Origin of the sequence: Rothia sp. HMSC067H10, from assembly GCF_001810635.1 — a bacterium.
In the GTDB taxonomy this organism is placed as follows: Bacteria; Actinomycetota; Actinomycetes; order Actinomycetales; family Micrococcaceae; genus Rothia; species Rothia dentocariosa.
This window is the reverse complement of the sequence record NZ_KV802313.1, coordinates 78,639-136,309: the sequence shown is the minus strand read 5'-3', so window position 1 is coordinate 136,309 and position 57,671 is coordinate 78,639. Positions and strand designations below refer to the sequence as shown.

Annotated in this window: 47 protein-coding genes and 2 riboswitches; of the genes, 30 read left to right on the top strand and 17 right to left on the bottom strand. The window is 54.9% G+C overall.

Features of this window, described 5'->3' with window-relative positions; translation table 11 throughout:
* Positions 1 to 101 precede the first annotated feature (101 nt).
* On the bottom strand, positions 102 to 983 hold the full coding sequence (locus tag HMPREF2756_RS06405) for an EamA family transporter (protein WP_070619449.1): 882 nt from the start codon (positions 981 to 983) through the stop codon (positions 102 to 104).
* A gap of 103 nt (positions 984 to 1,086) precedes the next feature.
* Between HMPREF2756_RS06405 and HMPREF2756_RS06400 the strand changes: the two genes are divergently transcribed.
* Positions 1,087 to 1,614 (top strand): MarR family winged helix-turn-helix transcriptional regulator, encoded by a 528-nt coding sequence (locus HMPREF2756_RS06400; protein ID WP_070619446.1) that lies wholly within the window; start codon positions 1,087 to 1,089, stop codon positions 1,612 to 1,614.
* A gap of 28 nt (positions 1,615 to 1,642) precedes the next feature.
* On the opposite strand, the gene HMPREF2756_RS06395 is transcribed toward HMPREF2756_RS06400, so the two are convergent.
* Positions 1,643 to 2,080 carry a nuclear transport factor 2 family protein gene (locus tag HMPREF2756_RS06395; protein WP_246825593.1) on the bottom strand — a complete coding sequence of 146 codons (438 nt, stop codon included), beginning with the start codon at positions 2,078 to 2,080 and terminating at the stop codon, positions 1,643 to 1,645.
* Between the two features lie 743 nt (positions 2,081 to 2,823).
* Between HMPREF2756_RS06395 and HMPREF2756_RS06385 the strand changes: the two genes are divergently transcribed.
* The 3 genes from HMPREF2756_RS06385 to HMPREF2756_RS06375 all read left to right on the top strand — a co-directional run bounded on the left by HMPREF2756_RS06385 (position 2,824) and on the right by HMPREF2756_RS06375 (position 7,742).
* Entirely contained in the window at positions 2,824 to 3,456 is a 633-nt protein-coding gene (locus HMPREF2756_RS06385) for an FMN-dependent NADH-azoreductase (RefSeq protein ID WP_070619440.1), read from the top strand.
* Between the two features lie 739 nt (positions 3,457 to 4,195).
* Positions 4,196 to 5,797 carry an MATE family efflux transporter gene (locus HMPREF2756_RS06380; RefSeq protein WP_141747837.1) on the top strand — a complete coding sequence of 534 codons (1,602 nt, stop codon included), beginning with the start codon at positions 4,196 to 4,198 and terminating at the stop codon, positions 5,795 to 5,797.
* A gap of 484 nt (positions 5,798 to 6,281) precedes the next feature.
* Positions 6,282 to 7,742: an MATE family efflux transporter gene (locus HMPREF2756_RS06375; RefSeq protein WP_246825865.1), complete on the top strand. Its 1,461-nt coding sequence runs from the start codon at positions 6,282 to 6,284 to the stop codon at positions 7,740 to 7,742.
* A gap of 40 nt (positions 7,743 to 7,782) precedes the next feature.
* Here the strand turns inward: HMPREF2756_RS06375 and nadE are convergent, their stop codons facing one another.
* The 3 genes from nadE to HMPREF2756_RS06360 form a co-directional block, all read right to left on the bottom strand.
* On the bottom strand, positions 7,783 to 8,613 hold the full coding sequence (nadE, locus tag HMPREF2756_RS06370; RefSeq protein WP_070619437.1) for an ammonia-dependent NAD(+) synthetase: 831 nt from the start codon (positions 8,611 to 8,613) through the stop codon (positions 7,783 to 7,785).
* Between the two features lie 528 nt (positions 8,614 to 9,141).
* Positions 9,142 to 12,708, bottom strand: a complete 3,567-nt coding sequence (locus tag HMPREF2756_RS06365) for a S8 family peptidase (RefSeq protein ID WP_070619434.1) — start codon at positions 12,706 to 12,708, stop codon at positions 9,142 to 9,144.
* A gap of 157 nt (positions 12,709 to 12,865) precedes the next feature.
* Positions 12,866 to 16,807 (bottom strand): S8 family serine peptidase, encoded by a 3,942-nt coding sequence (locus tag HMPREF2756_RS06360; RefSeq protein WP_070619432.1) that lies wholly within the window; start codon positions 16,805 to 16,807, stop codon positions 12,866 to 12,868.
* 431 nt (positions 16,808 to 17,238) lie between these two features.
* Between HMPREF2756_RS06360 and HMPREF2756_RS06355 the strand changes: the two genes are divergently transcribed.
* The 8 genes from HMPREF2756_RS06355 (at position 17,239) to HMPREF2756_RS06320 (ending at position 26,238) form a co-directional block, all read left to right on the top strand.
* Positions 17,239 to 17,772 carry a DUF4870 domain-containing protein gene (locus HMPREF2756_RS06355; RefSeq protein WP_246825864.1) on the top strand — a complete coding sequence of 178 codons (534 nt, stop codon included), beginning with the start codon at positions 17,239 to 17,241 and terminating at the stop codon, positions 17,770 to 17,772.
* A 114-nt stretch (positions 17,773 to 17,886) separates the two neighbouring features.
* On the top strand, positions 17,887 to 18,444 hold the full coding sequence (locus HMPREF2756_RS06350) for a DUF4870 domain-containing protein (RefSeq protein WP_070619430.1): 558 nt from the start codon (positions 17,887 to 17,889) through the stop codon (positions 18,442 to 18,444).
* A gap of 56 nt (positions 18,445 to 18,500) precedes the next feature.
* Positions 18,501 to 18,989, top strand: coding sequence for a DUF4870 domain-containing protein (locus HMPREF2756_RS06345; RefSeq protein ID WP_004006466.1), 489 nt, complete (start codon positions 18,501 to 18,503; stop codon positions 18,987 to 18,989).
* Positions 18,990 to 19,280: 291 nt separating this feature from the next.
* Complete coding sequence (locus HMPREF2756_RS06340) at positions 19,281 to 20,567, top strand: adenylosuccinate synthase (RefSeq protein WP_004006467.1); 1,287 nt, start codon at positions 19,281 to 19,283, stop codon at positions 20,565 to 20,567.
* 159 nt (positions 20,568 to 20,726) lie between these two features.
* Positions 20,727 to 21,671: a DUF3800 domain-containing protein gene (locus HMPREF2756_RS06335; protein WP_048754612.1), complete on the top strand. Its 945-nt coding sequence runs from the start codon at positions 20,727 to 20,729 to the stop codon at positions 21,669 to 21,671.
* A 35-nt stretch (positions 21,672 to 21,706) separates the two neighbouring features.
* The gene (locus tag HMPREF2756_RS06330; protein ID WP_070619427.1) at positions 21,707 to 22,198 is read left to right on the top strand and encodes a DUF2087 domain-containing protein; all 492 of its coding nucleotides are present in this window, start codon (positions 21,707 to 21,709) and stop codon (positions 22,196 to 22,198) included.
* A 107-nt stretch (positions 22,199 to 22,305) separates the two neighbouring features.
* A complete protein-coding gene (locus tag HMPREF2756_RS06325; protein ID WP_070449981.1) occupies positions 22,306 to 23,340 on the top strand; it encodes a magnesium and cobalt transport protein CorA in 1,035 nt (344 codons plus the stop codon).
* 261 nt (positions 23,341 to 23,601) lie between these two features.
* Positions 23,602 to 26,238 carry an HtaA domain-containing protein gene (locus HMPREF2756_RS06320; RefSeq protein WP_070619424.1) on the top strand — a complete coding sequence of 879 codons (2,637 nt, stop codon included), beginning with the start codon at positions 23,602 to 23,604 and terminating at the stop codon, positions 26,236 to 26,238.
* A gap of 71 nt (positions 26,239 to 26,309) precedes the next feature.
* Here HMPREF2756_RS06320 and HMPREF2756_RS06315 read toward each other — a convergent pair whose 3' ends face one another.
* Entirely contained in the window at positions 26,310 to 26,972 is a 663-nt protein-coding gene (locus HMPREF2756_RS06315) for a hypothetical protein (protein ID WP_070619420.1), read from the bottom strand.
* A 227-nt stretch (positions 26,973 to 27,199) separates the two neighbouring features.
* On the opposite strand from HMPREF2756_RS06315, the gene HMPREF2756_RS11020 reads away from it, so the two are divergent.
* From HMPREF2756_RS11020 to HMPREF2756_RS06285, 7 genes are all read left to right on the top strand, one after another.
* Positions 27,200 to 27,376 (top strand): hypothetical protein, encoded by a 177-nt coding sequence (locus HMPREF2756_RS11020; protein ID WP_246825863.1) that lies wholly within the window; start codon positions 27,200 to 27,202, stop codon positions 27,374 to 27,376.
* A 195-nt stretch (positions 27,377 to 27,571) separates the two neighbouring features.
* Positions 27,572 to 28,408 carry a YwqG family protein gene (locus tag HMPREF2756_RS06310; RefSeq protein ID WP_070619418.1) on the top strand — a complete coding sequence of 279 codons (837 nt, stop codon included), beginning with the start codon at positions 27,572 to 27,574 and terminating at the stop codon, positions 28,406 to 28,408.
* A 232-nt stretch (positions 28,409 to 28,640) separates the two neighbouring features.
* The gene (locus HMPREF2756_RS06305) at positions 28,641 to 29,531 is read left to right on the top strand and encodes a YwqG family protein (RefSeq protein WP_070619415.1); all 891 of its coding nucleotides are present in this window, start codon (positions 28,641 to 28,643) and stop codon (positions 29,529 to 29,531) included.
* Between the two features lie 403 nt (positions 29,532 to 29,934).
* Positions 29,935 to 30,474 (top strand): hypothetical protein, encoded by a 540-nt coding sequence (locus HMPREF2756_RS06300; RefSeq protein ID WP_070619412.1) that lies wholly within the window; start codon positions 29,935 to 29,937, stop codon positions 30,472 to 30,474.
* Between the two features lie 529 nt (positions 30,475 to 31,003).
* Positions 31,004 to 32,482 (top strand): O-acetylhomoserine aminocarboxypropyltransferase/cysteine synthase family protein, encoded by a 1,479-nt coding sequence (locus HMPREF2756_RS06295; RefSeq protein WP_070619409.1) that lies wholly within the window; start codon positions 31,004 to 31,006, stop codon positions 32,480 to 32,482.
* The gene (locus HMPREF2756_RS06290) at positions 32,482 to 32,985 is read left to right on the top strand and encodes a CoA-binding protein (RefSeq protein ID WP_013398362.1); all 504 of its coding nucleotides are present in this window, start codon (positions 32,482 to 32,484) and stop codon (positions 32,983 to 32,985) included. Before HMPREF2756_RS06295 ends, HMPREF2756_RS06290 begins: the two co-directional genes overlap by 1 nt.
* Positions 32,986 to 33,237: 252 nt before the next feature.
* Positions 33,238 to 33,672, top strand: coding sequence for an SRPBCC domain-containing protein (locus HMPREF2756_RS06285; RefSeq protein ID WP_070619407.1), 435 nt, complete (start codon positions 33,238 to 33,240; stop codon positions 33,670 to 33,672).
* A 264-nt stretch (positions 33,673 to 33,936) separates the two neighbouring features.
* On the opposite strand, the gene HMPREF2756_RS06280 is transcribed toward HMPREF2756_RS06285, so the two are convergent.
* The gene (locus HMPREF2756_RS06280; RefSeq protein ID WP_004006482.1) at positions 33,937 to 34,737 is read right to left on the bottom strand and encodes a trimeric intracellular cation channel family protein; all 801 of its coding nucleotides are present in this window, start codon (positions 34,735 to 34,737) and stop codon (positions 33,937 to 33,939) included.
* Between the two features lie 187 nt (positions 34,738 to 34,924).
* Here HMPREF2756_RS06280 and HMPREF2756_RS06275 point away from each other — a divergent pair, with 187 nt between their 5' ends.
* Positions 34,925 to 35,542, top strand: coding sequence for an L-alanine-DL-glutamate epimerase (locus tag HMPREF2756_RS06275; RefSeq protein WP_070619404.1), 618 nt, complete (start codon positions 34,925 to 34,927; stop codon positions 35,540 to 35,542).
* A gap of 269 nt (positions 35,543 to 35,811) precedes the next feature.
* Positions 35,812 to 37,047: a multidrug effflux MFS transporter gene (locus HMPREF2756_RS06270; RefSeq protein ID WP_070619401.1), complete on the top strand. Its 1,236-nt coding sequence runs from the start codon at positions 35,812 to 35,814 to the stop codon at positions 37,045 to 37,047.
* Positions 37,048 to 37,088: 41 nt separating this feature from the next.
* Here the strand turns inward: HMPREF2756_RS06270 and HMPREF2756_RS11265 are convergent, their stop codons facing one another.
* The 4 genes from HMPREF2756_RS11265 to HMPREF2756_RS06255 form a co-directional block, all read right to left on the bottom strand.
* Complete coding sequence (locus HMPREF2756_RS11265) at positions 37,089 to 37,238, bottom strand: hypothetical protein (RefSeq protein ID WP_168163748.1); 150 nt, start codon at positions 37,236 to 37,238, stop codon at positions 37,089 to 37,091.
* Between the two features lie 41 nt (positions 37,239 to 37,279).
* The gene (locus HMPREF2756_RS06265; protein ID WP_070619398.1) at positions 37,280 to 37,723 is read right to left on the bottom strand and encodes a GNAT family N-acetyltransferase; all 444 of its coding nucleotides are present in this window, start codon (positions 37,721 to 37,723) and stop codon (positions 37,280 to 37,282) included.
* Between the two features lie 123 nt (positions 37,724 to 37,846).
* Entirely contained in the window at positions 37,847 to 38,377 is a 531-nt protein-coding gene (locus tag HMPREF2756_RS06260) for an alkylhydroperoxidase, AhpD family (RefSeq protein ID WP_013398369.1), read from the bottom strand.
* Positions 38,377 to 38,958 carry a peroxiredoxin gene (locus tag HMPREF2756_RS06255; RefSeq protein ID WP_004006488.1) on the bottom strand — a complete coding sequence of 194 codons (582 nt, stop codon included), beginning with the start codon at positions 38,956 to 38,958 and terminating at the stop codon, positions 38,377 to 38,379. The genes HMPREF2756_RS06260 and HMPREF2756_RS06255 overlap by 1 nt, the downstream gene beginning before the upstream one ends.
* 245 nt (positions 38,959 to 39,203) lie before the next feature.
* Between HMPREF2756_RS06255 and HMPREF2756_RS06250 the strand changes: the two genes are divergently transcribed.
* Positions 39,204 to 39,788: a GNAT family N-acetyltransferase gene (locus tag HMPREF2756_RS06250; protein WP_070619395.1), complete on the top strand. Its 585-nt coding sequence runs from the start codon at positions 39,204 to 39,206 to the stop codon at positions 39,786 to 39,788.
* A 116-nt stretch (positions 39,789 to 39,904) separates the two neighbouring features.
* Here HMPREF2756_RS06250 and HMPREF2756_RS06245 read toward each other — a convergent pair whose 3' ends face one another.
* From HMPREF2756_RS06245 to HMPREF2756_RS06235, 3 genes are all read right to left on the bottom strand, one after another.
* The gene (locus HMPREF2756_RS06245; protein WP_070619392.1) at positions 39,905 to 41,242 is read right to left on the bottom strand and encodes a glycosyltransferase 87 family protein; all 1,338 of its coding nucleotides are present in this window, start codon (positions 41,240 to 41,242) and stop codon (positions 39,905 to 39,907) included.
* Between the two features lie 184 nt (positions 41,243 to 41,426).
* Positions 41,427 to 41,852 (bottom strand): acylphosphatase, encoded by a 426-nt coding sequence (locus HMPREF2756_RS06240; RefSeq protein WP_314890444.1) that lies wholly within the window; start codon positions 41,850 to 41,852, stop codon positions 41,427 to 41,429.
* A gap of 155 nt (positions 41,853 to 42,007) precedes the next feature.
* Positions 42,008 to 42,700 carry an SDR family oxidoreductase gene (locus HMPREF2756_RS06235; RefSeq protein WP_070619389.1) on the bottom strand — a complete coding sequence of 231 codons (693 nt, stop codon included), beginning with the start codon at positions 42,698 to 42,700 and terminating at the stop codon, positions 42,008 to 42,010.
* Between the two features lie 239 nt (positions 42,701 to 42,939).
* On the opposite strand from HMPREF2756_RS06235, the gene HMPREF2756_RS06230 reads away from it, so the two are divergent.
* Positions 42,940 to 44,679: an MFS transporter gene (locus HMPREF2756_RS06230; protein WP_246825862.1), complete on the top strand. Its 1,740-nt coding sequence runs from the start codon at positions 42,940 to 42,942 to the stop codon at positions 44,677 to 44,679.
* Positions 44,680 to 44,873: 194 nt separating this feature from the next.
* Here HMPREF2756_RS06230 and HMPREF2756_RS06225 read toward each other — a convergent pair whose 3' ends face one another.
* Entirely contained in the window at positions 44,874 to 47,018 is a 2,145-nt protein-coding gene (locus HMPREF2756_RS06225; protein ID WP_070619610.1) for an AMP-binding protein, read from the bottom strand.
* Positions 47,019 to 47,023: 5 nt separating this feature from the next.
* A riboswitch (SAM riboswitch) is annotated at positions 47,024 to 47,140 on the bottom strand.
* A gap of 292 nt (positions 47,141 to 47,432) precedes the next feature.
* On the bottom strand, positions 47,433 to 48,536 hold the full coding sequence (locus HMPREF2756_RS06220; RefSeq protein ID WP_070619386.1) for a hypothetical protein: 1,104 nt from the start codon (positions 48,534 to 48,536) through the stop codon (positions 47,433 to 47,435).
* Positions 48,537 to 49,120: 584 nt separating this feature from the next.
* Here HMPREF2756_RS06220 and HMPREF2756_RS06215 point away from each other — a divergent pair.
* From HMPREF2756_RS06215 to HMPREF2756_RS06195, 5 genes are all read left to right on the top strand, one after another.
* Positions 49,121 to 50,314, top strand: a complete 1,194-nt coding sequence (locus tag HMPREF2756_RS06215; protein ID WP_070619384.1) for a C4-dicarboxylate ABC transporter substrate-binding protein — start codon at positions 49,121 to 49,123, stop codon at positions 50,312 to 50,314.
* A gap of 334 nt (positions 50,315 to 50,648) precedes the next feature.
* Entirely contained in the window at positions 50,649 to 51,866 is a 1,218-nt protein-coding gene (locus HMPREF2756_RS06210; RefSeq protein ID WP_070619382.1) for a zinc-dependent metalloprotease family protein, read from the top strand.
* Between the two features lie 228 nt (positions 51,867 to 52,094).
* A riboswitch (SAM riboswitch) is annotated at positions 52,095 to 52,204 on the top strand.
* A 105-nt stretch (positions 52,205 to 52,309) separates the two neighbouring features.
* Entirely contained in the window at positions 52,310 to 53,737 is a 1,428-nt protein-coding gene (locus HMPREF2756_RS06205) for an LLM class flavin-dependent oxidoreductase (protein WP_048752326.1), read from the top strand.
* 138 nt (positions 53,738 to 53,875) lie between these two features.
* On the top strand, positions 53,876 to 54,313 hold the full coding sequence (locus HMPREF2756_RS06200; RefSeq protein WP_083301680.1) for a YchJ family protein: 438 nt from the start codon (positions 53,876 to 53,878) through the stop codon (positions 54,311 to 54,313).
* Between the two features lie 56 nt (positions 54,314 to 54,369).
* A complete protein-coding gene (locus HMPREF2756_RS06195; RefSeq protein WP_246825861.1) occupies positions 54,370 to 55,011 on the top strand; it encodes a hypothetical protein in 642 nt (213 codons plus the stop codon).
* Between the two features lie 189 nt (positions 55,012 to 55,200).
* On the opposite strand, the gene tnpA is transcribed toward HMPREF2756_RS06195, so the two are convergent.
* Positions 55,201 to 55,620, bottom strand: a complete 420-nt coding sequence (gene tnpA / locus HMPREF2756_RS06190; RefSeq protein WP_080972578.1) for an IS200/IS605 family transposase — start codon at positions 55,618 to 55,620, stop codon at positions 55,201 to 55,203.
* A 24-nt stretch (positions 55,621 to 55,644) separates the two neighbouring features.
* Here tnpA and HMPREF2756_RS06185 point away from each other — a divergent pair, with 24 nt between their 5' ends.
* Together HMPREF2756_RS06185 and HMPREF2756_RS06180 are read left to right on the top strand one after the other, a co-directional pair.
* Positions 55,645 to 56,877 (top strand): RNA-guided endonuclease InsQ/TnpB family protein, encoded by a 1,233-nt coding sequence (locus tag HMPREF2756_RS06185; RefSeq protein WP_070535225.1) that lies wholly within the window; start codon positions 55,645 to 55,647, stop codon positions 56,875 to 56,877.
* A gap of 58 nt (positions 56,878 to 56,935) precedes the next feature.
* The gene (locus HMPREF2756_RS06180) at positions 56,936 to 57,457 is read left to right on the top strand and encodes a hypothetical protein (protein ID WP_070619376.1); all 522 of its coding nucleotides are present in this window, start codon (positions 56,936 to 56,938) and stop codon (positions 57,455 to 57,457) included.
* The last annotated feature ends 214 nt before the right edge of the window (positions 57,458 to 57,671 follow it).

The following is a 57,671-nucleotide window of genomic DNA, read 5'->3' as shown; positions in this document are numbered from 1 at the left end:
ACTGCCAACTCCTCTCTACGAGTAGAACAATTACCTTAGGCTCTTGGTGCTTTATGCGCATCAAGAGCCTTTTTTATATCGTGTGTGTGACGGTAAGAAAACTATTTTGTGTGTGAAAGCGCCGCTTTTCGAGCGCCCATCATCGCGCGCTGTACCCCCACTATTGAGGTCAGTACCAGCACGAAGCCGAGCATCGACAGCGGCGTCATGCTTTGCCCCAAGAAAATCCAGCCGAGAATAAACGCGGTGACTGGGCTGAGCGGTCCCAGGGACGCAATGACCGCGGGCGGCAGCTTCGAGAGCCCATGAAAATACACGCAGTAGGCGAGCGCTGTGCCCACCAGGCAGAGGAAGGCGTATCCGCCGATATTTGCGGGGGTGAGCGGTGGCAGCGGTTCCTCGGTCAGCAGGGCGATGGGCAGCAGGAATATTCCGCCCACGAGCAGCTGCCATCCTGTCATGGCGAGAGTCGAGAGAGATGATGTTCCTGAGGCGGTGAAGAAAATTCCGCACGCCATGGCGACAGCCCCGGTGAGCGCCGCAAGAATGCCTATCACATCGAAGGTGGTGCTGGGGGATGCGACCAACAGGATAATGCCAATAATGCCCATAAGTGCGGCAAGCCATGCCGATGCGGGAGTCGCTTTCTTGGCGACCATTCGGGTGAGGACGAGGACGAAAATAGTTTGTGTTGAGCTGAGAATCGCCGCCAGTCCGCCGGGCAGGCGGTATGCAGAGACGAACAGCATTGCCTGGAATAGGCCGATGTTGAGGATGCCGAGAAGAATAATTCGGCTCAGCTCTTTCTTGCGCGGGAACTCTCGGGTGATGAGCAGTAGCAGCAACCCTGCTGGCAGCACGCGGATCAGTGCGGCGGTGAAGGGACGGTCGGGCGGCAGAAACTCGGAGGTGATGAGGTAGGTTGATCCCCAAACCATGGGGACGAACGCCGTGATGATCAGCAGAGGAAGACGGTTTTTCATAGTTCTTCGCAGTCGGATAGATGCCTTGAGTTCAAGATAAATCCTAATCGCTTTTTGTCTTGAAAGCAAGATAAAATAGTAGTGAGCCGACTCTAGGAGGAATATGTCGAGCGCCCGTTCCCGCAGTACCCACCCCGATGCCGTGGACGTCATTATTGATCAGTGGAAACGTGAACTCCCTGAATTGGCTTCTGAAAATATGGCCCTGATTGGCCGTCTTAGGCGATGCTCCATTCTGCTCGCGCCGCGCCTTGACGAGGTTTTTGCTGCCTATGATCTTAGTAATGGCGCCTTTGATGTGTTGGCGACGTTACGCCGCGCGGGTGCGCCCTATATTCTGACCCCGACCGAGCTTTTTGCTTCGCTTATGGTTACTTCGGGCACTATGACAACCCGCCTGCAGAAGGTACAGAAGCGCGGGCTCATTGAGCGCATCCCTAACCCGGATGATGCCCGCAGTATGCTCGTGAAGCTGACGGGCGCTGGGTGTGAATTGGTGGAAAAAGTCGTCTTCGAACACGTGGAAAATGAGCGGCGTATTCTGGAAAAGCTGCCCGCTGAGACGCGCCGCCAGCTGGATGCAGGCCTCGCCGAACTGATGCAGGTGCTGGAGGATGCGAAAAAGAGCTGAAGGAAAAGGTGTAGCGAACCTGCGTGCTCTAATCCTCCAGCGGTTCCGCCAGAGCCTCCTCCTGCCCGTTATCCGCTACGATGCTCAGGGCACGTTCCAAGATCTGCACATCCTCGCAGGTCTCTATCGACGTAACCTTACCCCAGACGAGCGTGAAAAACTGAAACACCGTATTCTGGTAACGCTCCCCACCGGGTAGATCGCCACTCACCCGCGCCAGCACTGCCACACGCGTGCGCCACGGGTAACCCGAGACCAGAATATCCTGAACGTCAAAATGGGCGCCCGGCAACAGACGATTCACACGTTCCCACCACAGGATCATGGTCTTTTTACTCGTGCGGGTGCCGCCAAGAGCGTGGCTGCCATGAAATCGGTATTGAAAAGAATCCGCCAACGAATCAATCATCGCTTGGTAGTTTCCGGCGTTAATTTCTCGGAAAGTAGCGCGTATTTTATTTGCCACTATGCGCCTATACATTTCTTGCTCCTCGTCTCAACATTACCCGAAAGGTACATGCGATTCTGTGTGGTTGGCCTCTCTGAAGTTAAGGGTTTACCGGTATATACAGATATATGACGCTTTATCAGTGAGAATTTACGCGGGTTCCTTACAGAAGAACAGCCTTCGAAGGTAAGGGGCGGTGTGCTAAGCTGGAATCATATTTGCAACTGTTATTAGCCCTTCAAGGGCAAGAGGGGTCGATAGCGCTAACTACCAACCCCTCTTTAGCCAGGCAGATGCTACCTCAGTCGCTTAAGGAATACTGAGATAGCTTCTACGACATTAGAAACGGCTTGAGCCGATCCATCAATCAGAATGTAGCTGATAAGGATCGCTTGAGCCGTTTCTACTATCTCGTAGAATGACATCTGTCTCACCGCCCTGAGAGTCATCACGGAATGTATATTTGCAACCTGTGCCGGTGACTCATTCCGGGAAGAGGGCACTAATAACTTTACTGCATGCTTTACAAGGAAATTTCGTGTGATTCTGGAGAATGCGTAAAAATGTGATTCTTCCATTTTTAAATTCTTTTTACGTGCACTAGGGACATTCCCTGAAGAAATATTGCGTCATAAAGCGTTATTCCATAACTTTGCCTGTACTCAGCATTGATACCAGCGTTACACCCAATCTACGATAGAAATATCCATCCCGGATTTTTGTAAATTCTGCAATATCTTATTCAATCACCAGGAGACCCCATGCAGACCCTTATTATTAACGCCCACCCGGATCCCCAGAATAAAACTGCGTATTGCACCAACCGCCTCGTCGATTGCCTGACCGAGAAACTGCCGGGTGCGTCCGTGCTGAACCTCTACAATGAGGATATTCCCGAACTTACTGCCGAAACTCTGCCGCTTTACGGGGCGGCGGTATATGACGTATATGACGAAAAATCGTCCCTGAGTAAGCGGGAACAACAGATTCTTGCGCGCCGTACTGAACTCATTGAACAGTTTAAAGCGGCTGATCGGCTGATTATCGCTATGCCCATGCATAACTTTTCGGTGACCTCACGCCTGAAGGACTACCTGGATAACATTATTATGGGAGGGCAGACTTTCCAGTTTAGCGAGAATGGTCCGCAGGGTCTCATGGGCGGGCATAAGGCGTTGCTCGTGCAGTCAAGTGGCTCCGTATACAGCACCGGTCCGCTGGCACCGTGGGAGCAATCGTACCCCTTCCTACGGACCGTGTTTGGGATGCTCGGGTTCGATTCGACCGATATTGTGCGTGCCGAAGGCACTACGGATCCAAATATTGGCCCAGATGTTGCTGTTGAGCGTGCCTGCACCGAGCTTGAACAAAAACTGCCCGAGTTCCTTGCCTAAGGTCCAAGAACTGCTGGGTAGAAGGAAAGCTAAGAAGCCCAATGGTGCTGAGGCGGTGTGCTACGCTGGAATCATATTTCAGGTGTAAATGCTCATATGCGGAGGAGCTTAGTAACTGCAATTACCAAGCCCCTCCAGTGAGCAGGTTGTTACCTCAGGTTCTTAATCCAAGCTGAGATAAAGCCTACAATATGTGAAACGGCTTGAGCCGATCCCTCAATCAGAATGTAGCTGATAAGGATCGCTTGAGCCGTTTCTACTATCTCGTAGAACAGCATTCCTACTGCGCTTGCGCGCCTTCCGCACGCAGATTTGGTGCCTCGCGCGCTCGGAATCTGCGGTGCTCCAGCTCATCCGCCCGAGAGTCATCACGGAATGTATATTTGCAACCTGCGCCGGTGACTCATTCCGGGAAGAGGGCACTCATAATCTTTACCGTATGCTTTAGGCAAAAATTTTCCCCTTTAAAAGCGTTAGCGTGTAAAAAGGCTCTTTATGTGAATAAAGCGTTGAAAAACTCTCTTTATTCACATAAAGAGCCTTTTTGCGTGGGAGGTTAGAGAGGGAAGCAGGGGAGAGGGCCGGGAGGAAAAGCAGCGGGAGGAAGGGGTTACTTCTCAACAGGAAACGGGTACAATAGAGTCCCCTGCCCGCATCCGGCATGTAGCGCCGACCGATATTACCTGAGCCATGCCGCCCCAGAGACGGGCGCACTCCACAGACCAAGAAACGCATCTTCATGACACATAAACCTAAACACGCCCTGCCCGAAAATACCGGCGCGGCAGACAAACCCAACACAGCAGCAAAACTTGGCACAGTAGCGCCGTCCGAGGCGAACCCGCCCGTCACCGGTGCAGTTCCGGCGGTGACAGGCACCGTACCCTCCACCACTGGCGCCATCCCGGCTGTGCCCACACCTGATACAGGCCCCGGGATGCCCAATATGGACGATCCCAAAAACATATACCTGCTCAAAGATGCCCCCGTTTTCAAGGCGCTTCTTTCCCTGGGTATCCCCATGGCAGCAGGGCTGGCGATCACCAGCATTTACAACGTCATTAACTCCTACTTTGTGGGGCACTACGGCACCGTCGAAGAGCTCGCCGCCACCGGATATGGCGTACCTGTTTTCGGTATCATCATGGCGATTGCGGGTGTGTTCGGTCTGGGCTCATCAACCCTGGCGTCGCGTCTGCTGGGCGAAGGCAATGAGACACGTATTCGCAATGTGACCTCATTCGCCCTGTACTCCGCGCTCGCCTGTGGCATGGTGGTCGCCATTGCCGGGTTCCTGTTCGCAGACCCGGTTACCGGCCTGATGGGCGCCTCCGGAGCATCCTTTGAGCCGACCAAAACCTTCGTACACCTGCTCTTTTTGGGTGCGCCGTTTTCGGTCGGCATGTTTACCCTGGAACAGCTGGTGCGTTCTGAAGGTTACGCCAAACAATCCATGTACGGCATTATCTGGGGCGTCGTCATCAACTCAATTTTCGATGTTCTGCTGATTGCGGTTCTCGGCTGGGGTATCGCCGGTGCCGGTTGGGCGATGCTCGCCGCAAACGCCGCATCCATGGTGTACTACCTGCAGTTCCTTATTCGCAAGAGCCCCAACTTCTCCTGGAAACCCAGCGATTTTGTGATCGCCGGCGACATTATTAAACCCGTGTTCGCCGTGGGTGCCGCCGAACTGATTCAGAGTGCAAACCTGACCGTTTCCGCGCTGGTGCTCAACAATATTGCGGCAGGATACGGTGACGATTCTGTGGCCGCCTTTGGGCTGGCGATGCGTCTGAACATGGTACCTGAAATGCTGTGTATGGGTATTTGCATGGGAGGTATTCCGCTCTTCGCCTATGCCTACGGTGCTCGCAATCGAGACCGCGTGCGTTCGGCCCTGAAAACCGCCGCAATGGTATCGGTGGCAACCTCCATTATCTTCACCATTCCCGTCTTGATATTCCGTCGCCAGCTTCTTGAGCTCGTGGGCGACTCCTCGCTGGTCGCCACTGGCGAGAAAGTGCTGATCGCGCTCATGCTTGCCGCCGTGTTTAATGCCGTGAGCATCGTGTTCGTCTCGTGGTTCCAGGCCGCCGGTAAAGGCTTGCCCGCCACGCTCATGACCCTGGGCATTGCCCTGCTGTTCTTCCCCGCAGTCATCTTCGGCAATATGTGGTTCGGGTTCGACGGCCTCACCTGGGCGTTCCCCTTCACCCAGATTTCGGCGTGTGTGCTGGGCGTGATCCTGTTCTTCGCAACCGGCGGTACTAAGGTGAAGGATGCGCCCGCATCGGGCACCCCCGAGCACGGCGTGACCGAGATTAAGGTTGAGTCTGAGTAGCAGGTCTGCACTTTCTTCATTCGCACCCGTGAAAACGCTCTGACCTGAGTGTATGCCCGAAGCGTTATATTGCAGTGACCCCTGGAAACAGAGTTTCACCGCTGTATAAAGCTTTTGATATATATCGGGCAAAGCGGCTCGAAATAATATGCTCAAAACCGCATATAAGGTTCTGCCGTGCAGCGCAGTATCAGAAGTTATTCCGTCATGGAACGACCTGCATATGCCCCATACAGGCACAGCCGTGTATGATAAGCGAGGCGGCAGCCCCGCATTCAGGGGAGCCAACCGGTTATATGCGTTTATCGGCATATAAGGAAAAACTTTCGGTATAGGTGCTATATGAGGTTATTGCATGGCACATACATATGCCGCAGGATTATTCCAGACTGGGTATATACCCTTGTCAGGCTTATATGCCTATACTCCATGCGTTCGCACGCCGCCTACGTTTACCGACCATTATCCTACAAGGAGGTACACCGTGCCCCAAGCCGAGCATCTCGGTGTACCCGAAACACAGGTTGCCGGGGATACCGCATCGACGGCGAGTGCAGACGAGCTTTCCCGCGAAGTTCTTCATCAAAACAGCCTGAGTGAAGACTCCCGAAATATCTACTTCCTCAAAGATGCCCCGGTGATGCGCGCCCTGCTTGCCCTAGGTATCCCTATGGCAACCGGGCTGGCTATCACCGCCATCTACAACGTGGTGAATTCCTATTTCGTGGGGCACTTTGGCACGGTTGAAGACCTTGCCGCGCTTATCTTCGGGTTCCCGGTGGTAGGCGTCATTACCGCGCTGGCGGGGCTTTTCGGGGTGGGCGCATCCACCCTCACGGCACGATTGCTGGGTGAAGGCAACACCGCCCGCATTCCTGCCGTTACCTCTTTCGCCGTCTATGCTTCTCTAATCTTCGGCGTAGGGCTGGCGGTAGCGGGGATTTTCTTCGTCGATCCGCTCACCCGGCTGATGGGTGCCGGTGGTGCCACCTATGAACCGACTCGCTGGTTCGTGACCGTGCTGTTCCTTGGCGCCCCGCCCTGGATGTGTATGTTCACCCTGGAACAGCTGGTGCGTGCCGAAGGCTATGCCAAACAATCCATGTACGGCCTGCTATGGGGAGTACTCGCCAACCTCGTGCTGGATGTGCTGCTCATCGGCGTTTTTCGTATGGGCGCGGCGGGCTCTGGCTGGGCTCTCATGGGGACAAACGTCGCCTGCATTATCTACTACATGCTGTTTTTGACCGCGAAGAGCAAGAATTTTTCGTGGTCGCTCAAGGATTTCACGCTCTCTGCCGATGTGCTTAAACCCGTGCTCTCGGTAGGTTCCTCACAAATGGTATCGAGTCTTTTCCTCGTCGTCTCGGCCCTGGTGCTCAATAACCTGGCGGTTAAATACGGCGATGCGGCGGTCGCATCTTTCGGCGTTTCGATCCGTCTGATCATGGTTCCGCAAACCCTATGTACAGGTATCTGCATGGGCAGTATTCCACTTTTTGCATATACCTACGGTGCAGGGAATCGGGAGCGTCTGCGCGCCGCACTCAAGGTCGCGGTGCTGCTCTCGGTCGGAACCTCGGCAGTGTTCTCGATTCCGGTCTGGGCGTTCCGCGATTGGGCGCTGTATCTTGCGGGTGGCCCCAGCATCATTACGGCGGGGGACCAGGTACTCACCGCCCTGCTTTTCTCAACTGTTTTCTATGCGTTAGTGATGCTGCTCGTCGCCTGGTTCCAGGCCTGCGGCAAAGGCGTGGCGGCGGTAGTTTTGACCGCGAGTGTGGGTGTTTTCTTTTTCGTCACGGTCTTCGCGGGCGATACACTTTTTGGATTTACCGGCCTCACCTGGGCTTTCCCCGTCACGCAGATGGGGGCGTGCGCGCTCGGGGTGGCTCTGTTTTGGGCGAGTGGGCGCACGCGCATCCGGCAGCGTGAAAAAGCGTAAGCACAGAATAAGCCGCCGGGCAACGAGCCTCACCCAAGGTTTACTTCCACCACGTATCGGCGATACCCACCGGAACCGTGCGTTTATGCCGACTGCGCAGGTAGATAGTCTCTAGCTTCTCGGCAACAGCGGGGTCAATCTCTTTACCCTCCAGGTAGTCGTCGATCTGCGGGTAGGTGATGCCGAGCTCATCCTCATCGGTGCGCCCGGGGATACCGTCAAGCAGGTCGGCTGTCGGCGGCTTAGCCCACAGCCGCTCGGATGCGCCCAGAACCCTCAGAAGCAGCTGATTCTGCCGCTTATTCAGCCCGGAAAGCGGCAGTATATCCGCCCCTCCGTCGCCGAACTTCGTGAAGAAACCGGTCACGGATTCCGCCGCGTGGTCGGTGCCGACGACCAGCAGGGACGGGTCGCCAGCGAGCGCATACTGGGCGATCATGCGGGCACGCGCCTTAATATTTCCCTTGTTGAAGTCGCTGATAGGCGTACCCACGGCAGCCGTGTAGGCGGTATCGAAGCCATCGACCGCATCCGCAATATTGAAGGTGACGGCACGGTCGGGGGCGATGAATTCGAGGGCTTTTTGTGCGTCTTCTTCGTCGACTTGGGTTTTATAGGGCAGGCGCACCGCCATGAACTGAGCTTGGTATTTTTCAGCGTTGAGTTTTTCGCTGGCGAGTTGGCAGAGCCTGCCCGCCAGTGTGGAATCGATGCCGCCGCTAATGCCGAGCACGAATCCGTGGGTGCCGGTTGCTTTTGCATAGTCGCAGAGGAATTGTACGCGCCGTTGTACTTCCTCACGCGCCTGCTTTTCGGTCATATTGGGACGAACACCCATCTGTGCCACGATTTTTTCCTGAAGTTCACGCATATTTCTAGTGTACGCGGGCGCCGTCTTGCTGAGGGAACGAAAGTTAATGCAACTAATCTAAAAGATTGGCCGAATCTTTTGCTACAAAGAGCTAATTTACTGTTGTTTTAATCAATATGGCCAACAGCCCGCACAGGGTATGCCTCAGCCGGTCTCGGGACAGGCGCCGGATGCGCAGGGCAAGGCAACGTTCGCGCATATATCCATTCTGCTTACTTGGATCGCCACGCTTATTATGTGGTCGATCTATAAGGATAACCTGGAGCTTTTTACTGCGGGGGTATTGCTTCATCGTTCTGGATAACCTGTCGTGGTGAAACCGATGTGCTAGAGACCCGCCAAAACTTCACACATAGGCACAGACAAGGCTTTATATCAGTATCGGAATATAAAAATATGCTCTCGGAACCCTTGTTCTTGAGGGAACCGAGAGCATATTCGTGATCGGTTATATACCGTGTGGTCTATATACCGGAATCGGTATACAGCCAGGTCAGCGTGCTAACGCATAGTTGGTGCATTCCACAGCTATTTCAGCAAAGACGTATCTGCCTTCGGAGATTCCGTGGGCTCTGAGGGACCCGGCAGCGAACTATCTTTCGGAGACTCCGTGGGCTCTGAGGGGCCCGGCAGACTGCTCTGCTGCTGCTCGCTCAGCGGAACTACCTGGGCACGTTCACCGGCAGCTCCGTTCTGACCGCTCAAATCTCCGGTACCGTTGTGCAGGTGCAGGAAGAGTGCCGAAGGCTTCTCGCCCTCAACGCGGTGCACCTTTACCTCGCCGCCGTTACGGTCAGCAAAGAGCCCCGGAACACCCGCGCTCTCACCCTCGAACCATACCTTCGGTGCGAACGGGTTGAAAGAGATCTTCTCGGTGGCATCAACATAGTCGCCGCCAGCCTTCGCATTGCTCCACGTGTTCGTTGAAACCGCATAGTCAATGCTTGAAGCCGTGTCAGCTGTCAAACCCAGATCCTTGAGCGGCACACCCAGCACCATCACGTTTGTATCCATGATGTTCGTGTCGGTATCGCCCCAAGCGCCATTAAGCGGGTACCGATTGGTTATTTCCCAGGTATCCCCATTCGCCTTCCACACCTTCACGAGTGGGTAATCCAGACCCTTTTCGGGCCCCACCTCAAGGTTGTAGTCGGGCTTACCGTCACGGTTGGTATCGAGCGTCACCTGAAGCTGACGTCCCGGGTGCATGGAATCCCAAATACCCCAGGTTGAAATACCGAAGTAGATCTTACCGTCGTTCGGATTCTGCCCGGCTGCCTTGAGAGCCGGAGCGTCCGAAGCGGCACCTACATACTGCAGATCCATGCTCTGACTTGAGGGAAGATCCAAATTCTTGGTGGGGATGCGCGGGCTCGCAGCCCCCAGCTCGAAGGCTCCCATCATGGACCGGTAGCCGCCCTGGTTCACATCCTGCCCGGCGAGTTTGACGGTGGTTTCGGTGGCTTTACCATTCTCAAACTGAATCTCGGAGCCTTGAACCTTCATCGTAGAGATAGGCTTCGGTGCCGCATGAACGGGCAGGCGTATAAGCTCCTCCCCGTTGTCCTGGTTCGCGTCCTTAAGGAGTATGCGACCGGAGACGCTCGCAATATACTGACGTTTGCCCGAGATAATAGGCTGGTACTGCCCATTAACATAGGCCATGGCAGTTTGCTCTTTCTCCAGGGCGGGATCAATGGTCTTTTCTAGGAAGGGGGTGTAGGTCGAGAAGGTGATAGGAACTTTGACGGTCTCGCCCGGTTCGACGGTCACCAAGGGCGGTACCTCGGGACGTGATCCAGGGATTTCGGGACCATACTGGTACGAAAGCTCGTAGGTGTGGGCTACCGAATCCATATTCCGCACGACGATATTGCGGGTTACGGTATGGTCTTCGCCATCGAGGGGATATTCGAGAACGCCGAATGATAGGGAAACCCGCTCGGGATTTTCCTCATCGTAGACCAGAACCTTCGCGTTGACCGCCTTCTTGGCGTTCACGAAGCCAGACCCCATACGATCAACAGCATATTTATATCCTGAATTGTTGGTGATATTGGTGTCTGCGCTGTTCATGATCGCAGCCTTCACCATTGCCGGGGTATAGTCTGGATGCGCCTGCATCACCTGCGCGGCAATGCCGGAGACATGCGGTGCCGCCATTGAGGTTCCGGTGTTGTAAACCCCTTCGGTGCCCTGGCCGACTGACGCCGAAAAAATATCGACTCCCGGCGCAGCAACATCGGGTTTGATGAATCCTTCGGTGCCGTGCTGTCCGCGAGAACTCATAGAATTGAGGCCGAATTCGAGCCTGGTAGGAATATGTGTTGCCTTCTTATAAGCCTCATTCGCTTCAACCTTGAAAGTTCCGGCCTCCACGTAGGGTTTTATGTCTGCGGCGAAGGCGGTGTTAATGCGGAACCCGGGGATCGTGGCGTTACCGCCAAACCCTTGTTGGGCAGGATAGTCCTTGAGGACGAGCAGCACGCCCGTGCCACCCGCCTGGGCAACATGATCGAAACGTTCGGCGGAGGAACAGTTGACCTTGTGGGTGTAGTCTACTTCCCAGTCGAGCATCACCCATTTACCCTTGATCTTTTCAGCCTCTTCCGGAGTGAAGGGTTTACAGCCGTCATGGTTGCGTTCGGGCGCGAGGGTGACATAGCCGGTGCGTTTATCGGCAGGTGCCTTATCGAGGGGGAAATTGAGCGAATAGTCACCATCAATAAACTTAAAGTCCCGAAAAACGCCGTCAATAAAATCAAGGGGAATTCCGTTTTCGGGGCTGACAATTTTGAGCTGATCAGACACGCTCATAGTGCCATTGGCGTTCGCAACCGAAATGCTGGATGCGGCGTTGGCGGGGCTGCCCGAATCCGAGTAGGTATCACCCACGCCGTTGAACTCATTAGCGTTACCCGCCGCCGTGACGGTGAGAATACCTTGCTGCGCGAGGGAATCCACCATAGCGGAGTCAGGGTCATCAGCCGGAGAAAATTCGCTGCCGAGGGACAGGTTGATGATATTGGCGCGATCCGAGAAGTCGCCGTCCTCATTGGGGTCTAGGGCACGGTCGAGCCCCTGCATCACCACGTTTGAGCTGCCCTGGCATCCGAACACGCGGATGCTCAGCAGCTGCGCCTCGGGGGCGGAACCGGGACCGATCTTCATGTTCTTGAGATCGTTTTCGGTGAGTTTGGAGTAGTCGCCGCGGAAGGTACTGCCGTCGGCATTCACCCCGTACCCCGCCGCGGTACCCGCCACGTGGGTGCCGTGCCCGCCGGTTCCATACCCTTCAGGACGGCAGTCGAGCGGATTATTATCGGGCTTAGGGGTCGAACCCGCGTCGAGAGCGTTGTAGTCATCCCCCACAAGGTCGATACCACCAACCACCTTGGACCGGTCGATAAGTCCGGAGCCGGCATCGGGCAGGTCCGTCAGAGTCTTGGCCTTTTCGTAGGCTTCTTTCGTGCCGGGACCGCCAAAGTCGGTGTGGGTGTAGTCAATCCCGGAATCGACTACAGCGATCTTGACGCCCTTACCGGTGTACCCGGTGCTTTCGGCCCAAGCCTGCACGGCCTTAGAATCTATATCGCTATAAGCATTCATGCTCTTTTTCGCCACAATGGGGGTGATGCGCTCAACATCATCCCGCCCGGCAAGAGAACGGATTTTCTCAGCATTGCCGTGCAGGGCTACGCCGCGCATCGTATTGTGCACGGTATAACGTATTTCTGCACCGGAATCCTGAGCCGCTTGGCGAGCCTGATTCTCGACCTGCTCCTTGATAGAGGTGGCCTCACCCTGCTTCTTAACGGGTTCCTGCTTATTGTGCAGAACCTCGTCGGGCTGGGTCTGCTCGTAGGCACCCTGACCCTTGAACTTAACGAAGACGAGCACATCTCCCTCCGCCTTTTTCATGGTGGGGGAGAGCGCATCTGAACTCTGCGGTGTGGGGGTTGCGAGGTACTGCCCGTTTTCGTTGATACCGCCCGGGTTTATATCTGCGCTGGCAGGCGTGCCAAGCGCTAACAGAATACTTGTCGCGGCGGCAAGGCACCCTAAGGCGCCTCGTCTGCGATAATTCGGAGGCATATCATACTCCTTGATCCTTTGAAGGTAACAATGTACAGATGATGCGGAGTGAATATGTGTTAACCCTCGTAAGAAGCGGGGATACGCCCGAAAAGGTAGGATTTTCCCACCTTCTCGGGCGAAAACCGCTGCTCGCGGGGTGGATTAGGGGGAGGGGCTAACCCTCAGCCTTGAGCACGCCCTGGTTGTAGCGGTACAGGAACGCCGCCATCGCATCGCGGTGGATAGGCTCCAACGGACGGTAGGTTTGATCCGGCCACCCGGTCGTCACCTTCTGCGCGGCAAGCCACTCGATCTCGCGGTAGAACATGCTATTCGGGGCAACATCCTTAAACGTGGGCTTATCCGGTGCCGTGAAGGCCGGGCTGCCCGCGTACCGGTAGAAGAACGCCGCCATCGCATCGCGGTTAACCGCATCCTGCGGGCGGAAGGTACCATCCGCATACCCCGTCGTCAGCCGCTGCGCCGCAAACCACTCAATCTCCTTGTAGAACTGGTCGCCGGGAGCCACATCCTTGAACGTGGGCGTGCTCGGCGCGGTGAACTGCGGCGAACCCGCTAAGCGGTAGAAGTACGCCGCCATGGCGGCACGGCTCGTATTCTCGGCGGGGCGGAACGAACCATCCGGATAGCCGGTCGTGATACGCCGCTGCGCCAGCCAGGCGATCTCGGTGTAGAACATATCGCCCTCCTTCACATCCGTGAAGCGCGGGGCAGAAGGGGTCTCCGTGCTCTGCTCGCTCACCGGAAGCACCTGGGCGCGCTCGCCGCTTGCACCCTGAGAACCCGAGAGGTCCCCGGTGCCGTTGTGCAGGTGCAGGAAGAGAGCCTTAGCCGAACCCGCATCCGAGGCGCGGTGCAGCGTCAGCTCGGTGGTGGGGGCATCCGCGAAAATCCCGGGGATGCTCGACTCGGTACCGCTGAACCACACCTTCGGGGCGAAGGGGCTGTAGGTAATCCAGTCGGTCTGGCTGACGTTCTCCCACTCGTACTGGGTGATGGACTCAACGCTGTAGCGAATCTGCGGGGCGTTTTCGGCCGTCAACCCCAGATCCTTCAGGGGCACGCTCATGATGAGTGTGTTTGTGTCCATCATGTTCGTGTCGGTATCGCCCCAAGCACCGTTGAGCGGATAGTAGGCGAGCTGCTCCAAAGACCCGTTCTTGTAGCCCATCAGGCGCACAATCGGGAAGTCCAACCCTGCGGAACGGTCGGTTTTGAGCACATAATCGGCGCGGTTATTGCCGTCCGTATCAATATTGACCGTGAAGGTGTTTTCCTCAGAGATCACATCCCAGTTCCTCCACGTGCTGATGCCGAAGGAAAGCGTGCCTTCGTTCGGGTCTTTGCCCGCACCCTTGAGCGCGGGCGCGTTCGAGGACGCACCCACATGCTGCAGGTTCGCCTTCATATCGCTGCTGACCCACAGGTTGCTCGGGTTAACACGATTCACCGATGCGCCCCACTCGAAGGCCCCCAGCAGGGAGCGGTATCCGCCTTGGTTCAGCTCGGTGCCCTCTAATGTGACTCGCGTCTGGGAGGAGCCAGCGGGAACCTGAACGTTGTTGCCCGCAACCTTCATGGTCGAAACCGGTTTAGGCGCTGCATGCAGGGGAACGCGCAGGGTTTGGTCGCCTTCGGTCAGCTTAATACGCCCGGATTCGGAGGCGATAAACTGCCGCGCCTGCTCGGGAACCATGGTCTTACCCGTGTTCAGGTCGATGGAGGACTGGGTCTTTTCCATCGCCGGGTCCATAGTTTTCTCCAAGCGTGCAGGGTCGATCGTGACCTTCACCTGGAAATTCTTCTTCTCACCCGGCTGAACCGTAATACTGGAGGGCATCGAGAATTCAACACCGGGCATATCGGTGCTTCCCGCATAGGAAATCGAGTAGGTGTGCGCCTTGGAATCGAAATTCTCGACCGTCATCTCGCGGGTGAGCGACTGCTGACCCGCATCTGCCGCATATTCCAGCACGCCGAAAGTCTGCGAGACCTGCTCGGGACGGTCCGCGTTGTACAGAAGTACGCGGGTATCGACGGCAGCCTTCGCATCGATGCGCCCTGAACCCACGCGATCCACCGCGTAGGTATGCCCAGCGGCATCGTGCAGGTCATGATCTGCGCTGTTCATCATCGCCGCCTTGATCTGAATCGGCGAATAATCCTGATGCGCCTGCAACACCTGCGCCGCCACACCGGAGGCAAAGGGCGCAGACATCGACGTACCCGTGTACTGAATCGAGCCCGTTCCGGTACCCACGGCGGCAGAGGAAATATTATTCCCCGGCGCGGCGAGATCGGGCTTCGTGTACCCGTACGAGCCGTGGAACCCGCGTGCGCTCGAAGTTGTCAGCTCATCAAATTTACCGCTCTGAACACGCAGACCACCCTTGAGGTCTTCGCCCAGGCGAATCTCTAGGGTGCCAGCCTGTGCAGCCTCGCGAACCTTATCGGATGCGCTCTTCGCCACCCTGAAGCCCGGAATAGTTTCGTTCCCGGCGATCCCCAGTTCGGCGCGCTCTTCCTGGGAGGACAGGACGACGCCTTTAGCGCCAGCTTTCTCAACATTGTCGAAACGGACTTTCGAGCCGCACGAGATAGTGCCGTCTTCGTTCGCCCACTCGATAAAGACCCACCGATCCTTGAGCTTGGCGGAGTCTTCGGCGCTGAATGCCTCACACCCGAACTTATTCGAGGCGGGCGCCGCAACGACTTGACCCCGCAAGGTCTCTTCGGAGGCTTTCGAGTAGTTGTAGTCCACCGAATAGTCGCCCGGAATCTTCCCGGCAATCTGGCTGGGTGCAAGAATCTGCGCCGCATCCACGGCGTAGGTTGAACCCACAGAGTTCGCCACCGTCAGCGCCGAAATGGCATTCGCGGGCTGGCCAGAGTTCGAGTAGGTATCGCCTGCACCGTTGTATCCGTTCGCGTTACCCGCCGAGACAACGGCGAGCACACCCTGGCGGAACAGCGTTTCGACGGCGTAGGATTCCGGGTCATCTTCGGGGGAGAACTCGCCGCCAAGAGACATGTTTACCACCTGCGCGCGGTCTGAGAAATCGCCGTCGCCGTTGGGGTCGAGCACCTTATCGAGAGCCTGACCCACCAGGTTGGTGGCGCCGCTGCACCCGAAGACGCGGAAGCTGTACAGCTGGGCATCCGGTGCAGAACCGGGGCCGATCTTCATCTCGCCCAGTTTCTCAGGTGTCAGCGTGGAGTAATCGCCGCGGAAGGTCTTGCCCTGCGCATCCACCCCCCAACCAGCCGCAGTACCCGCCACGTGGGTGCCGTGTCCGCCGCTGATGCAGTCGATAGGGTTGTTATCGGGCACTGCCGTGTTCAGGCCGTTGTAGTCGTCACCGGCAAGATCGTACCCGCCTAAGAACTTCGCGGGGTCGTAGAGACCGGACGATGCTTCCGGCATATTGGTGAGTTTCGTGGCCTCGTCAAAGGCTTCTTTCGTGCCGGGCCCGCCAAAGTCGGCGTGCGTATAATCAATTCCCGAATCGATCACCGCAATCTTAATGCCCTTGCCGGTATACCCGGTGTTTTGCCGCGCCCAATTCTCAGCGGCCCCGGTATCGACGACAGAACCCGCATTTTGACGGTATTTCGGCACGATCGGGCTGATGCGCTCAACATCCGGGCGGGATGCGAGCTCACGGATCGCCTGGGCATCGCCCATGAGCGCCACGCCCGGCATCACGTTATGGGTGGTGTATAGAACTTTCGCGTGCGATTCTCCCGCTACGGACTGCGCCTGTGACTCTACGCGGGTCTTGATCGCCTGCACCTGTGCCTGAGCGTTCACGGGTGCCTGTCTGTTCTGCAGAACCGCCCGCGGCTGGGTCTGCTCATAGGCGCCTTGACCCTTGAACTTGACGTAGACCGGTATGGTGCCCTGCGCCTTTAGCATGCTGGGGGAGAGCACCTGCTGCTGCGTGTGCTGTTGTGAGGTTCTCAGGTCTGGGTCTTGCCCTCTCAACGGTGTCTCTGCTGCGTTGAGTGGTACCGCCGTGGAGGCGATAAGACCGAGCCCCAAAACCGCCGATAACCCGATGCGGGTACACGCCCGCCAGGTGTTGGTGGATGCCATGATGCTCCTTGTGTTTGATAGTGTCGAACCCGAGTCAGCACTTTTGGTAACTACGGTTCGGTGTGATATGCGAGCGCATCGCGTTTTAAAAAAACAACGATGTGTCTTGCACTATCAATTCTAAGAAGTTTTACTCTAAAGTTTTATCAAGGACACCAAAAATATTTATAAAATTTATATATAAATATAAAATTCTTTACTTCTATAGTTTTATATACTCCCTCAAAACACCCGGTATTCGTGCCACAAAAATCTACCGTATAAATATGGTGCGCGCTATGATAAAAAGACCAAAAACACCGAATAAAAACCTTGTCGAAGCTGAGTTGCTCATATCGTTGAGCACGGTAAGGATGCTGTGCCCGGCTCGCATGGAAGTCTGCATCAGACCCGACGGGGTGGGGCAGCAGCCTCAAGAATGGAATATTGTCATGAGTCAGCCAAATTTTGATCCCAACCACAACCCCTATCAGCAGAACCCGCAACCTAACCAGGGACAGTACCAACAGCCGTACCCACCGGGGCAGCCTATATATGTGACTCAACAAACCAACGATGTCAGCACGGTTGCCATGTGGGGGCATCTTTCCGGGCTTTTAGGTGGGTTTATTATTCCGCTCGTTATCTGGGCTATCTACAAAGATAAACCCGGGTACGAACTGGCACGCCGTGCCGCCGCGCGGGCCTTCAATTTTGGGCTGACGGGATACCTGATTGTTCTTATCACCCTGCTGAGCGGGTTTGTCTATATTTTTACGATGGTCGTACCCGGTATGGCGTCGACTAACGATCCGAGCACCGCTGTTTCCAGTGCCATGGGGATGTTCGCACCCATAACCCTCATGGTTCTGATAAGCTGCGTTGTTCAGGTTTTGATGATTATTTTCCAGATTGTCGCCGCGGTTAAATCAAATTCCGGTGAAGACTATAAGTACCCTCTGCCCACCCTGCCTATCCTGCGATAGTACCGAGACGGCGGGTGCATCGGGCAGGAGCTTTGAGCAAGCCCTTGAAGATGGACGCCATGAAAAGCTTGAACACGAAACACAGAGACGACAACACACAGAACGGGTGAAAACATGAGCCAGTCAAACTTTGACCCCAACCAAGACCCTTATCAGCAGAATCCGCAGCCTAACCAGGGCCAGCAGCCATACCCGCCGGGATACAACCCACAGCAGCCGAGCCAAGGCTACCCACAACAGGGCTACGGGCAGCCGGTCTATGTGATACAGCAGCCCACTGACGTTAACAACATGGCGATGCTCGCGCATCTTTCCGGGATTGCAGGATTCTTAATTCCGCTGATCTTCTGGGCGGTTTACAAAGACAAACCCGGCTACGAGCGAGTACGCAGCGCCGCCGCACGAACATTCAACCTGGGCGTGACCCTAGCTATCATTATCTTTAGTTCATTCCTGCTGCTGGTTCTGCTGATGGTAATATTCCTCATCATAGGGGCGCAAAGCCAATCCGGCGAACCATTTATGCTGTTCTTTACGATGTTTCCCATACTGTGGCTTCTGATCGCAGGCTTGGGCGTTACCGCTGTCGTGTTCCACATTATCGGGGCGGTTAAAGCAAATTCCGGTGAGGACTACAAATATCCTCTCCCCACGATTCCCATGTTGCGTTAAGGTAGGCGGCATATACTGTAAAACACAGCCCAACACGCTGCATTGAGGAGGTTCTTATGACCTACGACCCTAACTACAACAACGGACAGCCGAACTACCAGAATCAGCCCGGTTATAACCAACAGTCGGGTTCGGGTTACAGCCAGCAACGGCCAGAATATAACCACCAAGGTATTACCCCGGACGCAAAAAACATGGCGATATTCGCGCACCTCTCATCGCTTCTCGCCATGCTGCTGTCGCTGAACACGCTGAGCTTCATAGCCCCGCTCATCTTCTGGCTCATCTACAAAGACAAGCCCGGCTACGAATTCACCAAAGAATCATCGCGCCGCGCCTTCAATTTCAACTTCTCCATGTGGGTTATTAACACCGCCGCATTCCTCCTGATGGTTATCACCCTCTTCATCATGTCTCCGATATGGTTTTTGGTGGTATCAGTCACCGGCATACTCATGATTATCTTCCACATCTTAGGCGCTATCGCCGCTAATCGCGGTGAAATGTACGACTACCCCATGACCTTCATCAAGATTCTCAAATAAGAAGGTTCATGCGGTACCTGGGGCATATACCCGGGCATAATTCATGGATGCGCGCTCGCGGCAGGTTGCCCCGGGCGCGCATCCTGTATGTTGGCCCTCCAAAGCGGCTTTTACCGCCGAATCACGGGGTTTACGCCGCAGAAACTCACGGAAAAGATGTGTTGCAACCGCTAAATAATAGATGCACTATCACAGGGTCGCGTTATGATTAACAAATGTGTGCCTAAGAGGGTTTGAAGAACCCGCGCACGGCCGCCGAAACGGCGGGGAGTACATCCTAGAGGAGCAAGAATGTCAGCTGTTGTGATCGTGGGCGCCCAGTGGGGCGATGAAGGTAAAGGTAAGGCAACCGACCTGCTCGGACCCCGCGCGGACTACGTGGTCAAGCCGAACGGCGGCAACAACGCTGGGCATACCGTGGTGGTGAACGGCCAAAAATTTGAGCTTAAGCTGCTGCCCGCCGGCATTCTGAGCGAGAACGCAACCCCCGTGATCGGCAACGGCGTGGTGGTGAACCCGGAGGCACTTTTCTCTGAGATTGAGGGTCTGCAGGCGCGCGGCGCCGACACCTCTAAACTCAAAATCTCGGCAAATGCCCACCTTGTGGCACCGTACCACCAGACGATGGATAAGGTCACCGAACGTTTCTTGGGGAAGCGCGCGATCGGCACGACCGGGCGCGGTATTGGGCCTGCCTACATGGATAAGGTAGGGCGCCTGGGTATTCGCGTGCAGGATATTTTGGATGAGTCGATTCTGCGGCAAAAGGTTGAAGGCGCGCTGCGGCAGAAAAACCAGCTGCTCGTGAAGGTCTATAACCGCCGCCATGTTGAGGCAGACGAGATCGTGGATTATTTCATGTCTTACGCCGAGCGGCTCAAACCCATGATCGTTGATACTACTCAGCTGCTCAATAAGGCACTTGATGAGGGTAAAACCCTGCTCATGGAGGGTGGCCAGGCGACCTTCCTCGACGTCGATCACGGTACCTACCCGTTCGTGACCTCCTCAAACCCGACCGCCGGGGGCGCCTGCGTGGGATCAGGTGTTGGCCCCACCCGAATTTCCCGCGTGATTGGTATTCAGAAGGCGTACACCACCCGCGTGGGTGCTGGTCCGTTCCCCACCGAGCTCTTCGATAAGATGGGCGATTTCCTGCGCACAACCGGCGGCGAGTTCGGCGTGAACACGGGGCGTCCGCGCCGATGCGGCTGGTACGATGCGGTGCTTGCGCGCCAGGCGGTGCGCATCAACGGGTTTACCGACCTGTTTATTACCAAGCTGGATGTGCTCACCGGTCTTGAGAAGATCCCCGTATGCGTGGCGTATGAGGTGGACGGCGTGCGCTTTGACGAAATACCGATGACGCAAACCGATTTTCACCACGCGAAGCCGATTTACGAGTACTTCGACGGCTGGAACGAGAGCATTTCGGATGCGAAAACCCTGGACGAGTTGCCCGAGAACGCCCGCAAGTATGTGCATAAGCTTGAAGAACTTTCCGGCTGCCGCATCTCGGCGATCGGCGTAGGCCCCGACCGCGACCAGACTATTGTGGTCCGCGACTTGATGGATTAGGCTCGTCATAATCTGAAGGATTCTATTGACAGAACGTTCTGAAAACCGGTAGATTAATTATCGGTAGTAGTGGGGTTTGGCCCCTCAGAACGCCGTTCCGGATGCCGTAACTTTAGAAGTTGCGGCATCACGTGTATCTAAGGCTAGGTAGGATTTTTCATGTTGCTGACATATATTGATGAGATTGGGTCTAGGACAGAGTATGTTTCTAAAGATCATCCTAAGTACAATACTTCCCCAGCTTTTGGTTACGCGGGATTTATTATTCCCGATGATAAGGCTCGTGAATTTGGAGCGTACTTTGTGAGTATTAGAAATAGGCTTTACAGAGAGGAATATAATAAATCTGACATTCCCGGGCGATTTGAAGTTAAAGGATCTGATGTATTCAGGGTTAATACATATAAATTATATCCTCAAAATATTAAATACTTTATGAAATTAGTTAATAAACTCAATTATCTTGGCGGTAAAATATTTTATTTCGTCAAAGAAAAACCACGAGGGACTTTTCCAGAAATTAATAAATCTCTAGATTATAGATACAGTAAACGAGATGAAGGAGGTCTGCGTCAATGGATGGATGACATGCATGATTTTATTATGCGCCAAGTATTAAATCGTCTGGCGCGTCATGCAGTCGCAAGCGACGAGAATATTATGGTGATGATGGATCAGATTAATGAGAATGAAAGGAAGCCCTATATGAGTTTGGCGTACGCACATATTTTCTCACGAAGCTCTAAATACCCGGAAATGGATAAAATTGTAGAGCCTCCTATGCATATTGATAGCTCTATATCTGCTAATATTCAATTTGCTGATTGGGTTTCTGCATTTCTTTCAAAATTTATATTCTATCAACTGGATGACGGATGGGAACACTATGTCCCTGAAAACGATATGAAATTATTATTCGTAAATAAAATATTTACATATGAGTCTAAAATGGAATTTTATGGATATACTGATGATATTCATAATTCAGAAGTCCTTCATGAATGCAGACCTAAGTTTTCTGCGAGTAGTATAGGTGGATCAAATATTTCACAGGGATCTTGGGAGGCACTACAAAAGGTCGCCAGGGCTTCAAATCTGTTGTAGGGATGATTTTAAAGTATTAATTGTAAAACTGACTTATGGAAAAGGTGCAAAACATTTTGCCGGTGATAGCTGCACTGGCGAATGGTGAATCCCGAGAAATGTATGCCAAGGTTATCGTGCAGGATGTGCCGAAAACGCCTAACTATCGTGATCGTAAACTGTTGGCGCGTCTTGAAGCAGTCAGGCTCATTGAGAAGTCAGAGGATGGGCTTTGGCAGGTTACCGAGGTATTCTCCGACTACTTGAGTCTTTTGAAATCCGCGAAAAACCAGGTAACAGATGATGTTGAGCGGTTTTTAGTCAAGGGACGAGTGCATACCTGGCCCTCACGTGCGCAGGATAAGAATGCTCTTTTGCGTTGGATTCTTCACAAGAGTATTCCTGCCTCCGAGCAGTTTTCGGAGCGTGAGGTGAACGAGCGCATCAGGCGGTACACGGATGACCCTGCCTTGGTGCGTCGCTACGGCGTGGATCACGGAATACTTGAACGGGACCCCGCAACTCAGATCTACCGGCGCATTCGATAAATCCCCTGCATAAAAAGAGCCTTTATTCCAATAAAGCGGCGAAAAATACTCTTTATTCGAATAAAGGCTCTTTTTAGCACCTGGGGGCCTACCCCTACACTTAACCTATGTCGTATGTAACCGGTGCTATTTATCCGCAGCAGGACCGCATCCGTATGGGGGTTACCCAGTCCGAGGCGCTTGATGCTTACCGTGAGGGCGGCGCAAGCGTGGCGCTCGGCTACATGACCCCGAACGCGCGGGAGCTGCGCGAGCTTCAGCAAACCTTCAACCTGCACGAACTTGCGCTCGAAGACGCCTCGCACGGGCATCAGCGCGCCAAACTTGAAAGCTACGAAGGCTCCCTGTTTGCGGTGGTACGCCCCGCCATCTACCTGGATGCCGAAGAAGAGGTGCGTCTAGGCGAGATGCACATGTTCCTGGGGCGTGACTACCTGTTGAGCATCGTGAACGACCAGATACATCCGCAGCAGGCAGTGTACGAACGCTTCAACCTGATCTACGCCACTCCGGACGGCTCGCCCATACGCCTGCTGCACCGCATCATCGACCAGACGGTAGACGGTTACATGCCGGTGCTCGAAGGGCTCGAAAACGACGGCGATGAAATTGAGAATGCACTCTTCCAAGAAACCGGCGCTGGCGACCGCACACTGTCACGCCGCACCTACGAACTGCTCAACCAGGTTGCCGATTTTCAGCGTGCCTGCAAACCGCTCGATATGATGCTCGCGCGCATCATGCAGCAGATTCGTGACGGCGTACTTGATGTCAGCCCCTATACGGGTGCTACCGCAACCGAAATCGCGCAGGAGAAGGATGAGCTGCAGCGGCAGTTCCGCAATATTCAGGATCACGTGGTGCAGGTTAAGGAGCGCCTAGAGGATCTGCGCACGTCCCTGCAGAATACGCTTACGGTGCACGATACGATTGTGGCGCAGCAGCAAAACGAAGATATGAAGCGTATTTCGGCGGGTGCCGCAATCCTGGTGGTGCCTACGATTATTGGGTCTATCTACGGTATGAACTTTGAGGATATGCCCGAGCTGAAATGGACTTACGGATACCCGGCGTCGCTCGTGCTCATGGTGGTGGCGTGTGTGGTGGTGTATCTCTTCTTTAAGAAGCGCGGCTGGTTCTAGCCGTAATATTAAGCATTTTAGAAGAGTATATTAAAAATATTCTCACGGTATTTAGTATTAGAAATATCGAATAAAATCTAGAGTTTTCGGTGGTCTGCATGTTGTCGTTAGCGCTCTATTGCAGCGAAGTGAGGGCATTGTAGTGTATGAACACTTTGTAGCGACAACTCGTCACAGAGTGGCGTTAAGCTCTTTTGTATTAAGGGTAGGATGTTGCTACATTAAGGGTGTCCTAACTCAATAGATCAACGAGGATTACACATGTCTTTCACGTTTGCATCACGCCAGCGCACCCTCAGACGCATCTGCGCACTCACTCTCGCAGGCGCCATGCTCTTGCCCGCAACTCCGCTTTTGGCTGTGAACGCTCACGCCGATTCCGGTGTAGCGGTAGCCGCCGAACAGAACCAAAGCACCGGAAATATCACCTGGGGTATCAAAACCTCATTCCGCAACTACATCGGCGAACCGTACAAGGTCAGCGAAGGTGCAAGCTACAACTCCACCGACCTGTTCACCTTCCCCAACCAAGAAACCAAAGTTTCCGAGGACGGTAACCAAGTTTCACTTCAGGGATCCGGCAAAGTTCAATATATCTCGCACTGCGCCGACCGCAATAAACCCGAAGAATGCTCGCTAAACCTAACGCTCTCAAACCCGCGCATCGAGATGGATGCGGCACAGGGCACCGGCACGCTCTACATGGTTGTACGCACCAAAAATTACACCTCCGGGCAGTGGGAAGGACCCCACGAAATCCCGATGGCGAAGCTCTCGCTCAAAACCGCTCAGCAGAGTGAAAAAGACGGCGTTGTCACCTGGAGCAATGTTGCGGCTAATCTCACCGCCGAAGGTAATCACGCATTCTCGAACTTCTACGAAGACGGCGTGGGGCTGGACGCTCTCACCTTTTCGTATTCCGGTACTAAAGCGAAAGATGCCCAAAACAGCGGCTATAAACTGGGTGAGAGCCTGAACTCGGGTACCGATATTAATAATCCGCAAAATACCGTGCGCGCGGGCTCTTATCTTTTCTACGCGGCAGGTAAAAGCTTCGGCGGCGGGGCGGATGCACGCTACGCGGTCATCGACCCAAAGACTTTGCAGCAGACAGAGTCTGCAACCCTGCCGATGGGTTCCAGCGCGCACTTTGCCGCCAACCCCGCCACCGGCGATATCGTGTTTGTGAACGCGAATACTCGCGCCTTGGAACGCTACCGGGTAGATGAATCCGGCAAGCTCGTATCTCAGGGTGCTTTCGCGGGTGTCACCTTCAGCGAATCCGAAAATATTCTGGCGCTCGGTTACAACGAAGCGACCAACAGCTGGGCTGTGCTCACCGCCGATAGCAGCGGGCAGGCGCGGTACGTCAACGTCGCCTCCGACGGCACGGTGAAAGCGCAAACCGTCAAATCTCCGCTGGACTTTGACCCCTCGGTGGCACACGCCGATGACCTGAGCGAATACTATGGCGATGTTTTCACCGGAAGCACCCGCACGCTTGCGCCGCTGCCCGACGGCTCGTTCCTATACAGCCCCAATAAATCTGTGTACAACGAAGAGGGCAATAAGATTCAGAACGGTCAGCTGCTTCACCTGAGCGCTCAGGGTATTTCGGTGGTTGAGCAAACCCAGCCCAAGGATGCGGAAGAGGCAGCCAGCCTCAACGGCCTGCTCACCACTCCAGACGGATATGTCTACCGGTGGAATAACTACGCCGCAAGCGCCAGTGCCGTGCAGGTTCTCAAGTACGATGGTTCTTCCTTCACAACGGTGCGCGAAAGCTCCACAGCGCCGCACGGTATGGGGGCGATCGCATCGTTCTTCACCGCTGGCGACAAGATTGTGGCGGTCGATTCCGCAAACGGCCGCCTGGTCTGGATGTCAAAGACCCTTGAATTTGATCACGATGTGCCGCTCTCTGACTTGCGTTCGACCGATAAGAGCGGGTCGTACAATGCGCTTGAGCTGCCGAATGGGGATATTATCTTCCCCACGATGGTTGAGAAGAATGACGGTCTGGAATCTAACCTGTGGCTCAACCGTCTGGTGAATACAGCTAAGACACCGGAACCCGAACAGCCGAAACCTGCTGATCCGACCACGAAACCCACCCCTGAGCCGACGCAACCCGCGCCCGAGCCCAGCATACCGGCTGAAACACCGACTCCCGAGCCATCGGAAAGCTCCGAGGCACCAGCGCCTGAGCCCAGCAAACCTGCTGACCCTGCTCCAACCCCTGAACCGAGTAAATCAGCTGACCCGTCCCCGACGGTCCCCGCACCGGAACCGTCGAAGCCTACCGAGCCGGAGCCCAGTAAGCCTGCCGAACCTGAGCCGAGTAAACCGGCAGAGCCCGCTCAGTCGTTCTCGGATGTGCACGAAGGCGATATGTTCTACCGCGAGATTACCTGGCTTGCCGGGCAGAACATCACAACCGGCTGGGTCGATGGCACGTTCCGCCCGCACGAAAGTATCGAACGTGAGGCTATTGCGGCGTTCTTCTATCGTATGTCCGGATCGCCCGAGGTACAGCTGCCGAAGGAATCCCCCTTTACCGACGTGAAGGAAGGCGACCCCTTCTACAAGGAAATCATCTGGTTCCAGCAGCAAGGTATTACAACCGGCTGGCCTGATAAGACCTTCCGCCCGCACGACCCCGTCAGCCGCGAGGCTATGGCCGCATTCTTCTACCGTTACTCTGGGAAACCACCGGTTGAAGTGCAGAATGCGCCTTTCAAGGATGTTCCCGAACAGAACATGTTCTACCGTGAAATTGCCTGGCTGCATGACAGCAAGATTACGACCGGTTGGGATGACGGAACGTTCCGTCCCCACGAGAGCATCAGTCGTGAGGCTATGGCGGCATTCCTGTACCGTTACGCACACCGTGGCTAATCCGTAACCGTGCTGGCTCCCCGCGCACCGCATCGTTCGGTGGGTGGGGAGCTTTGCTCTGCCCGAAAACCCTAAGCGGTCATGCCATAATCTTCGCGGATGCGGCGGCGCACATCCCGGCGTTCCCGCTTGAATTTAGTGCAGGTGTCCTTGGGGTTTTCGCATTCCCACAGGTCCCATTCACTCACATCAAGCCCCATCATGGCGACTTCCAGCAGGCCCAGCATATTGAGGAACTGCGCGGTATTAATCCTAAAATCACCGGAACCCGGGCGGCTCTCGGTGGCGAAAGCATACCCTTCCAAGGGCAGCACCCGCGGCGCCCAATGCTTATACCAGGCATCGCCGTAACGGGGGCTGCAATACATATGCGTCAGCGCCAGTTTGGTGCCCTGAATCCGCTCGAAACGAAGACCAATCTCAAGCTGATCGTGCGGGAAAACCATCAGGATAGCGTTCTGCGCCGCCCGGCGTAATTCGCGAAGATTTTGCTGAAATCCGGCCTCGCCATAACGATGCTGAGCGAGCATCCGGGTGCAGGAATTTGACGCCGGGGCGACCTGCAGACAAACACGCTCGGCAATGAGCTGTTCTAAATCGCGGCGAATGGCCTCTATATCGAAGGTTTCGTGGTGTACGAGCGTTCCCGTGGACATGAGGAACTGATGATCGGCGCTAACAATATCCTCGGCGGTTGCAACGATGCGGGATGCGCTCAGGGGGTGCTGTGCCATAGGTGCTGATCCTCTCGGTGGGGTGCCGCCCTGTGAAAGTGCGGGGTGTTTTTCTGATACCTCGACGGTACCTAGGCACCCTGACACTTTAACCGTGCCGAGCCGCCAAGAGAGGTTTTATACAGCATATATTCCAGATAGGGAATGTGGAATATATACTCTGAGAAGTTTATATACCGTTTTTGGAATATAGCTATGTGGGTTGATAAAGAGATGCAAAAACCCACATGTATTTATGGGTGCAGGGCGGCGACGAATCCAAGCTCACCTCTGAGACGCTGTGGGAAAGCCTGAAGGCAGTCAAGGAGAAGCACGCTCATAAGGTAGATTCCGATATGTTCTACCTGAATGCGGGCATTACCGCGGCCCTAGGCGTGATCGAGGAAATCGACAAAAATATCTAGTATGCGCATCACAACGACAGCACCCTTGCCCGGAATTCTCCAGGGATTCCGGGCAAGGGCGCGGTCGTACTGGTTCACATTGTGTAGTATGCGGATGCGTTCGTTTTTCACCCCACAACGATATTCAAGGCATACTATAAAAAAGTGTGTTCTCATGGTTAATACATGCCATTAACCACGCCTTGGAGGATGTCCATGAGCACTCTAGAAGAAAAAGCGCAGCATGTTGCCGATGCTCTCAATAAAGACCACGTCAAGCAGGCGGTACGCATCACGGCAACTGCCTCTAAGACCCCGCTGCCAAAGACCGCCTCAAAATTTGGGGGCATTCCTTATGTACCTATGGGTGCTTCGGCACCGACAAACTCCAGTGGTCAGCCCTTGGGGATGATCGCGCAGATTAACTGTGCAGAGCTGCCGCCGAATGATATCTATCCGAAAACTGGCATGGTGCAATTCTGGATAGACCCGAAGGACGAGGCGTGGGGGTTTGATGCCGCGAAGCCTGCATCTCAGGAGAACTGGCGGGTTATCTACTACAAGAACGTGGGCAGGCCAGACCCGAACACGACTCTTCCTGCCGTGGATCCCAAGGACAATTGGCCCGTTGAACCCACACAGACCGAGTTTGCGCTTTCGTTCGAGGCGATCGAGCAGGGTATTACCGGCGCCGCCAACTACTACTATGAAGATTTCGCGCGCGTGTGGAATAAGATGTACCCCGAATCGCAGCTTGAAAGCTACCAGGAGGCGCAGGGCGCCGCCCTCACAATTGAGGAAAACGACGAATTCTCGAAGATCGGCGGATACCCCTACTTTGTGCAGAGCGACCCCCGGTTCTTCAACGAGGCTCTGCAGGGGCATACCGTGAACCTGTTGACCATTGTTTCTGAGGTGGACTGGGCAGAACCCCATGACGGTTCACCTAAGCTCATGTGGTGCGGCGGAGGCGCGGCAAACTGGCTGATAACGCCCGAACAGCTGGCGGCGGGCGACTTCTCGAACGTGATCTTTGAGTGGTCGAGCAGCTAACCGGCCCGCTCGATAATTCTTATACAGGGGGTTGTGGTGTACTCAAGCTACTTGATACACCACCAACCCCCTGAATTTTTGGGGCGCCTAGAGTCATGCTCCGAATCATGCAGCGTGTGGCCTCCCAAAAAACACACCGTTGAATAAGCGCACGAGTGACGAAGTTCTGAGCACGGCACCGCAAAATGTGTTCTGATGGTTGTAACACTGAACCAACCACCCGGAGGAACATATGAATACCACCGAGCAGAACGCAGCGAAAAACACCGAAGCGCAGGTGCGTCGAGTCCTCGACGTTATGAATAAGGGAAAACTCAAGCAGGCTATCAGGATTACGGCAACCCCATCGCAGCAGCCGCTGCCGAAGACCGCCTCCAAATTCGGGGGAGTGCCGTACCTGCCTGTAGGAGAGTCCGTGCCGACGAATGCATCCGGCCAGCCCTTGGGGATGATTGCGCAGATTAACTGTGCGCAGCTGCCGCAAAATAATATTTACCCAAAGAACGGTATGCTTCAATTTTGGATTGACCCTCACGACACCGTGTGGGGATATGACTATAACAAGCCTGCGGTTCAAGAGAACTGGCGGGTGCTCTACTACGAGAGCGTGGGTGAGCCGAACCCGGATGCGCCGCTGCCGGTGATTGACTGGGATGCGATCGGTTGGCCTATCGAACCGGAAAGCGTGGAATTTGCGCTCTCGTTCAGCGTAGTCGAGCAGGGAGTTACCGGTACTGCGCACTACTATTATCCCGATTTTGCGCGAGTGTGGGATGAGCTGTATCCCGAGGATAAACTGCCCACGGGAGACGACGAGCGGGCGAGGATTCAGCGGGCAAACGCCGTTGAGGAGCTTACTCTCCCGTATGAGGAGAGTGATGAGTACTCTCGGATTGGCGGCTACCCCTATTTTATTCAGAATGACCCGCGGGATTTCGACGAGAACCTGCAGGGGCACACGGTGAACCTGCTGACCATCGTTTCTGAGGCGGACTGGGAATCGGAGGAAGAGACCCCGGAACTTCTCTGGGGCGATGCGGGTTCCGCAAACTGGCTGATAACGCCCGAGCAACTGGCGGCGGGCGATTTCTCGAACGTGATCTTTGAATGGTCGAGTTGCTAGACAAGAAATATATATGCTGGTGACGCAATTGCTCGCATGTTCGAATTGAGGCTTGCTAAAGTAAGAGCAACAGTCCCCCTTCCGCCTCTGTACCAAACGGTATATGCGCCCTGAGGGGGTCCTCTTATATCAGGAGATCCTTCGATGGGCAGAGTGCCGCCATTTCTGTCGCTGGACGATAGAATTCAGTACCTTGAAACGAAGGATTATCTTTCTCTAGAAAGTATATTGGCTGAAGATCGCGTTAGCGGATAGGTTAGACTATGCTTTTATATAGTATTTGATTTATGATAGGAATATTTACCGGTGAAAGGTCGTAAATTATATTTATTTTGACGAAAATTTTCAAGGGACGGTATTCTGAAGATGTTTATTCGAAATCTTACTATAGAATGGAGTTTACATGTCTGAATTAATTTCTCCTGAATTTGTTGATGCTGCAAAAGCTATTTTTAGAAAACCAGGAACTATTTTTTTAACCCTGGCTTCTTTGACATTTTGGGTTGTACCTTTCGCCCCAATCCGTGCCGAACTTAATTCTGTACTTAATTATTTCGGTTGGAAATTTGAGTGGTATAGATTTCTCGAAGGATTTTCTCAGTTGTGGCTTGTGCAGATATTTTTTATGATTACATGTATTATAAGCGTGATCAATATACTGATATCCCCTGTAGTTGATGGTTATCTAGGTAATATTTTTCCAGCAGCGTGGTTAATTTTTAGTATCATACTTCTAATACTAGGTAATGTATCATCGGATTTCTGGATTCCATTCTGTATTTTATCTCTTATATTTCTTGTAATTGTTGTGTGTTTCTGTTTAATAAAGTTCATAAATGGTGAATCATTATTTCTAGGAAGGATGGTTTTCGGTATTTGTATGATACTCGTTGTCCCTGTCTTTCCGTTGATTGTATTATGGAATTTTATTCAGGGAAGGTAATGGTGAATTGTAATTATATTAACCTTTTTATTCTGCTTATTTTGTTGTATTTATTAATTATTTTTCTACTAGAATCTGAAAACCACTAATAGTGTATTATTCTGGAGTAATAGGCATCCCATATTTAGTATCAGTAATTTTATATATGTATTAAATGAAAGTCTTATATGGTTTTTGTCAAAGTCTTAGTAATATCTCCTCTATAGACTAATATCCCAATGGTTGAGTTTGTGTATCTACGCATAATCTTCTATTGATGTTGGGTATCCTGCTTGAGCTAAAGATACTTGCTGCTGGCAGAATCCTTGTCTACAGATACTGTGATGTGCATTTAGATCCATGACGTCTTAAAGATGGGACATGAGTTCAGATAATGCGCCCTTACCCTCGCGTCATAAACCGACACAAACGACACATTGCTACGCGCACTTGGCGCATCCGGGGACCGTGGCACAGTATAGGGTTGAGTACCTCTGTTCCTCGACCTTGGCGCATCATTCGGCTGCGCTAAGCTAACCAGGAGTCATGCATGGCTGAACATACTTTCGGATTCCGCACCCGCGCCCTGCACGCGGGCGGCACCCCGGACGCTGAACACGGCGCCCGCGCGGTCCCTATCTACCAGACCACCTCGTTCGTTTTCAAAGACACCGACGATGCCGCCAACCTCTTCTCACTGCAGAAATACGGCAACGTCTACTCGCGCCTATCGAACCCGACCGTTGCCGCGCTGGAAGAGCGCATCGCATCCCTAGAGGGCGGTATCGGGGCGGTGGCGACCGCATCCGGCATGGCCGCCGAGTTTATCACCTTCGCCGCGCTCTGCCAGGCGGGCGACCATATTGTGGCATCTTCCCAGCTGTACGGTGGAACAGTCACCCAGCTGGATGTCTCCCTGCGCCGATTCGGCATCGAAACCACCTTTGTGGAAGGCACCGACCCCGCAGATTACAAGGCGGCGCTGACCGAGAACACCAAGGCAATCTACACGGAGGTTGTCGCCAACCCCTCCGGCGAGATCGCAGACCTTGAAGGGCTCGCCGATGTAGCCCATGAGGCGGGAGTCCCCCTCGTTGTGGATGCCACTATCTCAACCCCGTACCTGATTCGCCCGCTGGAACACGGGGCCGACATCGTGATTCACTCCGCCACCAAATTCCTGGGCGGGCACGGAACCACCCTCGGCGGCGTGGTTGTTGAGAGCGGACGATTCAACTGGGCGAACGGCAACTTCCCGCTCATGACCGAGCCGGTGCCTTCGTACAATAACATCTCGTGGTGGGGGAACTTCGGTGAATACGGGTTCCTTACAAAACTGCGCTCCGAGCAGCTGCGCGACTTCGGCCCCGCACTCTCACCGCAGGCTGCGTTCAATCTGCTTCAGGGTGTGGAAACCCTGCCACAGCGCATGGATGCGCACCTCGCCAACGCGAAAAAGGTCGTGGACTGGCTGGTTGAGGATGCGCGCATCGCCTACGTGAACTACGCCGGTTTGCCGGGGCACGCGCACTACGAACGCGCGAAAAAACTGTTGCCGCTGGGCGTTGGGTCTGTGTTCTCCTTCGGCGTGAAGGGTACCGAGAAGGCGAGCGGCCGCGTGGTTGGCAGCGAGTTCATCAGCGCGCTCGTGCTGGCATCGCATCTGGCAAATATTGGTGACTCGCGCACCCTGGTGCTGCATCCGGGTTCGACCACGCATCAGCAGCTTTCCAGTGAGCAGCTCGCCGCGGCGGGCGTGGGTGAAGACCTGATTCGTATTTCGGTTGGGCTTGAGGATGTTGAAGACATTATTTGGGACCTTGACCAGGCACTCACCCACGCGACTGGCATGAACCACGCGGGTGAACGTGTGGGCGAATCCAGTGCTGATAAGCTCGTTGCGGCGCAAGAGGCTCTCGCCGCTGAAGAGGCTGACTCGCAGCAGGGTGCCGCCTGTGCGCTGCCGAATAGCGCCGCAGCTTCGGGCGCCTCAGAGTCCAAGGATGCACCCACGAAGGAGGGCAACTAATGACTGAGAAACGTACCTGGGTAGGCCCGAGCGCCCCCGAGCGGCTGAACATTCTGCGCAATACCCGCACTATCGCGATTGTGGGGATGAGCGATAAGATTTCGCGCGCCTCAAACTTTGTGGCAACCTACCTGCTGTCTTCGTCGCCGTATACAGTGTATTTTGTGAACCCGATTCTTGCGGCGAAAGGCAAGACCGTGCTGGGGCAGCCGGTGTACGCCTCGCTTCAGGATCTACCTGAGGTGCCCGATCTCGTCGAGATTTTCCGCCGCAATGAAGACCTCCCGGGCGTGGTTCAGGAGGCGGTTGATCTGGGCGCGAAAACCGTGTGGATGCAGCTGGGCTCGTGGAATGAGGAAGCTGCCGCAATTGGTGAGGCAGCTGGGCTGAACGTGGTCATGGACCGATGCGTGAAGATCGAGCACGCACGCTTCCATGGTGGACTTCACCTTGCGGGCTTCAACACCGGCGTGATTTCCTCGAAGCGCCAGGTCACGGCGTAGTACTTCGGATCTGCGGCTGAAAGCTGAGTTCCGGGAGCGTTTTCTTCATTCGGGAGCAGTTTAACTGCTCCCGAATGAAGAAAACGCTCCCGCTTTTGGATAGTGCCCAGCATGAGTAAAAGATAAAGCCCGCGCTTGGGAAGATAGTCGTGCGCTTCCACCTCTGTCGTGAATAACCTGATGCCCCCCGCAGCTCATCGTATACACTGGAATACATAGTAAAAAGAATGGTTATTGTGTATAGGAGTGTTGATGATGAGCCGCAGTATCCGTGCCGAAATTACTATCCAGGCGGAACCACAGCGTGTTTGGGAAATCCTGACCCGGTTTGAAGAGTATCCCACGTGGAACCCCTTTATTATTCGGGCGCAAGGTGTGCCGCGTGCTGGAGAACGCCTTACACTCACGATGAAACCGGGCAAACACCCTATGACCTTCCGCCCTACCATGCTGGAAGCATCCGAAAATCAGACTCTTGAATGGCTGGGTCGCCTTGGAATCCCGGGAATTTTTGACGGTCAGCACCGCTTTGAACTGAACCCCTTGCCCGGCGGCGGTACTCACCTGATACAGTCCGAAATCTTCAGTGGTCTGCTTGTGCCCCTCATGCCTAAACTTCTTGACAATACCCAAGAAGGTTTTCGCCGTCTGAATGAGGCACTGGCGCATCGAGCCGAAGAAAATTAATCGTCAGAAACACAAAATTATATATTTATATTGTTTCCACCCGAAAATCTAAATCGGGTTAACCACTTGACAGCTTAAAACCCTACCCTTAGGGATAGGTTTACGGGTATGCTAATACGAGTGCCTTGCGACAGGGGGCTTTCGCGGCGGTCGCAGGGTACTTTTGTGGCGGTGGGGTGCTTGGCACACATGAGCATCCCGCCGCCTTTATCGTTTCTTTCCGAACAGCGTTGAGGAACCTCTCAGGGCGAAGTAGCAGACCCGTTACTTACCGCGTTGCTCCCGTTCACGATGCAGCTGATCGCGGTACGCCTGAATCTGGTCCTCTGTAATCACATCCAGCTGATTTGTGAGCGGCGTGCCCGGTGCCCAGCCTTCGTTCTCAAGGTGTTCGTGGTCGCGACGGAATACATCCAGCAGGCGCGGGCGCTGAACCTTCAGCGTGGTGGGCATCGGCAGTCGCCAGTCGCGCCACCGCGCCACAATACCCAACACCGTGCAGGTGAGCACAGACATAGCGATCGCCACATGAGGGCGTTCCAGCATCCTGAAACAAATTGCCGTTTCGGCGGCGCCCACGAACGCTACCGTGGCGTAAAGCGAGTTTCCGCCGAAGATAGCGGGGATGCGGTTCACCATAATATCGCGGATCACCCCGCCGCCAACCGCCGTTGTCACCCCCAGCGCGATTGCTGGGAGCCAGTGCAGCCCCAGGGTAAGGGATTTGATGGTGCCGGTAGCCGCCCAACAGCCCATGCCCAGAAAGTCCACGACCACAAGGGCGCGGGTGGCCCAGTTTGAGCTCAAATCCAGCACATACGCCAACGCCGCCGAGGTAATAGCGCCTACCCAGTACCAGCCGTCGGTAAGCGCTATTGGAAGCCCCACATTCAGCAGGATGTCACGAATCATGCCGCCGCCCATGCTGCAGACGACCGCCAGCAGCAAGAAGCCCACCATGTCGAACCGCAGGGCGCGCGCCACCGCTCCGCCGAGCAGGCCATTAGCCACCACGGCTGCAATATCTACGATGCGGAACAGCGTCTCGGGCTCGATATTGAACACGGTCGGCCTCCTTTCGACGGCTCAGGAGTAGAGGAGTGCGGCCCGCAGTTTTAGGCGCAACGTCTGCTATCTTACCGCGTGTGCTGCCGCTACGATACCCGCAGGTTTGTGGCGTGCCGCATACGCCAGACCTGTGCGAGACAATGGAAGAAAGTAAACGCAGGTTGAAAGTGCTGAGAGGAACGCAATGGCGGTTTCACGTGAGCAGGTTTTTGAGGTTCTTCAGCGGGTGCATCAGGCACTAGAGCAGGGCCTGCCTGGATGGTCGGTGCGCCCAAATATTACGGGAACCGGCGCGATGGGGCTGTATCTTGACGGCCCCGAGCTGCCGCTGATGGGTGTGAATCTGGCGGGCGAGCCCGTGGCACGGCATCTGTGCGGAACGGTTCAGAGTGCCGACCGTGGGCTTCCCGGCGAGCTGGATCAGGTGCGGTATCAGTATATTTTGGGCGTGAGCGTGACCGAGCGTGACGAGGAATATCCCGAATTAACCGACCTGCCCAAGACGGGGGAGCCCAGCTGGGTTAATGCTCTGCGGGTGCTGGATCAGCAGGTTCTCGCTAAACGCAGGGATGAATTTTTCATCAGCCGCGGCGGTTATGTGCCCGGTCGTCGAGCTTTGGGGAAACGCCGGGTGGCGCTGCGGCGCGAGTTCTTCCCCGGCAAACCCTGGCTGGGTCTGGGTACGATTGACTGGTGCGCGGGCGTGCGTTCCGCTCCTGTCTATGCCGGTGAGCTGGATGCGCTCGTCGCTGCCGCGGTGCGCCTCGCCTCCACCTGGGATGCGGCGCTCCGGTCGGTCTAAAATTCAACTGACATGAGGTTTTATGCGTGACGTGCTCACGTTATACATAAGATTCACGAGTTAGGCATATTACCTGAAGAAGGCAGTGGGCGAGCTTTCAGCGCCCATAACTTTCACCTACGCGAATAAACCCCCAAAGCGCCCTTAGATCCTCGGGAAGAGGGGAGTAGAATCAAAGAGGTGCCTCTCATAGGTTTTTTCTCAACGTTCAGAGGAACCTCTGACAGCAAGCAAACATCACACAGACACAACCAAGAATTCAGGTTTTCGTGACAACGCATTCACAAGGCGCGGTGGAGAATCCGCGCCGCATGCTTTTTCTCTACACAACACTCAGCGCCCTCATGGCTTGCTCGGCTATCTCGACCGACCTTTACCTGCCGGGCCTGCCGAGCATCGAATCGCAGATGGGCGGCAATATCGAGCTGACGATTACGGGATTCCTCATCGGATTTGCGATTGCGCAGCTGATTTGGGGGCCTGTCAGCGACCGCATCGGGCGCAAAATTCCGCTGATGCTGGGCATGGCGATCTTTGCCGTCGGTTCTGCCGGATGCGCGCTCTCCTCAACCACAACCGAACTGGTTCTGTGGCGCCTGGTGCAGGCGGTCGGTGCGTGCGTGGGTCCTATGCTAGCGCGCGCTATCGTGCGTGATATGTATCAGGGCGTGCGTGCGGCACAGGTACTTTCTACTCTTGTGCTTATTATGGCGATTGCGCCGATTGCCGGGCCACTTCTTGGCGGGTTTCTGGTGGTTTCCGGCGGGTGGCGGCTGACTTTCTGGGCTATTGTGACCATCAGTGCCATTATTCTGCTTTTGGTCTTTTTCCTGCCCGAGAGTCTGCCTGAGAATAAGCGTGAAAGCAGTACGGTACTTGCGGCGTTTAGAAGTTATCCGCTTCTGCTGCGCCGCCGCACTTTTATGCGGTACGTGCTGTGCGTGTGTTTCTTTTACGTGGCGATTTACGCTTTTATCACGGCATCGTCGAGCGTGTATATCACGAGGTTCGGGGTTGATCCGCGCTATTACGGTCTGCTTTTCGGCGTGAATATTATCGGGGTGATGGTGCTCAGCAGTTTCAATCGACGATTTGTGCAGCGCTATAGTCTGGATTTTCTGCTGCGTATTTCGACTGTGGTTGCCGGGGCGGCTTCTATACTCGCCGTGATAACTGTTGCTGCGGATGTGGGCGGCCTGTGGGGCGTAGCGGTTCCGGTGTTCCTGGTGTTCAGCATGAACGGCATTGTTGCCGCCTGCACGAACGCCGCCGCCCTAAATTCTGTGGAACCTGCCATCGCCGGTTCCGCTGCGGCACTCCTAGGGTCGTTCCAATATGGAAGCGGTATTATTTCCTCGCTCCTGCTCGCGGTAATTCCGGGGGAGAGGACGATTCTGATGGTCTCTATTATCTGTGCGTTCGTCCTGCTCTCGGCGGTGATGGGCTTCCCGAAAGCGCCCGAAGAAAAGCCCAAGGAACAGCCTCAGAGGCAGGAAGCGGCTTAGAATTTATTGTCCTAGTTCGAGCCGTGAATCATTCTAACGAGTTAATGTGTTCCCGTTGCCGCTTTGAGCATTGCCAAAGCAGACTGCCGAGCTTCTTCCCCGGTGAGTAGAGTGTTAGGAATGGGAGTAAATTCTCCCTTTTCAGCTGCCTCCGCCATTTCTTCAAAATATGTATCGTCGTAGGTAGTCATAGGTCTTAGTTCCTTTCCCGGTCTGCGGCGTGCGCCAGCTTCTAAAACACATACTTCGCGAGGGTTACGCATCCGTTATCCTGCACCGGGGTGAAGCCGAAGCGCTGGTAGAGTTCGATGACGGGTGTGTCCACAATATCTGTAGTGATGAACCTCTGGCGAATGCCTTCCCGGTCAAAATCGGCGAGGATTCTTCCCAACAGTGCCGACCCGATACCATGGCGCTGAGCCTGCGGGTGCACCAGTAGATCCTGGATATACGCAATGGTTTGTCCATCACCCACCGCACGTACCAGGCCGATAAGCCGCTCGGCTCCTTCCGCCGTGTTCTCACGCGCTACGTAGAGGTACCGCGACCCAGCCAGCATAGGGGCCAATCGCTCGGGCGTGCGAGTGTAGGCGCTCCAGCCTACCGCATCGTATAGTTCAACGAGTTCTTCGGTGCTTGGTAGGGAATTCTCGGCGTTCAAAATACTGTATTGCATACCCGTATTATCCTATGCCCCATACGAAGAAGAGCCTGACAGTGAATAAGCGTTAGAAACTCAGCTTTATTCACTATCAGGCTCTTCTTGCGCGAGATTACGCGGGGGGGCGAGGCTGTGTGCTTAGCCCAGTGCTTCAGCCAGCTGAATACCCTGTGCCACGCCGCCCATGGTTGCCGCAATGCGGATCAGGTCGTTAACCTGCTCCTTGGAGGCACCCTCCTCGCGGATGGTGTGCTCGTGGGCAGCCACGCAGTGCGAACAACCGTTCACGGCAGAAACTGCGAGCGCCAGCATCTCAAAGTCGAGCTTGTCGATACCGCCGTTTTTGCCGATGATCTGCATGCGCAGGTTTGCGCGCTGATCGTCGTAGGCGCCGTCGAGGAAGCCGCGGGTGCGGTAGAAGATGTTGTTCATCCCCATGATGGTTGCCGCGCCGAGTGCCGCATCGAAGGCGGTTTCGCTCAGGTGCTCTTTCGCTTCTGCTGCGATCTCAACGATAACGGAATCAACCTTGGTTGCCGCCGCAGTGGCCAGGATTGCGCCCCAGAGCTGCTGCTCGGTAAGCGAGGTGATGCGCGGCAGCGAAGACAGGTTCAGGTTCATGTCCTTCGCGTAGGAAGGCAGTGCGTTACGCAGGTTCTCAATGCTCATTACTTCATCTCCTTGAAGGCGTCGATGGTTTCTGCACCCTTCTTCCAGTTGCAGGCGCACAGTTCGTCGGACTGGAGCGCATCCAGCTGGCGGAGCACTTCGTCGGTGTTGCGGCCGACGGAATCTGCGGTAATGGATACCGACTGGATGGTGTTATGCGGGTCGATGATGAAGGTTGCGCGGTCTGCCACGCCGTCCTTGTTGAGGACGCCCAGGGCGCTGGTGAGCTCGCGCTTGAGGTCGGATGCCATGACGATGGGCAGATCTACGAGCTCTTCGTGGGAGCGGCGCCATGCGTAGTGGGTGTATTCGTTATCCACGGATACGCCGATAACCTGGCAGTCGCGTGCCTCGAATTCATCGGCGAGCTTGCCGAACGCGGCGATTTCGGTGGGGCAGACGAAGGTGAAGTCCTTGGGCCAGAAGAATACGACGCGCCAGGTGTCTTCGTCCAGACCCTCGGAGGAAACGGTGGTGAAGTAATCTTCGGGCTTGTTTGCCTCAATCTCGGCGAGCTTGCCGGGAACAACGCCGGTCAGCTCGTAGGCGGGGAACTGGTCGCCAATAGTTAGCACAGCCATAGTGTTCTTCTTTCCTGATCTAGGTGGGTACCTCAAGGCTGGTTCGTGTGTGACTTCGGTGGCCTTGAGGCATTCTTCTGTTCTCCTCACAAGAGGAATCCTATCCATTTTAATATGAGTAATTCATAATAATCAACCGTCCGTCGGTATGTTACAAGTGTTTTGAGACACACAATATGGCGATTGGGGGAATTGCAGGCACAGCACCCCTCACAAAACAGCGCAGAAACTGGTAATGTCATGTCATGAGAATTCCGGAACTCATCACCGAAAAATTTACCCTCAGGTCACTGCGCGAATCCGACCTTGACGAACTGGTTCATATCTGCACCGACCCCGAAACCGTGCGATGGACCACCATCCCCCTGAACTACACGCGCGACGATGCGCGAACCTTCCTCGACTTTACCCAGCGCGCCGCAGCAGCCGGGCGTGAACTCACCTGGGCCATTGACTACAGCGGGGTGCTCGCAGGGGTTATCACCCTGCGCCTGCCCGGAGGCTCCGCAAATGCGCCCGGAACACACGCAGACTTAGGGTTTTATACGGCTCCCCAGATGCGCGGGCGCGGCATCATGACAGATGCGGTACGCACAGTCCTCGGCTTTGGCTTTGACCCGCTCGGGTTTGCCCTAGACACCATCGGATGGACGGCGTTGGCGGGGAATACGGCATCCGAACGGGTGGCGGTAAAGGCCGGATTCACGAATATTATCAACGGGATTAGCACCAGCGCGGCCCGTCCCGATAAGTACGGCAACCGGGTGGCTGTCGCCGTGCGGCAGGCGATGATGACACGCGCCCAATTCGCCGAGATCTGGCGTGATTAAGGCGTTTGCGTGTGCATCCTGGCCTCTCGCTTTTCCGCCGCTCTTGCCGCGTAAAAGGCTCTTGATGTAAATAAAGCGTTGGAAATCCCGCTTTATTCGCATTAAGAGCCTTCTGATTACTGCATATTTTCGGCAGGGCGGCGTAGGAGTACCGTCCACAGCACAACCAACACCACAAGCGCCAACGCCGGAATTGAGGTCACAAACATAACCGGCTGCTCATCCGCCGCCCGCAGAAGCAGGGTATGCGCATCCACCCCCGGATACCTGCCGGTAAACGGATAAAAATCGACACGCCGCCAGAAGCGCACCACGAGCTTTCCCCAGTCCAGAAGCGTATTAACCAGCATGAGAGAACTCAGGGCATAGCAGGTATAACACAGGATGCGCCCCGCACGAGAACGCCACCGCGCCACCAGCGGCAAGAAATCGACCGCCGCGCACACCATAAAAATTGGCAGAATCACGGCATGATGGAACCAGCTGATCGGCGAAATAAACACCGGCACAAGAACCGCCAAAGAGACCTGCGACAGATAGAGTTTGTGCTGCTCCATCTTCCACAGGGCGTACCCCACCACCGCAATTAGTGCGATTGCCGCGATTCCGTACAGCGCCTTCAGTACGGTACCATCCTGAAAGGTCATGCGCCCTAAAACGCCTTGAATCGCCACGCTATTGCTCGATATTGGGTTGCCCACGCGTGACGGATCCCAGATGACGCTGCCCCAATAGGTGAGAGACTGCTGCGGAAGCACAGCAAACCCCGCCGCAATGGTTCCCGCAAACGAGACCCCCAGTGCAATAATGGATTTCCACTCTTTACGCACTAGAAAAAGAATTCCTATGGCGAGCGGAGTAAGTTTAATGCCCGCAGCAATACCAATAAAAACGCCGCGCGGAATCCTGGTACCTGGCCGTAAAAGATCGTAGAGAATAAGCGCCAGCAGATACGGATTTATTTGACCGTACAAGAAATTATTGCGCCACGGTGCCGAAAGCAATATAAGCGCAGCACACAAAACAATAAAGGAAAAAGACGAAAGATATTTCTTAAAAAGCAGCCGAGAATTGCGCTTTACCAGATAGTCACGCAGAACCTTGGCGCAATAGAAGGCAATAGGTACGAAAAATGCTAGATGAAGGCCAATTGCCACCCGCAAGGGCAAGAACGATGCGGGAATAAAGAGGAGCGATGCAAACGGCGGGTACGTAAACGCAAGCCACAGGCCGCTGTCACCGAAAATATATCTAAAGTTTTCTGCCCGCACAGTTTCACGAAGAATATCGAGATCATAGAGGCTGCTGGGGTAATCAAGAAACCAGTTAACGCTTTTACCCCCGGCATAATAGACCAGATAATCATATGCCAAAAATTCGCGCAGGTTATAAACAATAACTCCGGCTAAGAAAAGGATGCAGGCACCGGTTATGCCCCAGCGATAGCGTGTCATCAAAGACCTTCATGAAATACGTGAATGATATGAGTGCGTAAACTATTATTCCACGTTACCGGGTGTTTGGGGCATACTGCGGGGTGCATCGGGATCATAAAAAGGCTCTTTATGTGAATAAAGAGGCGTTTCAGACGCTTTATTCACATAAAGAGCCTTTTTAGCAGGGCGGCAGGAGAGCGCGCTACCGGGTCCCGAACCCTTTGAACGTGCCCTGAGGCTCGCTGAAAGACGCATCCACAAAATCCACATGCCCGGCGGTATCACCCGAATTAAGGGTCTCCAGCAGGCGCTCGCAGGATGCGCGGCTTCCCTGCGCGATCACCTTCACTCGACCGTCATCCAGGTTTTCGGCGTATCCGCTCAACCCCAGCGGCTTGGCGGCCCCGGCACACCACCATCGGAACCCCACACCCTGAACCTTGCCTTGAACGTAGGCGGTAAGCTGCGCCTCGGCGGGCTCTTCCGGGGTTTTGTCGGCGAAGAGATCGAAGAATCCCACGGGAACCTCCTGCGGTTGCTCTAAAAATACCTGGTACTTTAGGATACCGAGCGATGCGGCACCAACGGAATAGCCGCCCCGGAACTCGTCGCGAGATAACACCCGCATGCTGTGAGGGCAAACCTAACATGACAAGAGCGCGACCGTGTGCAGACACGGGGACAAGTACCAAACATCCCGCACCCCGGCGCGCGAGCCAACCTTGCGTGAGAGAAAAACACGCCCCGAACCCGTGAAGAGGCTCGGGGCGCATCCGGCAAACCCTAGCGCAGCTGTGAACTTGACGGTGCCTGAGCGAGAGCCTGCTGAATCTCGGTATCGCCGCCGGTGAAGGGAATGCTCTTGCCGATCGTGCTGGAATCATCGACTACCTCAGTGAGCACCCGCGCCACGGTGGCACGCGGAGTATGGGAGCTCAAATCCGAGTGGTACACCGGATCGACCCCCACGGTAATACCGCCCTCATCCTCAGTCGTGAGCATGCCGGGGCCTAGAATCGTGTACTCCAACCGGGTGCCGCGAAGATGCTGGTCGGCCTCAGCCTTAGACTCCGCATACGCGAAGAATGGGTTATCTGCGGGTACCCCGTGCTCGGTTCCGGCCCCCAAATACGAGACCATGATGTACCGTCGAATGCCCGCCTGCTGTGCCGCCTCCATAGAACGAATTGCGGCGTCACGGTCAATCGCATAGGTGCGTTCGGGACCACCTACACCGCCCGCACCCGCGGACCACACCAGCACTTCTGTATGTAAATCCTTGAAGAGCTTCGCCATCTCCTCGGTGCTCAGGGCGGTAATATCGGCAACCACAGGGTTAGCGCCGGTCGCCATAATATCTGCCGACTGATCTTCACTACGAATAATAGCGTTCACCGTATGTCCGCGTTCACGAAGCATCGGTTCTGCCAGAAGAGCAACCTTGCCGTGCCCGCCAATGATCGTAACGTTAGTCATCGTATCCTCCCTGTGTGTTGAAAAATACTTGTATATCCAGGATAGGCTTGCTGTGCCGCAATGTCTATGGTCTTTCTGTGCTTCCTGAGAACAACAGATACCCGCATTCCCTGTGCTGATGCGCTCCAGCGGCACCGCATGATGAGAATTCTCGTGCGGGGCTCAAGACGGCGTTATGATGAAGTGCTAGGTTTTTTTATTGCCCGGCGGTACCGCTGAGAAGACAAGGCAAGGGATTTATGGCAGAGCCAGCCGCATCAAAGACGCACCGCAGCGCACCATCAATGGAGCAAACCGTCGAGAAACCGTGGGTTGCCATGTGGTCACTCGTGATCGGGTTCTTTATGATCCTGCTCGATACCACTATCGTCACCGTGGCGCTGCCCCATATGCAGCATGAGCTCAACGCCTCGCTCTCCGCCGTGATTTGGGTGACCAGCGCCTACCTGCTTGCCTATGCGGTGCCGCTGCTGATTACCGGTCGCTTAGGCGATAGGTTCGGGCAAAAGCAGATGTACCTGCTCGGTATGGTGGTCTTTACTCTCTCTTCGCTGTGGTGCGGTCTTTCGATCAATGTGGAGATGCTGATCGTTGCGCGTGTGGTGCAGGGGATAGGCGCCTCGATTATGACCCCGCAAACCATGTCCATTATTACGCTCATGTTCCCGCCGCATAAGCGCGGGGTGGCAATGAGCGTATGGGGTGCGGCGGCCGGTATCGCATCGCTCGTGGGCCCTATCGCTGGCGGTCTGCTCGTGGACGGTCCCGGCTGGACGTGGATCTTCTTCATCAATATCCCTATCGGCGTGGTCGGCACCTATCTGGCGGTTCGGAATATCCCGCATTTTCCCTCCAAACAGCACAACTTCGACTGGCTGGGCGTGGCTCTCTCCGCTATCGGCCTGTTCCTGATGGTCTTCGGTATTCAGGAGGGATCCACCTACGACTGGGGCACTATCACCGATTCGCTGTGGGGAACCGGAATCCCGGTGAGTGTATGGGGCATGATTATCGCGGGCATCATCGTGTTCACCCTCTTTATCGTGTGGCAGGCCGTTAACCGCAAAGAACCGCTGGTACCGCTGGGGCTGTTCAAAGACCGCAACTTTTCGGTATCTAATATTGCTATCGCGGCAATGGGTGCGCACACCCTCACAATGGCATTCCCAACTACTATTTATTTCCAGCAGGTGCGCGGTATGAGCCCCACCCAGGCAGCACTTATGACCGCCCCGCTCGCCCTGTTCTCGGGTGCGCTCTCTCCGGTCATTGGTAAGCGTTTAGGCACGTCAAACCCCAAATGGTATGCGGTCTCGGGGTTTGCCCTATTGGTAGTCGGATTTGTTGTTCTGCGCGCTCTGATGACGGCGGATCAATCCCTTGCGCTTCTGCTCATACCCTTTGCGATCTTGGGTATTGGCAACTCTATGATTTGGGGTCCGCTAGCGGTGACCGCAACCCGCAACCTGCCGCCTCGTTTAGCCGGTGCCGGATCGGGCGTGTATAACGAAACTCGTCAGGTTGCCGGTGTGCTCGGTTCGGCGGGTATCGCCACTCTCATGGGCGGTCTGATCGCCGACCAGATTGCGCAGACCATGCAGCGGATGCGTCCCTCGGGCGCCGGCGGAAGCGCCATGAACGCCCCCACCGTCGGCGGTGAAGGAATGTCCGGCGGTCAGGTTCCCGACTTCCTGCGTGAACCTATCGCCACCGCGATGAACGACTCACTAATGCTGGCACTGGTTCTGGCAGTCGTGGGCATGGTCGCGTGTCTCTTCTTCGCCAAGCCGGTGGATAAAGGTGCGTGGACATCCGGGCAGAATGCCGCTGAGCCACAAACGGAAGCTGACTCGGCACGGGACGGCTCAAACTCTTCCGGTACCGATCCTGATGCGGAGGTGACCGCCTCCACCGAGGCACGCCCCGCAGACGAGACGCAACCGATTTCTTCGGAAAAAGGACGCGAAAAATCCTTCTAAGCCATAATTCCATTTGAGGAATATACTATTTGAATAGTATATATAGCCAATGCGGCATATAACCAGCAGGTTATATGCCGCACTGTAGTTTCATCAGGGTATTGAGGGCGGGAGCTATTGCCTCCGCAAAACACTCGCGCTCGCAGAGAACCTTTCTATCAGATTCGGCGCGATGCCGCTGCCGAGCGTAACCCCTATGCTGCCTGATCCTCGGCGAACGCATCCGGGCTCACTCGCCCGGTTTCTACGAGCACCTGTGCGATAGCGCCGAGCGCCTCCTCATTCTGAAGCGAAGAAATATCGCCCAGCTTATGCCCCTGGTAGAGCTCACCCAGCAGACGGCGGGTAATCTTCCCTGAACGAGTCTTAGGAATATCGGCGACCGCGACCACATCCTTGGGTTTAGCGATAGGGCCAATATGCTCGCGCACATGCTGGGTGAGTGCAGTCTTCAGCTCGTCTTCGGTAAGTGCCCGACCTTCGTCGGTGAGCGTCACATAGGCGACTGCCTGGTGGCCGGTTAGCTCGTCCTCCACGGGGCACACGCCAGCCTCCACCACGGCCGGGTGCGTCACGAGCGCAGACTCAATTTCGATGGTCGAAAGGCGGTGCCCGGAAATGTTGATCACATCGTCGATGCGCCCCAGGATGTACACGTTGCCTTCATCATCGACTTTCGCGCCGTCACCGGCGAGGAACCAGCCGCGCGTACCGTAGTGCTTCCAATAGGAATTCAGGTAGCGTTGCGGGTCGCCCCAGACGGTGCGTGCCATGGAGGGGCCGATCTTATCAACCACAATGAAGCCCTGTTTGCCAGGCTCAACGAAGTCACCGTGCTCGTCCACCATGCGCACCGAGACTCCGGGGACTTCGCGGGTGGCGCATCCGGGAAGGGGAGTGCAGTGCGGGGTACCTTCGGGGAAGGTCCCTTCGGGCGCGAAGGCGGGGTCGTGTGGCCGTGGGGAGCAGATGGTCGAGCCGGTCTCGGACTGCCACCACGTATCGATAAACGATGCGGTACCCCCACCCACGTGCTTGCGCAGCCACTTCCACGCCTGAGGGTTAATGGACTCGCCCACAGACCCGAGCAGACGCACGGATGAGAAGTTGTATTTTCCGGGTTCGGGGCCGTCAGGAAAAGCCCCCATGAGGGAACGAATCAGGGTTGGAGCGGTGTAATAGTTGGTGACGCCATAGCGTTCGATAACCTCGAAATGACGACCGTAATGCGGAGTATTGGGGGTACCCTCGAAAATAACCTCGGTCACCCCATTCACGAGCGGACCATAGATTTCGTAGGTGTGCGCGGTCACCCACGCGAGATCGGCGGTACACCAGTGCACAGTCGATTCGACCTTCGTCGGATCGTTCACGGCAGACAGCTCATCGGGGCGCAGCACCCCGTCGTCATCCACATAGTCTGGCAGCAGATCGTACAGCAGCGCGTGGGTGTATGCGGTCTGCACCAAATACCCCGCCATCGTGTGCACCAGGCCCTTGGGTTTGCCCGTGGTGCCGGAGGTATAGATGATAAACAGCGGGTCTTCGGCATCGTGCAGCTCGTACTCATGGGTATCGGGCTGATCGTCCACCAGGTCGTGGTACCAAATATCGCGCCCGGTCGTCCAGGGAACCTGCGCGTGCGCCACGGGGTCTGCGGCGCTTGTACGGTCCACCACGATCACGTGCTCAATATTGTTCTCACCTGAGCATGCTTCATCGGCGTTCACCTTCACGGGCACGACCTTGCCGCGGCGGTTCTGCCCGTCGGTGGTGATCAGAACCTTCGCGCCGGTGTCTTCCACCCGGAACTTCAGCGCCTCCGCCGAGAACCCGCCGAACACGAGCGAATGAATTGCGCCGATCCGCGCGCACGCAAGCGTGAAAATAATGGTTTCGGGAATAACCGGCAGGTAGATTACTACACGGTCGCCTTTACGCACGCCGAGTTTGAGCAGGCCGTTGGCGGCGCGGGCGATGCGTCGCTGCAGTTCGGCGTAGGTGATAGCTTCACGGTCGCCGGGTTCGCCCTCGAAATAGAGGGCTACTTTGTCGCTGCGGCCTGCCTCCACGTGGCGGTCCACGCAGTTGTAGGCGACGTTGAGTTTGCCGCCTTCGAACCACTTAATCTCGGGTACGGAGTATTCTTCGATGCCCTCAGCATCGGTTCCGATAACCTGCGGTTTGTGGAAGGTGTGTGCGTTGTCCCAGGTCTTGCCCCAGCTTAGGCGCTCGGCTTGTTTTTCCCAGAACGCTACCCGCGCCTCGTCAGATTCATGCGCAGGGTTGGGGGTGGGTGCTAGAGGATTCGTGAATGAAAAAGGGGAGGGAAGTCCCACAGTATCTCCCATCGGTTGCTGGCGTTAGCACCTTCGGCGTTATGAAGGCGCATGATGCGCCACCGCAGGCGAGGTTGCTGCGACGTCGTCGAGCCAGGTCTCTCGGTCGCTCTAGATGGATTACCAATCTAGTAAACCTTGTAGCTGGCGCAGGTGCAAAGGCATCCCGTCATATTGCGTATGTATGCGCCACGTTCGTAACATTCCGCAACATTGCACCCATGCCCACGCATCCACACCACACCCCAATACCGCGAGCAGGTAGGATTTTGCCGACAAGGTAGGATTTTCCTACCTGCTCGGGTCAAAAACCACCTGCTCGCGAACAGTGCAAGAAAAACACTCCCACCGGGATGCGCCTCGTCAAGAGGATTTATCCGGTGGGAGTGCCGTTTACTCACCCAAAATTACCGATTAGTTCTGTTTTTGTGCGTTGGTTGAGCCTTTCGAGGCTCCGTTAGGGTTTTTCTGCCCGGATAACCAGTCGTTAGGATCGATCTGAATGTCGTTACGGACGGTGAAGTCGCTCTCTTGATCCTTGTTTTTCTGGTCACCCGTTGATCCCGTCGAGTTGGACTTTGACTTGTCGCTGGGGGTGCTGGGAGTGCTCGGATCTGGATTCTCAGGTTCGCCAACATGATCGATGGATGCCACAGCCTGCTGACCGGTCAGGTCAATATCGCTCTTGGGGGCACCATTCTCAGGTTCGTAGCGCAGAGTGCCGCTGAGGATCGTCAAGGTGGTGGTCACACCGTAGCGTTCGAGATAGAAATCTTCAAAATGTGTACCGAACTGGCTGGCCAAGATCTGGTTGTAGACCTGAGTTCCGCCGCCATTGTGGCTGGAAGCTACAACATCCTGCTCAAGCTTGATATCAACGTAACCTATCAGCTCATTACCGTTAGAGGTCATCTCGCTGAAGGTACCGTACATAGCACCACCGTTGAAGGCGACGAGCTTAGGGTTATCGCCGTTTTCTGGCGTGGGATTGACGACGAGGGAAACCGCAAAATCGTTAGTATTTTTATTCCAGCCCGGAGGTTCTGCCCCGTCGATCTCGGCCCAGTCGGGGAAAACGAAACGGTGCTCCAAGCGCAGGCGCGCACCGGCGAGTAGGGTAGTGGTGCCCGAGTAGTATGTCTGCTTGCCGTCTTTAGTGGTTGCCTTGGGTGCTGAGAACCAGAAACCTGCACCGCCCCACTTTGCCTTGCCGATGCTGCCGCCGGGGGTAAACTTACCGCCGCCAGCCGAGTAGAGACCACTGGAACCTGCTGGAACATTGGCCTGCTCGTTCTCAACCGGGCCGCTAAATGAATCTAGCCCCAGGAAACTGTTAGTGTCTAGTTCCTGGTGGGTGACGAACGCCTGGGTAAAAATACCGTAGTCAGGGCGTGTGTCATCATACGAAGCCGCATAAGCCGGAACTACAGCGGAAGAAACAATAATTGGGGTTGTCCATGCGGCGCCCGCCAGAACACGACGGCGCGTCAGACCTCCCCGCGTAGATGCGTGGGTCACAATGACTCCTATGAGTGGTTGGGTGAATAAGTGGCGCTCGGATTACACGCCAGTAATAATTTTACGGGATATACCCCAAAAATCCTAAACAATGTAAGATACACATGAAATCTTTACGATAAAACGCTTACTCGCCCCGATCTGGGCATCCTCAAATTACGCGGAAGATATGACGTGAGATAAGCCCTGAACCTTCACCAGAGATTGAGATTAATCTCATAACGGCTGATGATGCACGAGAGCAAGGTCTTATTCCCTAGCCTTGTATGCTGCCAGCGTGCGGGAACGGGTTATGTCGCCGGAAACCTTTACTTATTCCTGTGATATGACCCGCTCCCAAAACTTGTTTTATGTCACAGATTTATAAAATTTTACGGTGCTAGGATGCAGGTGAAATCTTATCTATCGGTTATTCATATACAACCGTTCATATACCACTCTCTTGCTCAAACGGCACCACAATGCCACTAATGCGCATTGTCGCATGTGGGAATCTGCCACACCATAGGTTCCCTACCATGAATACCGCTCACTCATAGAAAGATTTCCTCTCGCTCAACACAACGACACAAGGAATATCTCTCATGAAACTACGTACTATAGCGCGCCTGATGCTGGCATTCGTCAGCCTGGTGTTTCTCGTCCCTCTGAATTCCCTGCCCGCCTCGGCAGACACGTTGCCAGTCGCCCCTGGTAACCCGGGTGTCGCCCCGAAGGTGACTTCACCTGATACTGACGGTGACGGGCTTTCCGACAGTGTGGAAATCAACGGATACGATGCTGATGGTGATGGTAGACCTGAAGTCGATTACAAGAAAATGGGTGCAAATCCCTACCACAAAGATGTATTCGTTGAGATGGACTATATGCCTGGCGAGCTTGCCAGTGAGGAAGAGCTGGACCGCATCGTGCAGTCTTTTGCTGACTTGAATGTTACTAACCCTGACGGCAGGGCAGGCGTTAATCTTCACCTAGATGCAGGTTCTGCCCGGAGTGCCAAGTATAACTTGGGAGGCGGCAACCAGGTTCCGCACCAAGTGCTCAGTAACAATATGAAGTCTTCTGGGGAATTGGCAAATATCAGGGCTCGTAATTTTGATTCTGCCCGCTACAACAGCGGTTTCGACTACATGATCTGGGGCGATTACTATGTGGATAATGAAACCGGAAATCGAATCTCATCAGGAGTAGGGCTTGTAGGCTCTCCTGGTTTCATGGTGACCGTTGGGAAAACCTATTGGGAAGGAGCCAACAGCGATATTCGCGTGGGCACTTTTATCCACGAGCTGGGGCATAACCTCAACCTGAAGCACGGCGGTACTGACGATTTCAACGGCAAGCCTCAGTACTACAGCGTGATGAATTACAACTATCAGCTCACTGGCATTCCCAAGGCGGACGGAACCCGATACTTCGGATACCTGCAGCAGGATATGCCAACCCTTAACGAATGGGCACTGAACGAGCGCGACGGCTTTGGCCCCCAAGCGGGCGAATACCTGTATACGCACAAAGATAAAAATGGGAAAGACGTTACTCAGCCCGCAAATCAACCCATCGATTTCAACCGGAACGGCGTTATTGATAATTCTCCGGTCTCGGTAGATCTCAATGGCGATGGGATACTAAATAAGCTAACTGCTCTCAGTGATCTGAAGAAGCTCAACTTTGATATGACGCCTACTCAGGCTGGAGCTGGCGGTCCTGTGGCTCAGCCTGAAGCGGAAGAAAACCCGGTCACTGCGGATGACGCCCGCAACCTGGGTCTCATTCCCTAAATCATTCGGCGTTCTTCCTAAAACGGGAGCGAAGAGGTGTAGCTGCTGAGGGATGTTATTCCGAGCGTGCGAGGACATACATAACGTTCTGAAGCTGGCGAGGCAACGAGCCAGATGAAACACGCCCTCGCTGCGCCTCTTCGCTCCCGGGCTTTACCCCGCACAACCGTTCATATACCACTCTCTTGCTCAAACGGCATCGTGACGCCGCCCAAGATGTATTCGCATCCGAGAGCCCGCAACACCCGCAGGTTCTCACCGATGACTATCGCTCACTTCACTCTCTATTTAAGATTCCCTCTCACTCAACACAACGACATAAGGAATATCTCTCATGAAATTACGTACTATAGTGCGCCTGATGCTGGCGTTTGTCAGCCTGGTGCTTGTTGCCCCTCTGAATTCTCTGCCCGTTTCTGCGGTGGAAGCGAAGCCCGCTCAGCCTGCGCACGCGCAGAACCGGAATATGGATCTCGCTCAGGAACCCAACCCGGATGATCTCGACGGTGATCATATTCCTGACGGGATGGAAAGAGACGGGTACGATGTCAATAACGATGGCATACCAGAGATCGATTTCCCTAAGATGGGCGCGGATCCCAACCATAAAGACATTTTTGTCGAGATGGATTATATGCCCGGTGAGCTTGCTAGTGAGGAAGAGCTGGATCGAATCGTGCAATCTTTCGCGGATATAAATATCAGCAATCCCGACGGCAGAACGGGTATTAATCTGCACTTGGATGCCGGTGCCGCCCGGGGACCTAAGTACAACTTGGGAGGAGGCGAACAGGTCAAGTGGCAAGTGCTCAGCGACGATATAGGTAACAACGCTGGGAACTGGGCCAGGTTTAAAGCTTCTCATTTTAATCAGCGTCGTGATGGACTCTTTCATTATATGGTTTGGGGCGACTACTACGTGCAACAACAAAATGGGGAGAGCGGCTCATCAGGATTGGGACAATTGGGAGGTCGTGATTTCATGGTGACTGTGGGGAAGACACACTGGAATAACAATAAAGGTAATATGAGCGATATTCGCGTGGGTACTTTTATTCACGAGCTGGGGCATAACCTCGGCCTGCAGCACGGTGGTGATGCCGATGAGAAAGGCGAAAAAGGTAAACCACAGTACTTCAGCGTTATGAATTACAACTATCAGCTTACCGGTGTGCCCAAGGCGGATGGAACCAAATATTTCGGATACCTGCAGCAGGATATGCCGACCCTTAAAGAATGGGCCTTGGACGAACGCAAAGGCTTTGGTCCCCAAGCGCGTGGGTACATGTATCGGCCCAATTCAGAGGCCGTACTGAGACCAGCAGATGGACCTGTCGATCTCAACGGTAATGGCGAAATCGACCATGGAATCTATGCTCTTGATCTTAACCGTGACGGAATGAAAGGCTGGCTGACGGCACCAAGTGACCTGAAAAAACTGAGCTTTGCAGTTGTGTTTGGACGAGGTGCTGACGAGACTATCCCTGAGCCCAAGGTGGAAATAAACCCCATCACTGCGGATGATGCCCGCAAAATGGACCTCATTTCCTAAATAATTCGACGCTTTTCCTAAAATGAGGAGCGAAGAATTGCAGCGGGAGCGTTAAACACGCTCCCGCTGCAAATTATTGCTCCCGAATTTTGCCGTCGCATTCGAAAGAACACTGCTGTCCGCCGGGCGACGTACGCGGCCCTTAATATTACGGGCGACAGTCACAAACATTAATATTCGTCATAATATCGCACCGACCACGACACCCCTTATACACTCAAAATCAAGGATTATGAGTCCCGGCGTAAAGCTCTGGCTAGCCGGGCGGCAACCCTCTCCCGTAGCGGGGTGCTCCAGATGATGATCTGGCTTCAAGGGACACGAAGCAAGTACGGCGCGAATGCGCCACCTGCACAACTTGGAACACCAAGAAGGCCACCACCTATAAAGGGGGCGGCGCGCGGGGTGCAGGAACACCCTAACATTCGCGAAAGGATACGTAGATGGCTGAGCAGAAGAAGCGCATCGCAGTTAACGCATTCGACATGACCTGTGTGGGTCACCAGAGCTTCGACCTCTGGCGCCACCCCCGCTCCCGCGCTACCGAGTACAACACCATCAAATACTGGACCGACCTGGCACAGATCCTTGAGAAGGGCCTCTTCGACGGCGTATTCCTAGCCGATGTTGTGGGCATCTACGATATTTACAAGAACTCCGCTGCACCTGCTATCGAAGGTGGCGCGCAGGTGCCCGTGAACGATCCGTTTATGCAGATCTCCGCAATGGCCGCCGTAACCGAGCACTTGGGCTTCGGCGTGACCTCAGCCGTCACCTACGAGCAGCCTTACACGCTTGCCCGCAAGTACGCTTCTCTCGACCACCTCACTAACGGGCGTGTGGGCTTCAATGTGGTGACCTCATACCTGCCTTCCGCAGCCGAATGTCAGGGCCTCGAAACCCAGATTGAGCATGACACCCGATACGAACTCGCCGAAGAGTTCCTGGATGTCTGCTACAAGCTCTGGGAAGGCTCCTGGGAAGACGGCGCGGTCGTCAAAGACCGCGAGAAGGGTATCTACGCCGACCCCGCCAAGGTGCACCCGATTCAGCACAAGGGTAAGTACTTCAGCGTGCCTGGTGCGGGTCTGACCGAGCCCAGCCCCCAACGCACCCCCGTGATTTTCCAGGCGGGCGCATCCAGCCGCGGGCAGAAGTTCTCGGGCAAGCATGCCGAAGTTGTGTTTATCGGTGCGCTCCGCCCCGATCTGACCCGCATTATTACCGACCGTATCCGTGACCGCGCCGAAGAGAACGGCCGCGGCCGCGACGAAATCAAGGTTTTCGCGATGCTCTCCATTATTGTGGACGAGACCGAAGAGAAGGCGAAGGCAAAGTACGAAGAGTACCGCAAGTACGTGAACCTGGAATCTTCGCAGGCCATTATCGGCGGCTGGTCCGGCGTGGATCTTTCGCAGTTCGACGAGGACGAGGTACTCAACTATGTGAAGACCGAGTCGATTCAGTCCTTCCTCACCCCCTTCACCCTGCAAGCCAAGGATAAGCAATGGACGCGTAAGGATATTGCCGAGCACTGCACTATCGGCGGTATGGGCGAGGTTATTGTGGGCGACCCGCAGCAGGTGGCCGACGAACTCGAACGCTGGATTGATGAAGGCGGCCTGGACGGTATTAACCTGGCATACCACGTTTCACCCGGCTCCTTCGAGGACTTCATCGAGTTCGTGGTTCCTGAGCTGCAAAAGCGTGGACGCTACCGCACCTCCTACGAAGGTGAGACCCTGCGCGAAAGCCTGTTCGGTAAGGGCCAGACTAAGGTTGCAGACTCCCACCCGGCCGCGAAATACCGCGGCGCCTACGTGGGTAAGCCCTCCACGGCAGACACCCCGGCACGCGCTATCGCGAACTAAACCCGCTGTTCCTGCACGCATGGTTGTAAAATCTTCCCTCCTGGGATGATAAAAAGAGCCTTTATTTGAATAAAGCATTAAAAATGCCGCTTTATTCGAATAAAGGCTCTTTTTTTACGCACGTTTAAAATGGGGTGCATGAGCGAAACAACCCTGCATGATCCTCAAACCCGCTGCCCCTGCACAAGCGGCGAGGTATACGGTGCCTGCTGCGGGCGGTACCTGGGCGAGTTTGCCGCATCCGGAACCTTGGGCGCGCCCACGCCGCTGGCTCTGATGCGCTCGCGATTTACCGCCTTCGCCCTACACGATGCGCCCTACCTGCTGGCGAGCTGGCACCCGCATACGCGCCCCGCCGAGTTAACGCTGGATGAAACGCTGCGCTGGTACCGGCTGGATATTCTGGGCTCTTCGGGTGGTCCCTTCGATGCGGTGGGTACGGTCGAGTTTGTGGCGTACTACCGCTCAGTTCCCGGCACGTCCGCCGAAGAACGCGTGAAAGGCACCATGCACGAAAAATCCCGCTTCGAGAAGGTAAACGGCACCTGGTACTACCTGGACGGCGAGGTCAGCTAAGTTCCTCCCGACCGGGCAGTATGGCAGAAATATTCCTCTTATGGTATGTTTTTGCCATGATGTCAGTCGCGGAATATGCCCAGCACGCCGGGGTGAGCCCCCGAAGCGTGCGTGCACGCCTTGAACGAGGATCTTTGAGTGGACAAAAAATCGCCGGGCGGTGGATGGTTTCAGATAACCCGCACGAGCATCACTCCGCACATGGGCGCAAAATCTCGATGTCATCCTTCAATCAACTTGCCGCCTATCTTGACGGTAACAGTGCATCCCTTACCCCCGATGCACGCCGCCGTGCCAAAGAACGTGCACATAACCTCTCCGAACGTGGGGTAGAAGCTCTTAGACAGTATGCAGTGCGTGCAGATGCGAAACTTCAATTCTATGCTGTGCCTTCTGCTGACCTGCATGACTTGATGGGCGAACGCGCATTAGTGCTTACGGGTGTCAGCCACGAATATTCGGAAATTTACGGTACTACCGTAGACGCATACGTAACTTCCCGCGATCTCACAACCCTGAAATTTATCTACGCACTACGTGAAGTTCATGCTCAGGATGCCAACGTCATTCTTCGCGTAATCAAAGAGTTACCTAAGATTCGCCCCTTGCATGTTGCAGTTGATCTCCTAATTTCCAAAGACCCGAGGAGCGAGCGGGAAGCGGAACGCCTAGTGAAAGGACTCATAAGCCGTGCCTGATCAGAAAACGGTGAAAATCCCAGCCCAGGGCGCAGAGCTTTAGCGGAACCCGGTATTGGCCGTCCTCGTGAGCGTGAGATGGCTCAGAATATTGTGAGCTTCCTTGATGAAAGTCTCAAAAACTAGACCTGCGTTTGCTATGTTTATCTAGTTTTCTGAGAAGACTCCACCCTTTAGGGTGGAGATGAATCAGCTACCAGGGCGAGCCTGGGACTTCACATACTCAGCAATAACACTCAATGGGGCACCCCCAGCAGACCCCGCATAATACGAGCGTGACCACAAATGGCCACCCCATAAAAACGGGGTAATCTCAGCTTCAAAATCACGCCGAAGTACACGAGAGGAAACCCCCTTGAGGGAGTTCACGAGTTTAGAAACAGTCACGGTGGCTGGGTAGCGTACTAGCAAGTGAACGTGATCTGTTTCCCCGTTGAACTCATCTAGGGTTGCCCCGAAACTTTCACAGACTTCTCGCATGGTTCTTTCGCAGGTGGTGAGCATGGTGTTAGTGAAGACATTGCGCCGGTATTTAGTGACGAACACCAAGTGAACATGTAAATCCCAAATCGCATGTCTACCACGTCTTATATCAGTGGTATTATCCATGACACCAAGTATATAATAGGTGTTATGAGTCTCAAGCGTTATCGTTACCGCGCCTACCCCAAGAAAGGGCAAAAACAGCCGATTGCTGCCCTGTTTGGGTGTGTACGCGTGGTCTATAACGACGCTCTAGCCTACTCAGAGGAACAGTATAAAGACACAGGGAAGAAGCCCTCTAGTAAAGAGCTTTCTGCCCGACTCACTCACCTGAAACAGACCCCTGAAAAAGCGTGGCTGAAAGACGTTTCCGCTGTACCCTTACAGCAGTCCTTACGGGATCTGGATAAGGCGTACACTAACTTTTTCACCTCCGTGACAGGTAAGCGTAAAGGGGTTAGGATTGGTGCCCCACGGTTTAGGAAACGCTCATCCCGGCAAGCTGCTAGGTTTACATCCCAAGCATTCAAGGTTAGACAAACCACTCACGGGGTAGGTTTTGTGAAACTGCCTAAGATTGGTGAAGTCCGCTTCAACCTCTCACGTAACCTACCCTCACCCCCAACCTCTGTAACCCTGATCCAAGAAGCGGATGGTAGGTATTATGTGTCTTTCGTTGTCGAAAGCACCCCCGCCCCAGCCCCGAAGCCTACCGCCTACGCGGTAGGCGTGGATATGGGCTTGAAAGACCTAGCTATCGCGGTGAACAGTAACGGGGGAAGTACCGTCTTTGCTAACACTAGACCTCTGAAACAAGCCGAGAAGAAACTAGCTCGATTACAGAAACAACTCTCGAAAAAGAAAAAGGGTAGTAACCGTTATGTCAAACAACGACTCAGGGTAGCTAAAGCCCACACGAAAGTCCGAAACGTGCGAACCCATTACCTACACCATGTAGCGAACCAGATTGTTAACGAAAACCAAGTTATCACCCTGGAAACCCTCTCAATCACGGGTCTAGCTAGAACCCGGTTGGGTAAGAGTGTGTTGGACGCTAGTTGGGGACACCTCAACCGGTTGATTGAAGAGAAGGCTGCCGAACACGGTAGAACCCTTATCCGCGTGGATAGGTTCGCACCTACTACCCAGATCTGCTCGATTTGCGGTACACCTAATGGTAGAAAGCCGTTGAATATCCGTGAATGGGCCTGTACTGGGTGCCAGTCCCATGTGGATAGGGATTTGAATGCGGCGGTTAATATCCTACTCGCGGCAGGGCTTGCCGAGAGTTTAAACGAATACTGCGGAGATGATGTAAGACGTTTGTTAGCAAATGCTGTTGTTGTTGATGCTGTTCACCCACCGAAAGTCACCACAGCCTAGTTTGGTTGTAGTGACTGGTAGGAATCTACCCCGTTCACGGGGTAGAGGAAGTCAAGCCATGAGTGACGTTATCTCGCAGGAATCTTTCGACGAGCTCGCCCTCTATTTCAACGGGGGAGGGCACCTGCTTGCCCCGGATGCGCGCCGCATCGCCGCCGAACGCGCCCGTATCCTCTGCGCTCACGGGCTCGATGCGCTCCAGCAGTACACGCAACGCACCGGGATGACTGCGCGCTACTACGTGGCACCCTACGATACGAGCGACCTGCTGCGAACGGGTGCGGATGCGCTCGCGCTCACCGGGGCTCGGCACGAACTTTCGGGGATGAAAACCCCTCTAATAGACGCCTACATTCTGCCCAGTGACCTCACAAAATTTGCCCCGAATTGGATCCTGGAACCTGCCCCACCCGAGCGGGCGAACGTGATTTTGCGCGAGGTTTCCGCCCTTCCGCGCGTGCTGCGCCTGCACGTGGCGGCAGACCTGCTGCACGTCTGCGACATCGGCGTGGTGGATGAGCGTGCACAAGAGAGGGCCGAGCGCATCATGAAAGAATTATGCCGCCCAAGCGACAGATAGAATTCTTGGTTTAACCTGAGCCAGCCCGCGCCGTCTCTGAGCAAGAGGGCGGGGCTGGTTCGCATTCAAACGCGTTGTCTGCGTGTATAGGTGCGTTGAATTGGGTCTACCTGAAAGTAAACCCATGCGAAGAATACCAGGAAAAACGGGTGAAATTGTATACCTGCAGCCGTGAAATTTCTGACGTTCTCAAGTGCATATCTACACCCCCCCC

Excerpts from the sequence above, each read along its gene's own strand:
- nadE (WP_070619437.1), bottom strand. The coding sequence starts at position 8,613 with ATGCGTGAACTTCAGGAAAAAATCGTGGCACAGATGGGTGTTCGTCCC.
- HMPREF2756_RS06330 (WP_070619427.1), top strand. The coding sequence starts at position 21,707 with ATGGAAAAGGTGCAAAACATTTTGCCGGTGATAGCTGCACTGGCGAAT.
- HMPREF2756_RS06290 (WP_013398362.1), top strand. The coding sequence starts at position 32,482 with ATGACTGAGAAACGTACCTGGGTAGGCCCGAGCGCCCCCGAGCGGCTG.
- HMPREF2756_RS06300 (WP_070619412.1), top strand. The coding sequence starts at position 29,935 with ATGTCTGAATTAATTTCTCCTGAATTTGTTGATGCTGCAAAAGCTATT.
- HMPREF2756_RS06210 (WP_070619382.1), top strand. The coding sequence starts at position 50,649 with ATGAAATTACGTACTATAGTGCGCCTGATGCTGGCGTTTGTCAGCCTG.
- HMPREF2756_RS06405 (WP_070619449.1), bottom strand. The coding sequence starts at position 983 with ATGAAAAACCGTCTTCCTCTGCTGATCATCACGGCGTTCGTCCCCATG.
- HMPREF2756_RS06305 (WP_070619415.1), top strand. The coding sequence starts at position 28,641 with ATGAATACCACCGAGCAGAACGCAGCGAAAAACACCGAAGCGCAGGTG.
- HMPREF2756_RS06250 (WP_070619395.1), top strand. The coding sequence starts at position 39,204 with ATGAGAATTCCGGAACTCATCACCGAAAAATTTACCCTCAGGTCACTG.
- HMPREF2756_RS06260 (WP_013398369.1), bottom strand. The coding sequence starts at position 38,377 with ATGAGCATTGAGAACCTGCGTAACGCACTGCCTTCCTACGCGAAGGAC.
- HMPREF2756_RS06245 (WP_070619392.1), bottom strand. The coding sequence starts at position 41,242 with ATGACACGCTATCGCTGGGGCATAACCGGTGCCTGCATCCTTTTCTTA.
- HMPREF2756_RS11020 (WP_246825863.1), top strand. The coding sequence starts at position 27,200 with ATGTATTTATGGGTGCAGGGCGGCGACGAATCCAAGCTCACCTCTGAG.
- HMPREF2756_RS06340 (WP_004006467.1), top strand. The coding sequence starts at position 19,281 with ATGTCAGCTGTTGTGATCGTGGGCGCCCAGTGGGGCGATGAAGGTAAA.
- HMPREF2756_RS11265 (WP_168163748.1), bottom strand. The coding sequence starts at position 37,238 with ATGACTACCTACGACGATACATATTTTGAAGAAATGGCGGAGGCAGCT.
- HMPREF2756_RS06385 (WP_070619440.1), top strand. The coding sequence starts at position 2,824 with ATGCAGACCCTTATTATTAACGCCCACCCGGATCCCCAGAATAAAACT.
- HMPREF2756_RS06325 (WP_070449981.1), top strand. The coding sequence starts at position 22,306 with ATGTCGTATGTAACCGGTGCTATTTATCCGCAGCAGGACCGCATCCGT.
- HMPREF2756_RS06235 (WP_070619389.1), bottom strand. The coding sequence starts at position 42,700 with ATGACTAACGTTACGATCATTGGCGGGCACGGCAAGGTTGCTCTTCTG.
- HMPREF2756_RS06365 (WP_070619434.1), bottom strand. The coding sequence starts at position 12,708 with ATGCCTCCGAATTATCGCAGACGAGGCGCCTTAGGGTGCCTTGCCGCC.
- HMPREF2756_RS06355 (WP_246825864.1), top strand. The coding sequence starts at position 17,239 with ATGAGTCAGCCAAATTTTGATCCCAACCACAACCCCTATCAGCAGAAC.
- HMPREF2756_RS06335 (WP_048754612.1), top strand. The coding sequence starts at position 20,727 with ATGTTGCTGACATATATTGATGAGATTGGGTCTAGGACAGAGTATGTT.
- HMPREF2756_RS06360 (WP_070619432.1), bottom strand. The coding sequence starts at position 16,807 with ATGGCATCCACCAACACCTGGCGGGCGTGTACCCGCATCGGGTTATCG.
- HMPREF2756_RS06350 (WP_070619430.1), top strand. The coding sequence starts at position 17,887 with ATGAGCCAGTCAAACTTTGACCCCAACCAAGACCCTTATCAGCAGAAT.
- HMPREF2756_RS06265 (WP_070619398.1), bottom strand. The coding sequence starts at position 37,723 with ATGCAATACAGTATTTTGAACGCCGAGAATTCCCTACCAAGCACCGAA.
- HMPREF2756_RS06185 (WP_070535225.1), top strand. The coding sequence starts at position 55,645 with ATGAGTCTCAAGCGTTATCGTTACCGCGCCTACCCCAAGAAAGGGCAA.
- HMPREF2756_RS06315 (WP_070619420.1), bottom strand. The coding sequence starts at position 26,972 with ATGGCACAGCACCCCCTGAGCGCATCCCGCATCGTTGCAACCGCCGAG.
- HMPREF2756_RS06255 (WP_004006488.1), bottom strand. The coding sequence starts at position 38,958 with ATGGCTGTGCTAACTATTGGCGACCAGTTCCCCGCCTACGAGCTGACC.
- HMPREF2756_RS06380 (WP_141747837.1), top strand. The coding sequence starts at position 4,196 with ATGACACATAAACCTAAACACGCCCTGCCCGAAAATACCGGCGCGGCA.
- HMPREF2756_RS06195 (WP_246825861.1), top strand. The coding sequence starts at position 54,370 with ATGATGTCAGTCGCGGAATATGCCCAGCACGCCGGGGTGAGCCCCCGA.
- HMPREF2756_RS06345 (WP_004006466.1), top strand. The coding sequence starts at position 18,501 with ATGACCTACGACCCTAACTACAACAACGGACAGCCGAACTACCAGAAT.
- HMPREF2756_RS06320 (WP_070619424.1), top strand. The coding sequence starts at position 23,602 with ATGTCTTTCACGTTTGCATCACGCCAGCGCACCCTCAGACGCATCTGC.
- HMPREF2756_RS06285 (WP_070619407.1), top strand. The coding sequence starts at position 33,238 with ATGATGAGCCGCAGTATCCGTGCCGAAATTACTATCCAGGCGGAACCA.
- HMPREF2756_RS06275 (WP_070619404.1), top strand. The coding sequence starts at position 34,925 with ATGGCGGTTTCACGTGAGCAGGTTTTTGAGGTTCTTCAGCGGGTGCAT.
- HMPREF2756_RS06180 (WP_070619376.1), top strand. The coding sequence starts at position 56,936 with ATGAGTGACGTTATCTCGCAGGAATCTTTCGACGAGCTCGCCCTCTAT.
- HMPREF2756_RS06200 (WP_083301680.1), top strand. The coding sequence starts at position 53,876 with ATGAGCGAAACAACCCTGCATGATCCTCAAACCCGCTGCCCCTGCACA.
- HMPREF2756_RS06310 (WP_070619418.1), top strand. The coding sequence starts at position 27,572 with ATGAGCACTCTAGAAGAAAAAGCGCAGCATGTTGCCGATGCTCTCAAT.
- HMPREF2756_RS06295 (WP_070619409.1), top strand. The coding sequence starts at position 31,004 with ATGGCTGAACATACTTTCGGATTCCGCACCCGCGCCCTGCACGCGGGC.
- HMPREF2756_RS06240 (WP_314890444.1), bottom strand. The coding sequence starts at position 41,852 with ATGCGGGTGTTATCTCGCGACGAGTTCCGGGGCGGCTATTCCGTTGGT.
- HMPREF2756_RS06230 (WP_246825862.1), top strand. The coding sequence starts at position 42,940 with ATGGCAGAGCCAGCCGCATCAAAGACGCACCGCAGCGCACCATCAATG.
- HMPREF2756_RS06215 (WP_070619384.1), top strand. The coding sequence starts at position 49,121 with ATGAAACTACGTACTATAGCGCGCCTGATGCTGGCATTCGTCAGCCTG.
- tnpA (WP_080972578.1), bottom strand. The coding sequence starts at position 55,620 with ATGGATAATACCACTGATATAAGACGTGGTAGACATGCGATTTGGGAT.
- HMPREF2756_RS06400 (WP_070619446.1), top strand. The coding sequence starts at position 1,087 with ATGTCGAGCGCCCGTTCCCGCAGTACCCACCCCGATGCCGTGGACGTC.
- HMPREF2756_RS06205 (WP_048752326.1), top strand. The coding sequence starts at position 52,310 with ATGGCTGAGCAGAAGAAGCGCATCGCAGTTAACGCATTCGACATGACC.